Origin of the sequence: Mycobacterium sp. (genome assembly GCF_040509115.1) — a bacterium.
Classification (GTDB): domain Bacteria; phylum Actinomycetota; class Actinomycetes; order Mycobacteriales; family Mycobacteriaceae; genus Mycobacterium.
Genome location: NZ_JBEVLO010000267.1, coordinates 1 through 57,671, shown reverse-complemented (window position 1 = coordinate 57,671; position 57,671 = coordinate 1). Strand labels below are relative to the sequence as shown.

Genomic DNA, 57,671 nt, shown 5'->3' with positions numbered 1-57,671 from the left:
GGTGCCTCCGCCGCCAACGACAGGTTCTCGACGGCTACCAACGGTTCGGTCACGCTCATCCCTTTCCGGCGATGGACAAAGGCGAACTCGCGAGCGCCGCAGTGGTTTGCCTGCGGACCGGTTCGGTCTCGGCGTCCCGCAGCAGGTCGGCAAGCGCGTGGAAGGCCCACACCGCGGCGATGATGAACACCGACGGGAACACCGGGGCCAACGGGCTACGGCTGATGTACCCCAGCGTCTCGGCCAGCACTCCACCCCACGTCGGAGCCGGCGGCTGCACCCCGATGCCGAGAAACGACAGTGACGAGATCACGATCAGTCCGGCGGCCACCGTGTTGGCGAACGTCACGGCCAGCGCCGGGATCAACTTGGGCAGGATGTGCCGAGACACCACCCAGTACGTCGACGCACCGTAAAGCCGGGCCGCGAGAACGTAATCCGCGGTGACCGAGCTGAGCGCAACGGATCTGGCCACTCGGTAGAAGATCGGCGAGACCAGGACGCCGACGACCACCAGCGCGGGGATCAGGCCGTTCCCCAGCAGGGCGGTCACCGCCACCGCGACGATGAGGAACGGCAACGCGATCACGGTGTCCATGAGGCGTAGGCTCGCCCACTCGAACACCCGGCCGAGGTAGACCGAGAGGATGCCGGGAATGGTGCCGACGAAGAAGGCGACGAGGCTCACCAGCACGCCGCCAAGGAGGCTGATGCCTGCCCCGGCCAGGATCCGGCTGAGGATGTCGCGGCCCAGGCTGTCGGTGCCGAACCAGTGCGACGTCGACGGCGGCGCAAGCGGCGCTGCCGACGCGTCGAGTGGCCCGTAGGGCGCCAGCGCGCTGCCGAAGAACCCGATGACGACGAATCCGACGGCGAGGACCAGCGCCAGCTGACCGGTGCGTTTACGCAGAACGTAGCCGAGTTTCATGGCGTAGTCAGCTCCCTCTCTGCCCGGCGGGGGCAAGTACGTTGAGCAACGAGTTGACGATGAAGTTGAACCCGACGACGGCGATGATGCAGATGACCAGGACTCCCTGGACTGCGGGCACGTCGCCGGCCAGGGCCGATTGGGCGGCGTACATGCCGAGGCCGGGGATGCCGAAGATGGTCTCGGTGATCACCGCCCCGCCGACCAGGCTCGGGAGCTTCAGTCCGATGAGCGTGATGGCGGGACCGACGCCGTTGCGGATCGAGTAGGCCCACAGCTGGCGCGTCCCCGAGTATCCGTTGAGCTTGGCACCGAGCAGGTAGTTCTCGTCATGCGTCCCGAGGATCGCCGTCCGCAGCTGCCTGGCGACGTCCGCCATCAGATCGAGGCTCAGGGCGGTCGCCGGAAGCAGGATGTGCGCCAGCCACGGCCAGAGTCCGACGTTGGGCGGTGTGTAACCGGCCGACGGCAACCAGGGCAGCGCGACCGCGAAGACCAGGATGAGGGCGATGCCCATGATGAAGGCGGGCAGCACCGACATGATGGTCGTGAAGAACGTGATCGAACGGTCCAGCCACGTCCCGTGGAACCGGACGGCGAGGACGCCGAGCGCGGTGCCGACCCCCACGCCGATCAGCAGGGCCGCCACCGCGATCCAGAGACTGATGAGCGCACGACGGATCAGCACGTTGCCCAGCGGGGCCTGGGACACCCAGCTGTCGCCGAAGTCGCCGGTGAAGATACCCGATAGCCAGTGCCAGTACTGGACTAGCATCGGGCTGTCGAGGCCCCACTTCGCGGTCAGGTCTGCCACTGCCGAGGCCGACGGATTGTCGCCGAGCACGACGAACACCGGATCGATCCCCGAGATCACGCTCAACAGGAACGTGAAGAACGTCGCGACCAGGAAGACCGGAACCAGGACCGACAGCCACCGCAGGATCGTCGTCATGACGCGTAACGCCCTGGCTCGCAACTGGACCCAACCCAGCGACGCTTGCCTACCGGTGATGTCGATCATGCGGTGCCCGGCGAGACGGTGACGCCCTTCCAGCTCACGCTGCCAGGAGTCCGCGGGAAGTCGGATATCTTCGTCGATTGCAGATAGGAGTAGTGATACGTGTACAGGTAGACCTTCGAGCCAAAGGCCAGCGACGAATTCGCCAGTGCCGCAACGGCTGATTCGTACTTCGGTGAGTCGAGCGGGGTCGCCGCCGCTGCGTAGAGCAGCGTGTCGAAGTCGGCGGGCTGCAGACCGCTGAGGTTGACGTTGCCCTTGGCCGAGAACTGTTGGCTGAAGGTCTCCAGGGGGTCGAGGTAGTTGTGCGTGCCGGACAACAGCAGCGGGTACTCCTTGGACTTCGTGAATGCCAACTTGGAGATCGCGTCGTCCTGCATGACCTGAATGGTCGCCGTGATCCCGATGGCCTGTAACTGAGACTGGAGTACTTCGGCCTGTCGTTGGTTGTCGGGCGAGATCGGGATCGTGATGTCGATGGCCCCTGGCGCGTAACCCGCTGCGGCCAGAACGGTCTTGGCCTTCTCCGGGTCGTACTCGAGCTTGTCGAAGGCCGCGACGTAGCCGACTTCGCCCTGTCGGTAGGGCTGGGTGGAAGGGTCGCCGATGCCGTCGCCCGCCTTGGCGATGAACTCTTCGCGGTTGATGCCCAGGTTGAATGCCTTCACCACTTGCGGATCGTTGAACGGCGCGCGCGCCAGATTCAGGTTGATGTACCAGTTGTTGTTTCCCGCCGGGCTGAAGATCTTGACCCCTGGGACGCCCTCGGCGGATCGCTGCGAACCCGTGTCGATCGCATTGACGAGGTCGTACTGGCCCGACGTCAACGATGCGACCGCCTGCGCGGGTGCCGGTTTCGGGTAGAACTCGATCCGATCGACGTGAATGTTCGCGGCGTCCCAGTAGTCCGGATTCTTGTCGAGGAACACGTGATCGCCGTCGACGAACTCGGTCACCTTGTACGGGCCAGCGCCGACCGGGTTCTGCTTGAGGTCTTCGGGGCTCACCGCCGGGCTCGGCACCTGGCCTGCCTTGGGCCCGAGCCGTAGCAGAATGCCGAAGTCCGGGCGCTTCAGGTGCAGGGTCACGGTCGATTCCGAGTCCGCCGTCACCGACTGAATCGACTCGAAGTCGACCTTGCGGGCCGACTGTCCGTCCGTCAGCGCACGGTTGAAGAAGTCCTTGACCGCCTCCCCGTCGACGGGCGTGCCATCGGTGAACTTGTTGCCCTGGCGCAGTTTCAGCGTGAGTTCCGTTCCCGCCGGGTTGAATTGCCAGCTCTCGGCAAGGCCTGGTGCGGGCTTTCCGTCCGGGGTGATCGCCAGGATCGGCTCGTACACCAGGCTCGTGTAGTACTGCGGATAGTGGGAGCTGGTCTGCACCGGGTCCCAGTTGGGTGGGATGATCACCGCCCACTTGACCACGCTGCCGCTTGCGGCGCTGTCGGACGAGGTTCCGCAGGCGGTCAGACTGGCCACGACCGCGACGATCACCGCGATTGCGGCAATGGCACGGAATGCGTTGCGATGCAGATACATACGTGGATTGGAAAGGGAATTCGACATCGTCAGGTGGCGTTCTCTCGTTCGACGGCTGGCACGATCGCCCGCCTTCCCACACCCAACCCGGCGAAGACCGGCGCATCCAGTGTGTTCTTCTACGGGAACCGAATGGATTTACTTAACCGTTGAGCGGGGCCGACTCGACTAGGGTCAGGCACGCCAAATCGCGTGCAGGCAACCTCAGAAGAAGCCCTGGTTCGGCGGCGGTGTCCCGTTGAGCGCGTGGTTGCCCACCACGACCGCCTTGAGTGTCTTCGGATTGTGGGCCGCGATGGTCCGGATGTTGCGCCAGTGCCGATCGAGGTGAGCGCTTCGACGGACCAGCGATCCCCCGCCCACGTCGAACAGTTCCGACGCGGCACGGTTGGCGATCTCGTCGATGACGACCTTGGCCTTGGCGTTGGCCAGCGTCGCCTGCAGGAACAGCTCGGGTCCCTCGGGAGTTCCGTGCGCTGCGTAGGCCTCGGCGAGCGCGGCACCGGCCGTCAGCACCATCGCCTCGGCGGCAAAGGCCTGGCTGTGCAACAGCCCGACGCTGTACTGCACGATCGGGTCGTCGGCCGGGACGTCGGCCACGGCGTGGTAGAACGGCCGCTTCTTGCCCCGCACCTGCTCCACGGCGTCGCTGGCGATGCGACGCAGAATGCCCGCGATCATCGCGCTCAGCTGGATGTGGAAGAACGTTGCCCGGTAGGGAAGGTTGTCGCGGGGAATCGTGCCCTTGGCGAAGTAGTCCTCCGGACCCACCGCGACGTCGTCGAAGGTCACCGTGCCACTCCCGGTGAAGCGTTGGCCGAACCCGTCCCAGTCGTTGACTCTGATCACCCCTGGACGATCGGTCGGGATGATCACCTCGGCCTTGTCACCGTCGACGTCGGTGACGCCCACGATCAACCAGTCCATGTACAGGCTGCCGGTGGTATAGTGCTTGGTCCCGTTGAGCCGCAACCCATGCTGAGTTCGGCTGATTGCGGTCTGGTAGGGGAAGTCGGTGGCGCCGGCCTTCGCGCTGAGTTCGGTGGACGCCGAGCCGATCAGCTCGCCGTCCGCAACGCGCCGAAGCCACCGGGCGTCCTCGGGTCGACTGCTCAGCAGCAGGTTCTCCACGACACCGAAGTGGCTGCGCACGATGTGCGCCACGTTGGAGTCGGCCGCACCGAGCTCGATGAACAGCTTGTAGACCTCCACCAGCGACGCCCCACCGCCGCCCTGCTCGGCGGGAACGCGGATGGCGCCGAGTCGGGCCTGCTTGACGGCCTCGATTGCGTCGTACGGCAGCTCGTCGCGCTCATCGCGTCCGATGGCTCCGTCGGCGATGTGGTCGATCAGCTCGCGCAGCTGCGGCGACCCGTAGGTCACGGCGGCGGGGGCATCGGCAAGTTCGGTCACCCAGGAAGTGTCGGCCCGGCTACCGCGCGGGATCAACGAAGTTCAGCTTGACGATTCCGGTAGCAATATCCCCTTCATCGCCAGTGCGTTTGCCAGAAGGATGGTCCGGTGACGGAACGGCGACTTCATTTGAACGTCAACGGCAACGGGCTCGCGAAGCCAGTGAACAGCTGGCGGCTGAGTGACCCGCCGACCTGGTTTCTCGACTTCGACTCCTGGGAGGAACTCGGCCGGATCGCCGAGCGTGGCCTGCTCGACGCGGTGTTCCTGGCCGACCACCTGGGGGACACCAACTTCAGCAAGCCCTGGCACGCCTTCGACCCGTTCATGCTCCAAACGGCGGTGGCCCGCGCGACCAGTCACATAGGTTTGGTCGCGACGCTGTCGGCGACGTTCTACCAACCGTGGGACGTGGCCCGCCGCGTCGCTACCCTCGACATCGCCTCCGGTGGCCGCGCGGCGGTCAACATCGTCACCTCCGGGGAGGACGCCGCGGCAGCGCTGTATGGCCGTGGCCCTTTGCCCGAACGGGATTTCCGGTACGCGCGTGCCGAAGAGGTGCTGGTCGCAGTCAAGCGGTTGTGGGACTCCTGGGATCCGGACGCACTCGTCGCCGACCCGGAGACCGGCCGACTCGTCGACGACGCGTTGGTCCCCGCGGTCGACTTCGACGGCGACCACGTCGGCTTCAACGCCCGATTCCAGCTGCCGCGCTCGGTGCAGGGCCGACCGGTCATCGTTCAGGCCGGAGCGTCGCCGCTGGGCATCGAACTCGCTGCCCAACACGCCGATGCGGTGTTCTGCGCCGCCAACACCGTACCGACCGCCCAGGAGTTCTATCGAAACCTCAAGGCGCGGGCCGCTGTTCACGGCCGCAATCCGGACGAGTTGCTGGTCCTGCCCGGCCTCAACATCACCCTCGGCAGCACCGAGGCCGAGGCAAGGGCGCGTCGGGCGGAGGTCGACGGGCCCGCCGCCGTCGATGCGGCCGCGGTCGGCGAACTGGCCACCTTGCTCGGCGTCCCCGTGGACCTGCTGGGGCTGGACAGGACACTCCCCTGGGCCTACGTCGATTCGCCGGACTGGCGACCCCGCAGCATCGGCAGGGCCAATGCGGTGCTCTCGGTGGCTCGACGGGACGATCTCACGGTGCGCGACGTGTTGGAGCGTCGGGTGGATGCGCAGAACGCCATCGTCGGAACCCCCGAACAGGTCGCCGACGAGATCGAGGTGTGGTTCCTCCAACGGGCGGCCGACGGCTTCAACATCAACTTCGACGTGTTCCCCTCCGGCCTGGAACAGATCGCCGATCACCTGGTGCCCGAGTTGCAGCGCCGCGGAATCTTCCGCAGGGAATACGAATCCACCACGCTGCGAGGGCATTACGGCCTGCCACCGTTGACGATCGACACGGCCGCGACCAGTACTCGCTGAAACCCGACCAGGAGACCACGGTGAGCACCCGCCAATTACATCTGAACGTCAACGCCAATGCGCTGGGCCGCGCCCCGGGTGGGTGGCGCCTGCGCGAGGATCCCCTCGGCTTCGTCGACATCGACGAGTGGGAGAACCTGGGTCGAACCGCCGAACGGGGGTTGCTCGACGGTGTGTTCCTGGCCGAGACCCTCGGATTCGGGCAACAGGACTTCACCAAGCCGTGGAATGCGATCGATCCGTTCATCGTGTTGACCGCCGTTGCCCGTGCCACCACTCACGTCGGGTTGGTCGCCACGGTGTCCTCGACCTACCGCCACCCCTACCACATCGCCCGCCTCGCCTCCTCGCTCGACCTGGTCTCCGGCGGCCGAGCCGCGATCAACGTCGTGACCACCCAATCGACCAGGGCAGGCGCTCAGTTCGGCCTCGATGCCCATCCCGACTACGACACCCGCTATGGCCGCGCGGACGAAGCGATCTCGGTCATCAAGGCGCTGTGGGAGTCCTGGGATCCCGACGCGCTCGTCGGCGACAAGGACTCGGGCGAGCTGACCGACCTCTCGAAGATCCGCGAGGTCGACTACACCGGCCAACATCTCCGGGTGAAGACCTGGTATCAGGTGCCGCGCTCACCGCAGGGCCATCCGGTGGTCCTGCAGGCTGGTGCATCCGAGCAGGGAATCGATCTGGCGGCCAAGCATGCCGATGCAGTGTTCTGCGCCGAGCACAACCTCGCCCAGGGCAAGGACTTCGCCCGGAAGGTCAAGTCGCGGGCCAGGGATGTCTACGGCCGCAATCCCGACGACGTTCTCATCCTGCCCGGGCTCTGGCCGATCATCGGCAGCACGGAGGCGGAGGCACGGGAGCGCCGCGACCTGTTGGAGAGTCTGAACACCGACAGCGTCGATTCGCTGGTGTCGCTGGCCAAACAGCTCGGCCTTCCGGTGGACAGCCTCGAGCTGGACCGTGAATTGCCATGGGAGGTGATCGATTCGCCGGCGTGGAAGCCCACCAGCTACGGCTTCGCCAATTCTGTTCTGGCACGGGCGCGCAACGAGAACCTTACGGTGCGTGGCCTACTCGACCAGCACATCGCTGGCGGCGGCCATCGTATGGTGGTGGGCACGCCGGAGCAGATCGCCGACGAGATGGAGGCGTTCTTCGTCGAGGGCGCCGCGGACGGGTTCAATCTCAACCACGACTTCTACCCCGACGGCTTGGACCTCATCGTGGACCATCTGGTGCCGGAGTTGCAGCGGCGTGGTCTCTATCGCAAGGAGTACGAATCGACCACGCTGCGCGGCCATCTCGGCCTGCCCGTGCCGATGTGAGTGCTCACGCACCCCCGCGAGAATGTCACCCGGTGGTGACGGGGTCCAGGATGGTGGTGTACCCGATGCTGGCGTCGGCGTCGCTCTTGAGACCGCCGATCTTGTAGGCCGCGTTGACGATGTCCTGCTGGATCTTCAGGAACTGCGGGTCGCCGATCTTGTAGAAGGTCAGATGCGCGTTGTTCTGCCAGTTGACCTTGGCGACGTCCGGCGTCTGATTCAGGACGGTGTCCAGCAGCTGCTCGTATTCGGCCTCGTGCGCCGGGATCCACTCCTCGTAGACCCTCCGCAGCCGGCCGAAGAAGTCCTTGATCGCGTCGAACTTGGCCGGATCGTTCAAGGAGTCCGTCCTGGCGAGCCAACCGCCACCGCCGATGATGCCGAGGCTCTGAGGATCGCCGATCAAGATGGCGTCACCGGAATCGACCTTCTTCTTCACCAGGTAGTACGAGCTGACCACGGCATCGAGATCGCCGGCGTTGAAGGCGTTGGCCGCGGCCTGGTTGGCCGGAAACTGAATTCCCTGAACGTCGTTCGGTCCGAAGCCGCCCTTCTCCAGCGCGATGACGTATCCGGCGTAGATGTTGCCGCCGTAGTTGTAGCCGATCTTCTTGCCCCTGAGGTCGGCCAGCGTCTTGATCCCCGAGCTCTTCGTCACGTACACGGCGGGCGACGGGAACGGAGCATTGGGTGTGTACTGCACGGCGAAGCCCTGGATGGGCGCGCTCTCCTTGGTCCACGGGGTGGCGGCGTTGGCGACCTCGAACGCGCCGGTGTTGTCACCGGCTTCCCCGACGTCGATCTGTTTGCCGTAGAGTGCGGCAAGCTGGCTGGCGGGGCCGTTGATGATCGGCACCTCGTACTGGTACGGCAGGTTCTCGAACAGCCCGGATGCCTTCAATAGTGCTGGGAAGTCGGCAGTTTGGTAGCTGACCTTGATGGTGACGCCGCCCGAGCCGCTGCCCCCACCCGAGCTGGTCGAACCGCCGCACCCGGAGACCACGGCCATCAGGGTGGCGAGCGTCGCGGCCACGGCGACGGTGAAAGTGTTGGAACGCATGAAGATCGGGGTCCTCGTCTGGTGGGTGGGTGAGGTCAGGCGTCGGCGACGCTGCCGCCGACGGTGCGAGCGACGCCGAGTTGTTCGAGCAGCGAGGCGCGCAGTTCGAGGAAGCGCGGATCGTCACGGTGGCGGGGCTTCTCGATCTCGACGGGGAGGTCGAGGCCGATCGAGCCCTCGGAGAGCACCAGGACGCGGTCGGCCAGCAGGATCGCCTCGTCGACGTCGTGTGTCACCAGCACGACGGCCGGTTCGTGCCTGGCGCACAACGCGGCCAGCAGGTCGTGCATCTTGATGCGGGTCAGCGCGTCCAGCGCGGCGAACGGCTCGTCCAACAGCAGAAGGGCGGGTTCGGTGACCAGCGCGCGGGCCAATGCGACGCGCTGCGCCTCACCACCGGACAGGGTGCGAGGCCAGGCCTTGGCCTGCCTTTCGATTCCTACCTCGGTCAACGCGTCGAGCGCCTTTCGGCGTGCGGCGCGGGGGCTGCGGGCGCCAAGGACGACGTTGCGCCACACCCGCTGCGCGGGGACCAGGCGTGGTTCCTGAAAGACGGTCGAGCGCACCCGGGGAACCACCACATGGCCTCCGTCGGCGGTGTCGAGACCCCCGAGGATCCGCAGCAACGTCGTTTTGCCCGTCCCGGACGGCCCGAGCAGCGCGACGAAGTCGCCCTTTCGCAACTGCAGGTTGACGCCATCGAGCACGGCACGGCCATTGAAGATCCGGCGCACGCCCAGCGCTTGGACCGCGTACTTGTCGGCGTGTACCGAGTTGTTTTTGGCGACGTTCTCGGCGACGTTTTCGGCGACGTCAGGCGATGCTGACACGGCCCCTCCACGGTAGGGCGAGGCGTTCTGCGCCCCGCATGACGAAGTCGATCAGGATCCCAAGCACCGCATAGATCCAGATGCCGGCGATCACGATGTCCGGGCGCTGGTTGTTCTGGGCGTTGATGATCAGGTAGCCGATGCCCGCCGTGGAGTTGACCTGCTCGGCCAGCACCAGCGACAGCAGTGAGAAGGAGCACGCGAACCGGACGCCGGTGAGGATGCCGGGCAGCGCGGTCGGGAAGATGATGCGCCGCGCGATCTGAAAGCCGGACAGCCCAAACGTCCGTCCCGCTTCGATGAGCTTCTGATCGACGCCCTTTACGGCGTGAAAGGTGTTGAGGTAGAGCGGGAACAGCGCCGCCGCGGTGATGAGCGCCAGCTTGGACGGCTCGTCGATGCCGAACCAAGTGACGAACAAAGGGACAAGGGCGATGAACGGGACGGTCCGGAGCATCTGCAGGGTGGCGTCGAAGGTCTCCTCGCCGATCTTCCACAGTCCGGCGAAGATTCCGAGGATCAGGCCGATGGTGCCGCCGATCAACAGGCCTTCGCCCGCTCTGCGCAACGACACCGGGATGGCTGCCTGGAGTGAGCCGTTGTCCCAGAGGTACTGGTAGGCCTCGACGATCGTCGTCGGTGACGGCAGCACGTCCTCGGAGACGTCACCCCAACTGACGGCGAGCTGCCAGATCACGATCAGCAGGACCGGTACACCGATGCGCAGCGTCCAGCCGCTCCAGAAACGCACCCGCTGACGCACTTTGTCCCGGCCACGGTTCTTCGGGCTCAGGTCGATGAGGGAGTCGTCGGCGGACGCCGGCTTGCGCGCCGGGAGCCTCGACGGGGCAGCGTCGTTGGCGACGAGTTTCGTGGTGGTCATCGTGTCACGGACTCGCCGTGCAGTTTTGGGCCCACGGCACCAGCTTGCGTCCAGACGGCCGCGACGAACAAGCAGGTTTGGCTACGGAAACAGCCCCATCATGACTTAACACTCACGTGACCGTCGGCCCGATGCCAGCAGATCGCCAGAGCTGCCGCGATCAGCGCGGCGGTCCCTGCTCCGCCGATGATGAGCTCCCAGCCCAGCCGGATCGAGGCCAGGTCGATACCCGGCGCGTACACCACGGTCAGCACCGCGGTGCCCAGCACGGTGCCCAGCTGTCGTGCCGTGTTGGTCAGTGCGGAGCCGGCTCCCCACTGCTGCGCGGGCAGCGCGAGGCCGGTCACCGCGGAGAGACTGGGGATCACCAGACCGACGCCTGCGCCGGTGAACAGCTGGCCGGGGAGGAAGTCGGCGAGGTAGTCGGGTTCCGGCCCGATGCGGCACAGCCAGATCACGACGCCGAGGGCGTATGTGACGGCACCCGCGGCAGCGACCGTCCCGACGCCGAACCGGCCGATCAGGCGGCCGGCCAACGTCAACGAGACGAGCACCACGACGATCGGACCCGGCGAGAGGCACAGTCCCGCGGCTGCTGGTCCCAACCCCCAGATCGTGGTCAGGAACATCACGCTGCCGAGCAGCATCGCCGCGAACGCCGCCGAGAACACCAGCAGCGCGAGGCAACCCGACCACATCGGCAGCACCCGCACGGCGCCGAGGTCCAGCGCGGGCACCGGATGGCGCGCCGAACGCCAGATCGCGACGGCCATGGCGGTGACCGCGACGGCGACGGCGACGGCGAGCATCGGCGTGCTCGCCTCTGGGGTGGGTATCTCGATCAGCGCCCAGACCAATGCACCTACCCCTACGACGACGCAGAGCGCCCCGAACAGGTCGGGTAACCCGGTGCCGCTCGTCGTGGTCTTGGCAAGCACCACGGGGCCGACGGCCAGTGCCAGCACCCCCAGGGGCACGTTGACGAAGAAGATCCAGCGCCAAGAGAATTCGACGAGCAGTCCGCCAAGCGGTGGTCCCAGCGCCGCCGCCATCGCGCCGACCGCCGACCACGTGCTGACCGCGGTGGCCCGTCGCGCCGCAGGCACGGCGGCCAGCAACAGCGCAAGCGAACTGGGCATCAGCATCGCGGCGCCGAGCGCTTGCACGACCCTCGAGGCAACCAGCAGGCCGAACGATCCCGACAACCCGCAGGCGGTGGACCCCAGCGTGAACACGGCAAGACCCCACAGGAAGATCCGACGATGTCCGTATCGGTCACCCAGCCGGCCCGCGGGGTTGAGGAATGCGGCGAACACGACGGTGTAGCCGTTCAGCACCCATGACATGGCACCCAGGTCGGCATTGCCGAAGGCGGTCCGGATGTCCGGAAAGGCGATGTTCACGATGAACAGGTCGAGACTGGCCAGAAACGCCGCGGCGGAGACCACGACGACCGTCGCACGGGTCCGCGCTGCCGATACCTCGGTGATCGTCGTCGCCACGTGCCTCGTCGTTCCGCGCCAACCGCAAGGGACCGCCCCTCCGGACGTCTAGGTATAGCACACCATACTTAGAAGTCCGGCGTCGACGGCCGCTGCGCTATCGGTCCGCCCACTCCTCGGCGAGCAGCTGGTAGGACCGCACCCGGTCCCCGTGATCGTGGGTGATGGTGGTGACGATCAGCTCGTCGGCTTCGGTGGCATCCCGCAGTCGTTCCAGTTCGTCGGCCACCGCCGTCGGGGTACCGACGAACTGCGTCTCGACCCGGTCGGCGACCAGTTCCCGATCCGCGTCGGTCCAGCGGTGGGCTCGCGCCTCCGCCGGAGTCGGGAAGGGGATGGCGCCCTCCCCGGTGCGGATGCTGCGCACCCAGGGCCCATAACCGGCGGCCAGTTCGCGGGCCGTGGCGTCGTCGTCGGCGACGACGACGTCGGCCGACACGCTCACGTGTGGCCGGTCCAACGCGGCAGAGGGGGCGAACGCGGCTCGGTACCCGTCGACCGCCTCGAGGACACCCGCGGGCGCGACGTGATAGTTGGCGGCGAAACGTAAACCGTTCTTCCCTGCGACGGTGGCGCTTTCGCCACCGCTACTGCCGAGGATCCAGATCTCCAGGTGGCCTCCGGCCCCCGGGACGACGTGTGCACGTTCCCCGTTGGCCGCTCGGTACGAATCCTCGATGAGCGCGAGGATGTCTCCGACCTGTTCGGTGTAGTTCTGCGGCTGGGCCTCCGGCTGGGTGAGCAACGACTTCTGCAGGGTCATCCGCGGGGCCTTCAGCAGGGCCGCAGGATTGAAGCGGGCGGGGATCCGCAACCCGTTGGGGGCGCGTCCGTCGACCACAGCTCGCGCCCCGCCCGGTTTCGGGGCATCCGAGGCGGTCGGCCTGCCACCCGAGCGGCCGAGGCCGAGGTCGAACCGTCCCGGGTGGCGAGCGTCGAGCAGTCCGAACTCCTCGACGGTCGACAACGCCGTGCGATGCCCCATTTGCAGGGCCCCCGAGCCGAGTCGGATCGTCGACGTCTCCCCTGCGGCCATCGCCAGGAGCACCGCCGGTGAGGTACCCGCGACGCCCGGATTGAGGTGGTGCTCGGCGAACCAGTAGCGCGCATACCCGAGCCGCTCGGCCTGCTTGACGAGATCGAGACTGTTGCGCAAGGCCTGGGCCGCGGTCGCACCCGACGACACGGGTACGAGGTCCAGCACGGTCAGTGGTGTCGTCACGGATGAACCCGGTCCGCCATCGGTCGGCTCCCTACGTCGACAACGGTTGCCCGTCCGAAGGTACCGGCGCTGCCACCTCGGTCACCTCGCCACCGACGTCGCCACCGCCGTGCTCCTGCCGCCTTCGTCGGGGTTCCCCGCCGTCACGGTTCGAATCGGAGTGAGCGAAATGCGCCGTCGCCAAGCTCATTCGACCCGACTGGGCTCGACGAACCGGACCAGACCATCGCGTTCGAGTTCGTCGACGATGGTGTCGCCCCACGCGACGTACCAGTCCAGGTTCGCACGCCGCTGCTCCAGCGTGAGTGGCGCGGGGATGCGTTCGGCGGGATCGAGCGGTTCCTGGCCGGAGCCCGTTCCCACCGCTCGGCCGCTGTCCCGCCAGGCCTGTGTGCCGCCGGACAGCGCCCGGACCGAGCGACCCGCCCCATGTTCGGTAGCCGCCAGGCGCGCCAGCCGACCGTCGACCGACGTGAACACGATGGCAGTGTCGTCGGGCACGTACGAGAGCAATCGGTGCAGCGATGACCGGCGGGCCACCACCGAGTCCGGAATGTAGTGCCGGACGAGCACATAGGGCCGTGCCGGCTCGAGATCGATGACGAGGGGGCGCGGCGATGGGCCGTCGAGCAACGCCGCCAGCTCATCGACATCGATGTCGACGTCGGCCGAGGCATCGGCGCCGACGTCGGCCGAGGCAGAATCAACGGGCGTCGCCCACGGCGTGTCACCCGCCACCAGCGGGTCGTCTCCCAGCAGATAGACGCTGACGTCGGGCAGCCCGAGCTGGACCAGCCAACCCGCGGTGGTACGGGCGCGGACCCCGTCGGCGTCGTCGATGACGATCACGCGGCCGTTGCGGCTACCGACGTAGTAGTCCGTCTTCTGAACCAGTTGGCCTCCCGGCACCGAACGGGACCCGTCCAGATGGCCCGCCAGGTACTCCTCGTGCGTCCGCACGTCGATCAGATATAGCGATCGCTGCTCCGCCGTCTCGCGCACGGCGTCGAGCTCTTCGCGCGTGATCTCGCGAATGCCGAACCGGCGGGCGACGTCCCGCGCGGCAGCTGCTGCACGGGCCCGGTTCTCGGCGTTCGGTCCTCCCGCGACGGCGACGTCGCCGTGGCCGGGGTCGTACCCGGCGAGCAGCCATGCGGTGGTGCCGTTCTCCAGCGAGACCACCGGGTTGGGGAAGCCCGCGTTGATCAGCGTCTGGGCACCGATGATGGCGCGCGTTCGTCCCGCGCAGTTGACGACCACCTGCGTCGAGGGCTTGCTGATCTGATCGTAGGCGCGCAGGAGGAGCTCGGGACCCGGCGCATCGACACCACCGGGGATGCTGATGGCGTGATACTCGTCGAACGGGCGGGTGTCGAGGATGACGAGGTCCTCGCCGGCATCGATCTTGGCCTTGAGCTGCTCGACGGTGACACGCGGTGTGTCATAACGACGTTCGACGAACTCCCCGAGCGCCTTGCTGAGTGAGTTGACGTTCGTGATCAGCCGGAACCCGGCCGAGACCCACTCCTGGTTGCCGCCATGAAGGACCCGTACGTCGGGGTACCCGGCGGCCCTCGCCCGGCGGGCCGCCTGCTCGGCTAGGTCCTCACCGTCTCCGACGGTCGAGGTGAAGACGATGGGCACGCTGCGACGCGCGACGAGTTCCTCCAGCCGGAGCTCCACCTCGCTGGCAGGCACCGGCACCGACACCGAGATGTGGCCGGCTGCGTAGTCGTCACCTTCACTCGCATCCGCGACCACCAGGTCCTCGCCCGCCTCCAGCAGGGCTCGCAACTCGAGTGCGGTGATCGTGGCCTGCGCATCGGTGGAGCTGCCGGTTTGATTACCGAGCGAAAGAGTCATTCGTGGTTCCGTTCCTCGTGTTTCGGTCGATCGGTCATCGTGATGGCAGGCCGAGTCGGGTCAACTGTTCGCGCAACAGGTGCCGACCCGACAGTGACTGCGGGCCGGCCAACCGCGCCAGCACCCGTTCACTCCAGTTACCCGCGAGCCCGTGTCTGGCGTTGTATGCGGCGAGCCGCCCGTCGTAGTCGGGAAGGTGGGCATCGGCTGCACCGGCGTCATAGGTCTCGTGGTGCAAGACGGCGGCCTGCGGCAGGCGCGGCTTGATGCCTGCGTCCTCGGTCGGGTCCGGGACTCCGACCGCCAGACCGAAGATCGCGACGGCATGGGGTGGCAACCCGAGTTCGGCTGCCACCTCTTCGGGGTGGTTGCGCACGGCGCCGACGAATACGGCTCCCAGGCCCTGCGATTCGGCGGCGATGACCGCGTTCTGCGCCGCCAGCGCGGTGTCGACGACACCAATGATCGTGCTCTCCAGGTAGTCCGCGCCGTCCAACGGCGTCCCTGCGCGCTGCGCGAGTCGACGGGCCCGGCCGAGGTCGGCAACCCAGACGAGGAACAGTGCCGCGTCGTCGATGAACTGTTGATGGTTCGCCAGGTCCGCCAGCCGCGCCTTGCGCTGCGGGTCACGCACCGCGATGACACTCCACGGTTGCAGATTGGACGAGGTCGACGCCGACTGGGCCGCCGCAACCAACGCCGACAACTCCTCGTCACCGACCGGCCGTGGCAGGAACTTGCGCACGGACCGGTGGGCGAGTTGCAGCGCGAGGGTCTCGTTGTGCACCCCGAGTGCGGCGTCGACGTCCCCGTACCGAGCGGTGATCGTCACCGGTTTCCCGCGGATGCGGCAACACCCGGCGGCGGCGCCTCCGTGCCCAGGTTCTCGGGGCGGATGGAGCGGTGGCCGGCGACCTGCGCGGCGATCGCGTCGAGGCGGCCCACCTGATCGTCGGTGAGCGAAACCTCTAGTGCCCCAATGTTCTCCCGCAAGTACTCGACGTGTCTGGTGCCGGGGATCGGCACCACGTCGGCACCGCGGGACAGCACCCAGGCCAGAGCGACCTGACCGGGTTGCACGCCGATCTCCGCGGCGACGGCCGCCACGGCGTCGGCCAGCGCGCGGTTGCGCTCGAACGCCTCAGCGGCGAAACGCGGATGCTTGCGGTGGGTGGCGCTGACGTCGTCGGCACTCCGGACACGCCCTGACAACCAGCCCCGTCCCAGCGGCGAATAGGGCACGATCCCGATTCCGAGTTCACGCGCGAGCGGAACGATGTCGTCCTCGATGTCCCGCGAGAACAACGACCATTCGTTCTGGACCGCCGCGACCGGGTGAACGGCGTGCGCCCGCCGCAGGGTCTGCGGTCCGGGCTCCGACAGTCCGATGTGACGGACCTTGCCCGCAGTGACCAACTCCTTCAAGGCGCCGACCGTGTCTTCGATGGGCACGTCGGGGTCGACCCTGTGCAGGTAGTACAGATCGACGTGGTCGACACCGAGTCTGCGCAGCGAGCCCTCGATGGCGGTGCGCACGTATTCCGGCCTGCCGTCGAGGAGCCGTGGGTTGGTGTCCCGGTCCAGGGTGTTGCCAAACTTGGTGGCAATCGTCAGGGCGTCCCGACGTCCCGAGATGGCCCGCCCGAGAAGGGTTTCGCTGAACTCGGGCCCGTAGATGTCAGCCGTGTCGAACAGGGTGACACCGAGATCGATCGCGGCGTCGACGAGGTCTCTCGCCTCCTTCTCGTCCTTGGGCCCCGCGGAACTGCGGAAGCTCATGAAGCCGAGGCCGATCGGGGCGACCTCCGGTCCGGCCGTACCGAGCCGCCGTGCTGGTGAATTCGTCATGCAGATCCGTTCGTGGGTGGGATGGTGCCGTTCAGGACCCGAGGAACGGCTGGCCCGAGATCAACTCGGATTCCCGTCCATCGACTCCTCTTGGGACGTCGCCCTCCAGCGTCACGCGGTACAGCACCCGCTCGTGGCCGAGATGACCGGCGTCGGCAATGGCTAGATGTGAGGTGGCGCGGTTGTCCCAGAATGCGACGCTACCCGGTGCCCAGCGGAACCGGACCGTGTACTCGGTACGGGTGGCCTCCTCCCACAGCAACTGGAGGATGCGCTCACTCTGGGACGGCGAGAAGCCGCGGATCTCGCGTGGACCGCGGGTGAATCCGGGGCTGACGAACAGGGCCCGCTCACCGGTGACCGGATGCACGCGAACCGCAGGGTGGTAGGCCGCGAGATTGGCTTCCCTGACCTTGCGGTCGCGCTGACTGCCCGCCGCCGCCCGGCTGTTGAACTGGTGCTTGATGTCGAGTGTGTCGGCGAAGTCGCGCAGGTCCTTCGGCAGGTTTTCGTACGCGGCAACGAGGTTGGTCCAGCTGGTGTCACCGCCGTAGGGAGGCAGGATGTGCGCCCGCAGGATGGAGGCGGCGGGCGGATTCACCAGGGCGGTGACGTCGGTGTGCCAGCTGTTGTCATAGGACGTCCGCTTGCGGCCGAGATTCGACTCGTACCGGCGGCTGTCGATCGGCAGGATCTCCGGGAACCCCTCCGGGGGGCTCTCCTCGTGCGGATGGGCGGGCGTCACCTTGCCGAACTGGCGGGCGAACGCGATCTGTTCGGCGTGTCCGATCTCCTGATTCCGGAAGAAGACCACCTTGTACTGATGCAGGGCGGTCCGGATCTCGTCGACCAGGGACGGATCCAGCGGCCCGCGCAGGTCGACGCCGGTGATCTCCGCGCCGATGTAGCCTGCCACCGGAACCGCGTCCACGCCCGTGGTGAGTGCGACGCTGTCCTTGAGTTCAGTCATGGGGTGTCTTCCCTAGTCTCGACCGGATATTCGGTAACGCCAGCGTCGCTGGGGGCCACACCGGGAACAAGGGACATCGGCTACCCGAATGCTTCAGCGCTACTTAAACGATCGGCGCCATGCAGTTTTGGTTAACGGTGTCGGTAGTGGTCGACGATTGACCTCGCCGCGAAGGTCGCCAAGGCTTGCGGGTGGGCCCTCGCCCTGGCAACGACGGCATTGGAGGAACACGATGAGCGATCTGGAACGCCGCAGGCTCGGCGCCGACGGCCCCCAGGTGACCGTGCTGGGGTTCGGGGCCATGGAACTTCGTGGCACCCCACATCGCAACCCCCGCCCGCTGGATGAATCGGTGGTCGCCGAGGTGCTGGGCACCGTCCTCGACGAGGGCGTCACGTTCATCGACACCTCGATCGACTACGCGCTCAGTGAGGAACGCATCGGTGCGCACATCGGCTCGCGCCGCGACGAGTTCGTGTTGGCCTCGAAGGCCGGTTGCCCGTTGGACTTTCAACCCGACGCGACACCCGGGCAGCCGCTGCCCCACGACTACTCCCCTGCCAACATCCGGGCCGGTGTGCAACAGAGCCTTCGTCGTCTGCGCACCGATCGCCTCGATCTGTTGCAGCTTCACATCAGCCCGTCGCTGGAGGTACTGCGCCGCGACGACGTACTCGACACGCTCACCTCGCTGCGCGACGAAGGGAAGATCCTGGCGTTCGGTGTCTCGTCGACGCTGCCGGCGATCGACGAGCATCTCGGCGTCGAGGAGTTCGCCGCCCTCCAGGTGCCGTTCTCCGCGCTCGAACGCCAGTTGGAGAGTCGGATCGAACTCGCGGGCCAGCGCGGCATCGGGGTCATCGTGCGCGGCGGGGTGGCCCAGGCGGGCAAGCGCGAGAAGACGACGACCGACGGACGGCGAGTGACCTGGGAGGACAGCGGGCTCGACGAGCTACGCGACGGAGAGAGCCAACTCGGCTTTCTACTGCGCTATGCCATCACGACTCCCGGCGTGACGACGGTGATCGCGGGAACGGCCGATCCCGAGCACGTCAGGGACAACGCCAGGGCGGCGCGCAGAGGTGTGCTGCCCGCCGACGTCTATGCCGAGGCACGGCGGCGACTCGACGACGCCGGAATTACATCCGCGCTGATTCCTGGACGAATCACAGCGTAGTACCAGGTCAGACGGGCAAACTCGGCTGCAGCCCAAAGCGTTGCCGATTCGGCGCGCATTATGTGTGTCACCATTTCTCGCGTGACAACGGAAGACCTCACCGCTCGGCGCTACGTCGACCTCATGCGCGACTGCAGCGCCGTCTGTCGAAGCTGAATCGCTCTCGGGCCGGCGGGAACTCACCCGCCACCGTCGGCGGCGCCGCGCCGGTCATCGTGCGGCAGTCGCCTCCTTCTGCCAAGCGCCGCTCAGCCAAGCCGATGAGGTCCCCATGGTTCACATTCCCCGCTCCACGTTCGACAACTCCCCGGCAGGTGCATGATGTTGGATCTGCGCCGCATGATGCTGCTCTGCGACCTCGCCGACCTGGGCTCGGTCACCGCCGTGGCCGACCGGCGAAGTATCACTAGTTCAGCTGTGTCCCAACAACTCCGGGTCCTCGAAGACGAGGCGGAGGCGATCCTGTTCCGTCGCGACGGACGCACTCTCGGCCTGACCCGCAGCGGGCAGGTGCTCGTCGACCACGTGCGCATCGTGCTGGCCGCCGTCGACGAAGCGATGACCGCCGTTGCCGCGACCCGGGACCGCACCTGCGGGCAGGTCGCCGTCGCCGCGTTCAACATGGGCATCCCCATGCTGGCCGTTCCCCTCATGCAACGTCTCAGCGACACCGAACCCGACCTGCGAATCGAGGTGCAGCAGGAGACCAGCACCGGATCGTTGCGCCTGCTGCGCCAGGGTGAGATCGACCTCGCCATCACCTGCAACTACGACTTCTTCGGTGACGAGTCGCTCGGCGGTCTGACCAGTGAGACACTGCTGGTCGAGCCGCTGGTGCTACTCGCACCGTCGCTGTTGCACCTGCGAATCCGCAAGGGCGGGTTGGCAAGCCTCTCCGACGTCCAGTGGGTCACTGGGCCGCAGGCATCCGGGTTGGGGATGGCCGTCATGCGCGCGGGAGAAGGCGCCGGCTTCACCCCGCAGATCAAGCATCGACTGATCGGCGCCCAAAACATCTGCGATCTGGCGGCGACCGAAACCGTGGCGGCGATCGTCCCGAGGCTTGCCGTGCCGGAGCGGCTGAAATCGTTGATCGTCCCGGACGTTGCGCTGGGCGGGCGAACCATCAGCGCCGTGGTCCGCGAGGGCAGACAGCGCGATCCCAACCTCACCGTCATCATGCGGACGTTGAGGTCCATCGCTGCCGAGGCGGTACCTGACACGGCTGCAAAGGAGTTCAGCGTCGCATCGTGACCTGGCCGCCCGCTAGCTCCCCGGCGCCTGAGCCGCCAGCACACCCGCCGTGCTGAACTTGCCTCGCCACTGTCGACTCGGGTGCCGGCCAGGGAGCTGCGGCCCCTGGCCGAACAACTTGTCCCGCAACGTCCCCGGCGCGTACTCCGTCTGCGCCAGCCCCCGCGTCTGCAATTCGGGCACCACGTGCTCGATGAAGTCCTCGAAGCTGCCCGGCGTCGTGATGTAGCGGATGTTCACTCCGTCGACGCCTGCGTCCTGCCACTGCTCGAGCGCGTCGGCGATCTGTTCCGGCGTGCCCACGACGCGGGTTGCTTCCTGCTGCTGACGGATCAGATCGGCGATCGTCGGATTGGTGCCCGGCGGGGCGGCGGCGATCAACGCCTCGATCGTGCTGCGGGTGCCCTGGACCCTCTCGGCGAGGTCGCCGATCGGGGTGTCGTGGTCGAGGCCGCCCAGATCGATTCCGATACCGCCACTGCGGTGGGCGATCAGGGCGTCGACGCTGAGGTACTCGTCGAGTTCGGCCGCGCGCGCCTTCGCCTCAGCCTCGGTGGATCCCACGACGAACGACAGGCCCTGCAGGAACTTGATGTCCTCGCGTCGGCGACCCGCCGCGACCGCCTTGGCCCTGGTGTCGTCGATCACCACGCTGGCGCCGTGCGGTGACGCCGAGTTGATGAACACGCCCTCGGCGTGTCTGGCCGCGAAGGCCCTTCCCGCAGCGGACGTCCCGGCCTGGAACAGCACCGGCGTGCGTTGCGGAGACGGAAAGCTCAGGTGCGGGCCCTCGACCCGGTAACGGCTGCCGACGTGGTTGATCTTGTGCACCCGGTCGGGGTCGGCGTGGACGCCACGAACCCGGTCGCGCACCAGGGCACCGTCGTCCCATGATCCTTCCCAGAGCTTGTAGACCACCTCCACGTACTCTTCGGCCCACTCATAGCGGGCATCGTGTTCTTCGCGCTCGACGAGGCCGAAGTTGCGCGCGGAGTTCTGCAGCGCGCTGGTGACCACGTTCCATCCGATCCGGCCCCTCGACGCGTGATCGAGGGTGGAGATCTTGCGGGCGAACGAGAACGGATGGTCCTGAAGGACCGAGCTGGTGGTCACCAGACCGAGGTGCTCGGTGGACAGCGCGAGGGCGGACAGGATCACCGAGGGGTCGTGGTTGGGAATCTGAAGGCCCTCACGCACGTATGTTTCCCAGCCGCCCCGGTAGTCGTCGTACAGACCAACGACGTCGGCGAAGAAGACGGCGTCGAACTTGCCGCGCTCGAGGAGTTTGACCAGGTCCACCCATGCGTCCAGCTGGTCGAACTCCACGCTTCGATTCTCCGGGTTGCGCCACGCCCCGTAGGACACGTGGGTGGCCGTGTTCATCGTGAAGGCGTTGAGGATCAGGCGGGGACGGGTCATGTCGTACTCCTGGTGTTCAGCGTGGTGGGGAGGCCGGGTGTGCGGGTTCCGAGCCGGTCGCGCAGATGCCCCGCACCGGTGTCGTCCTCAGCGCGGAAGATGCCGCGCGCTCGGAGCTTCGGAATCAGATCGCGCGCGATCCGGTCGAAACTCGACCCGCCGAGCAGAATGAATCCGTCGCAGGCGCTTTCGTCGATCCACCGTTGGATGGTTTCGGCGGCGGCCGCGGCCGTGCCCACGATCTGAAAGTGTCCGAACGACGTCGCGTACCTGGTGAGGAAGCTCCGCAACTGCACATAGCTGCCGGATTCCACCCAGCCGCGGTAGATCAGCGCCCGGCTGATCCGCCGACCTGCCCGCTCCAGCTCGGCGCGGTCCGGAAAGCGTTCCAGCGGGACGTTCTCGTCCAAGGAGAGGTCCGACAGGTCGAGTCCGGGCACCTCGTAGGTGATCGCCGTGCGCGCGCGTTGCAGGTCCAGTTCGGTGAGCTCGGAATGGTAAGCGGCCCAGGCCTCTTCGTCGGTATCTCCGAGGTAGATGCGAATGCCCGGCAGTACCTTGAGGTCCTCCGCGTCGCGACCGTGGGCGATGACGCCGGACTTCAGCGTGCGGTAGTACCGCCGGGCGGCCTCCAGATCGGGACTGGCGACGAACACCACCTCGGCCACCTCGGCGGCGAAGTCGATGCCGATCTCCGAGGCGCCCGCCTGCGCAATGACGGGGAACACCTGCGGGCTCGGCGGTAGGTCGAGAGCCTGGCGGACGCGGAAGTGCTCGCCGACCCAGTTGACGTCGCTGACCAGATCGGTGTCGACGTAGGTCTCCGAGCTCCGGTCGGCGACGATCGCCTCGGGATCCCACGACTTCCACAGCGCCTTGGTCACCGCGAGGAACTCCCGCGCCCGGCGGTACCGGTCGGCCGGTGGCGGGATTTCGGCGTAGCCGTAGTTCGCCTCGCCATTGAACGACGTGACCACGTTCCACCCGGCCCTGCCGCCGGAGAGCCGGTCCAGCGACGTCAGTTCCCTTGCGACGGTATAGGGCTCGGAGAACTGCGTCGACGCGGTGATCACCAGCCCGATGCGGTCGGTGTGGGCCGCCAGGTACGTGGCCAGCGTCAGCGGCTCGAATGACCGCGGACCCGAATACCTGATCTGGGACCGATTCAGGCCCGCGAAGTCGGCGATGAAGATGGCGTCGAACCCGATCCGTTCGAGCTCCTCGGCAAACTGCGCCTTGGCCAGCGCCCTGGCGGGATGCCCGGGCGGGGAGACGGAATCGTCGAACTTCCAGCGGGGGAACCGGTCGGCGAAGTGGAACTCCGACGAGATGAAGAACACCGCACTCACGACGTGCTCGCCAGTTCCGCGAGGCGTCGGCCGGGGATGGCTCCGATCAGCGTGCGCGTGTATTCGGCGGCGGGATCGGTGAATACCGCTTCGGTATCGCCGGTTTCGACCACCTCCCCGGCCTTCAGCACGACCACCCGGTGCGATATCCGCCGTACGACGGACAGGTCGTGCGAGATGAAGAGGTAGCTCAACCCCAGGCGGCGCTGCAGATCCAGCAGCAGGCCGATGATCTGGTCCTGCGTGACGACGTCCAGTGCGGAGAGCGGTTCGTCCAGCAGCAGCACCTTCGGGTCGACCACTAGCGCCCTGGCGATCGCCACCCGTTGGCGCTCGCCGCCTGACAATTCGGCGACCCGGCGCCCGAGTTTGTCGGTGCCAAGGTTCACCTTGCCGAGGACGTCGGCCACCTTCGCCGCACGCGAGTCGGCGTCGCCGAGTCCGTACGACCGCAACGGACCCTCCAGGATCTGGCGCACCGTCCACCGCGGGTCCAGTGCCGAATCCGGGTTCTGGTAGACGAATTGGATGTCCTTCCAGTTGTCCCGTCGGGCGCGGTGCTTCAGTTTGGTGATGTCGCGGCCGAGGACCCGCACCGTGCCGTGCGTGGGCGTGATCAGACCGATGATCATCTTTGCCGTGGTGGACTTGCCGGAGCCGGACTCCCCGACCAGCGCCACCGTCTCGCCACGACCGACCCGCAGTGTCACGTTTCGCACGGCGATCTGCTTCGTGCGGGCGGACACGCGGAACTCCTTGGTCACTCCCGAGACCTCGACGACGTCCTCGCTTCCGTCACCGACCAGAGCTGGGCCAGTCGCGACGCCGACACGTCGCACCAGCCGTGCCGCATAGTCCGACCGCGGCGCGCCGACGATGGTCTCGACCGGCGCGTCCTCCACGACCGCGCCGTCGCGCATGACGACGACACGGGAGGCATGATCGGTGGCCACCCCGATGTCGTGCGTGACGAACAGGACGGTGGTGCCGTGTTCGGCGACCAGACGATCGAGCACCCGCAGCACGTGGCTCTGCACCGTCACGTCCAACGCCGAGGTGGGCTCGTCGGCGACCAGCAGTGCGGGATCCAGGCCGAACGCGATCGCGATGAGCACCCGCTGCCGCATGCCGCCGGACAACTCGCCGGGATATTGCTTGAGGCGCCGCTCGGGATGGTCGATCTCCACTTGGGTGAGTAGGTCGATACAGCGCTCGCGAACCTCTCGCCGACTGAGCTTGGCGTTCTTCAACTCGAAGATCTCGGCGATCTGAGAACCGATGGTGCGCACCGGGTTCAGTGATGCACCGGGGTCCTGCGGCACCAGTCCGACGTCGGTGCCGCGAATCCGACTCCATTGGCGTTCGGACAGGCCCAGCGTGTCCTGGCCGCGCAGCTCGAGGGTGGTGGCGGTCACCGTCGCCGATGCTGGCAGCAGTCCCAGCACCGCGTTGGCCAACGTGGTCTTCCCCGACCCTGATTCCCCGACGACGGCGACGAATTCCCCACGTGTCACGGTCAGACTCACGCCGTCCAGGGCGACCTTGGGAGCGGCGTCGGGCGAACTGCGGTAGCTGACCACGAGATCGGACAGCTCGAGAAGGGGTTCGGCCATGTCGCGTTCTCCAAGGTCAGATGCGGTTGGACTTGAGGACTCGACGACTCACGACACCGAGAGCGACGATCACCACCAGGATCACTGCGCCGGGTAGAGAGGTCAGCCACCACGCGGTGGCCAGGTAGCTGCGGCCTTCGGCCACCAGCAGTCCCCATTCCGGTGTTGGCGGCGGTGCGCTGTAGCCGAGGTAGCCCAACGCGGAGATGGCCAAGATCGCCGCGCTGAGGTCGATCACGGCGAGGGCGACTACCGCTCCGGCCGCGTTGGGCAGAATGTGCCGCCGGATGACCGACCATCTGGTCTCACCCGACAGGAAGGCGGCCTCGACGAAATCCAGTGCACGCACGCGTAATACCTCGCTGCGGAACACTCGGGCGAAGATGGCGATGGACCCTATCCCGACACCGATGCCCACCGACAGCGGGCCAGGGCCGTAGGCGGTCACGATCCACACCGACACCAGGAAGCCGGGCAGGGACAGCAGGACGTCGCTGAACCGCATGCCGATCGCATCCACCACCGGTCCCGACACGCCGGCCAGGATGCCCACGATACTGCCGACGACGAGACCGACCGCCACCGCGAGACCGGCGGTCAGCACGGTGTGCGAGGTGCCATGGATGACCCGGGCGAGGACGTCGCGTCCGAGATGGTCCGTGCCGAACCAGTGCGCTGCGTCGGGCGGAAGGAACTTCTCCAGTCGGTTGCCCTTGAGGGGGTCCTGGTCGGTGAACCAGCCGGGGGCCAGTGCCCACGCGGCGACGAGAAGCAGTACCCCGCCGGAGACGCGCACCGACCACGGCGTTGCCTTGAGCGCCGCACGTGGCGAAGCGCGAACCCGCTCGGAGGGCCGCGGTGGCGCAACGGCCAGATCGTCGGTCACGCGAACCTGCCGAGGGCGGTATTGAATCCGCGCCGCTGCGTCTTGGTGACCCGCGGATCGAGGATCGGATGGATCAGGTCGACGGCCAGATTGGCCCCGACGATGACCACCGTGGTCAGCATCACCAAACCCTGGATCAGGGAGATGTCCTGATTGGAGACCGCTTGCAACAGAACCGTGCCCAGTCCCGACCGGGAGAACACCGTCTCGGTCACCACCGAGCCGCCCAACAGCGCGCCGATGGTGGTCGCCGTGACCGTCAACGCCGGGCCCGCGGCATTCTTCAGCACGTGCTTGCGGATCACCCAACCGGGCGTTCCACCCTTGGCACGCGCGGTGTTGACGTGCGGAAGCGCCAGTGTCGCTTCGGCGTTCTTCAACAACACCGCGGAAATCGGCGCGGAGATCGGCACGGCAAGGACGAGTGCCGGAATCAACAGCGACGCCAGTGACCCGTCGGGAAAGAGCGAGAAGAGCCCGAGCTGCACGGAGAAGACTTGCAGCACCACCAGCCCGAGCCAGAACGTCGGGACCGCACTGAACAGCGGCGGGATGCTCCGGATGAACGTCCGCAGCCATTCGACCTTCCCGGTGGTGGCCAGTAGCAGAATGCTTGCCGCGAAGATCAGCGCAAGCACCGTCGCCGTCGACGCCAACTTCAGCGTTTCGCCGATCACGCTGCCGATCCGATCGGTCACCGCCTGCCCGCTGGAGAGCGAGAAGCCGAACTGCCCGTGCAGCAGATGGTTCAGCTGAGTGAAGTACTGCTCCAAGGCGGGCCGGTCGTATCCGTAGAACCCCTTCACCTGTGTGACGACGTCGGGGTTGAAGTAGCCCTCGCCCTTCGCGACGAAGATCGTCACCGGGTCCGTCGGCAAGATGCTGACGCCCCAGAAGATCACGGTGAATGCCAGCAGCAGCACCGCCGCGGCCTGGCCGATTCGCCCGAGCACGTATCTGGCCACCGGCCTAGGTCTTCCACGCGCTCTGAAAGAGCGGCTCGGTGTAGTTGGTGAAATCGATGTGCACGTTCGGCGCGGCGGCGTGGACCTGCACCTCGTCCCAAAGGATGAGCGCCAGTTGATCGTCGATGATCTCTTGTTGTTCCTTCGCGACGATGTCCTTCAACTGCGCGGGATCGGTTGCCTTGAGCTCCTCGTTCGACAGGGCGATCAGATCGTCGTTCGCCGTGAAGGTGAGGTTCCCCTTGTCGCGGCCGAACAGCAACCCGAGTCCGATGTTGTACCCGGTCCTGGTGCCGAGCAGTGGCGTCGCCGGGTCCGTGTTCGCCTGATTGAACAACGTGGTGTCTCCGGCCCGGTTCACCAGCTCGATGCCCAGCTCCCGCCATCCCGACTCGATGAACTCGAATGCCGGACGGAACACCACGCTCTGATTGGAGGCAGCAAGCGTGAGATCTAGCCGCTTGCCGTCCTTTTCACGGATGCCGTCGGCCCCTACCTTCCACCCGGCCTCGTCGAGGAGGCTGGCCGCCTTCTCGGGGTCGTAACCGATGTCGGCGCTCACGTCGGTGAACAGTGGATCGTCGTGTCCGAGAACGGAGTCACTGGCGCGATAGCTGTCGGAGAGCACGGTGTCCACGACGGCTTGGCGATCGATGCCGAGCTGCAGCGCGCGCCGGACCCGGACGTCGTTCACCAGGTCGTTGCCGATCCGGAATGCCGCCAAGTTGACCGTCAACGACGGAGCGGCCACCGGAATCACCTGGAAGCCACCCTGATTGAGCGCGGGCTCGTCGGTAGGCTGAATCCCGCGGGCCAGATCCACCTGCTGGGACTGGACGGCGCCAGCCCGCAGACCGGGCTCCCCGATCACCCGTACCACCAGTTCGTCCAGATAGGCAGCACCCTGATTGGGCGACGAAGCGGGCGGCCATGCGTAGTCGGGCCGCTTCCTGAGCTTGACCTCCTGATCTGGTATCTGCGACTCGTACACGAAAGCACCGGAGCCCACGACGTTTTCGATCTTGGCCTGTCCGTCGTAGTCACGCGCCAGGGTCGATAGTCCGCGGATGCCTGCCCGCCCGTTGGCAGCCACCTTGTAGAAGTTCGTGTTGGGCCTATTGAGGAACACCGTGATGGTGTTGCCCGCGACCTCGCTGTGGTCGTAGCCGACGAAGTCACTGAAGGCCGGAATCTTCTTGCCCTCGTCACCCTTGCCGAGCTGGTCGAAGTTGGCCTTGACCACCTCCGCGTCGAGCGGTGTTCCGTCGCTGAAGGTCACGCCGTCGCGAATCGTGAAGGTGTACTGGGTGGCGTCGTCGTTGCGGGAGAACTGCTTGGCCAGCCATCCGGACACCTCGCCGGTCTTCGGATCGATGTAGACGAGTCTGTCCACCACCTGGAACAAGAGGTTCGCGGTGGTGTAATTGGTGCTGAGCGCATCGGTGACGAACTGCACGTCGGAGAAGGTGAGGGTGCCGCCCTGGCGCGGCTCACCGGTGGGACCCGCACCCTGGGCCGGCTGCTGGCCTCCACCACAGCCCGCCAGCACGACCGCCGCGAGTGCGAGGGCTATTGACTTCTTCGCTCGAATCATCTGTCCTCAACTGGTATTGGCGTACTCGCCGGACTCGGCCCGCGGCCGCCGCGGTCACCAGAACGCTAGGTCCCCGGCCGGGACCACTCAATGTTTTCCGTTGCGCTGCGCAAAAGGCCACCGGCGTCTAGAAGAAGCCGACGAGCGGGAGCTGCGTCCCGTTGACCAGGTTGTCCCCGACGACACGCGCCTTGTAGGGAGTGGGGTTGTGGGAGAACAGGGTCCGCAGATTGCGCCAGTGGCGATCGAGATGAGCCGACGTGCGGGTGGCCGACGCCCCGCCGACGGCGAACAGATCGCCGGCCGCCTTCAACGCCAACTCTTCGATGCCGACCTTCGTCTTGGCAGCCAGCAGCGAAGCCCGATGCTCGAGATCGGGATCGGCGCGGCCGTGCTCGTAGGCGAAGTTCGCCGCGTGATCCTGCGCATCCGCGGCGGCCAGCACGGTCGCCTCGGCGACGAACGCCGCCGAGGACAGCCCGCCGATGATCTGGAGCAGCTGCGGATCGTGGCGAGGTTCGGCGGTGACCGCCCAGGAATAGCTGCGGCGCCGGGTGCGGACCAGCTCGGCGGCGTCGAGCGCAACCGCACTCAGGATCCCCGCCGCGATGGCATGCAGGATCAGTTGCGGTTGCGACTGGCGGGGCCGCTCCGCCTGCACGTCCGGGTCGCCACCCCACCTCTCGAACGGAATGAGCTCGTCGGCGCCGACGTACACGTTGTCGAGAATGGTGGTGCCGCTTCCAGTCTCGGCCTGTCCAATGCCATCCCAGTCGTCGGCGTGCACCACACCGTCACGATCGGCGGGAATCAGGGCACTCACCGGCTTGCCGTCGGGATCGTTGGCGGTGATGCGGAGGAAGTCGGAGTACAAGCTGCCCGTGCTGTAGAACTTTCGCCCGTTGAGCCGGTAACCATCCCCGTCGGCGATCAAGGTGGTGTCGTACGCGTAGATGCCCGGCGGACGATCGGTGAGTTCGGAGTTCGCCCCACCGAAGAGCACGCCGTCCACGATCTGTTTCAACCACGTCCTGTCGCGCTCGGTGCGACGCAGTCGCAGGCGGTCCTCCACGAAACCCCAGTGCACCCGCAGGATGTGCGGGACGTCCGGATCGGCCTCCCCGAGCCGGATCACCAGGGCGTAGAAGTCGCGCTTGGTGTATCCGCCCCCACCGAGGTCGGTCGGCACCCGGACCGCCCCGAGGCGATGCTCGCGCACCAGTGCGATCGCCGCGTGCGGTTCGCGGTCGGTCGTGGCGTCGTCACGGCGGCGCCTCGCGTCCTCGGCGATCTGGTCGAGGACACGTGTGAGATCAGGTGAATCGATCGCCGGTGGGCGGGTGACGATGCCGGTCATGTCGGATCCTTCTCTCGCCAGGTGACGAGGTCGCATGGATGAGAGGCGACCGGGATCACCTCGTCGGCGTGCACGGTGGCGTGTGCCAACCGGACCACCCAGCTGCCGCTGGGCCTAAGGGGTCGGATGGGTTCCCACCCGACCCGCTCTCGATGGGTGGGGACGACCACCAGCCCGGCAGCAGGCTCCCACACCACCAACGCGTCGTAGAGGCCTGGAAACTCGTCGGTTTCGAACTCGGCATCCACCTTGCCGATGGGGTCGGCGGCCTCGGTCCACGCCCACGACCGAGCCCGGGTCCCCCAGGTGAGCAATTCGCCACGGGACACGTCACCGAGCACGGCATTGCGGGCCCGCGTCGCGGGCAGCGACGCGATCGTCGATGCGAGAACGGCGTGCCAGTGCAGTGTCCCCGCCAACGCTTCGTCGACCTCGCCAAGAGAGGCAATCAGTCTCGTTGCCGCATCCCCGGATTGGGCCGCGACGGCGGCGACCCTGCGGCTGGTGAGGTAATCGTGGGCCTCGCGCAACGCGGCGATCCGCCTGCCCTCGGAAGGCTCGATGCCGGGATGTTGCGAGAGGGTGCCGCCGACGGGAACCGCGGGGTCGGTCAGGATCTCTCGCAGTGCGCCGATGGCATCGTCGTCGAGCCCGGATGCGGCGTCGTGAGGGGTTCCCCCACCCCCGGTCATTGCGGTCATTGCAGCCATCTCAATGCCTCCAGCCCCTGCGGTGCGGATAGGCGCGAAGTGCTCTGGCCGGGATGCCGAAGGTGGCGCGTCGGGTGACGTCGAAGAACGCGTTGATGCCATTGCGGCGGCGTGCACCGACGGCCCGGTGGTGATCGGATCCGTCGGCGCCGTTCATGATCGCCCTGGTGTTGTTGAAGTCGCGTAGTTCCTTCTGCAGTGCCACGAAATGTGTTCCCGGCCTGCCGTCGTCGACCGTGGCGAAATCGCGCCGGTTGATGACGGGGACGTTGTCGACGCGCGCCCGCGCCGCGGCCTGCGCGTGCCCAACGATGCCGTGCTCAGAAACCGTCTGCTCGTAGCGCTCGTAGTCACTCGGAGCATCGTCGACGAGTGTGGCGGCGTGGGCGGCGGTGACGGTCGGCGCGTAGAGCAGCGCGGCCTGGCTGTCGCGGTCCAGTGCCTGCCACCGCTCGACGTCCAGTTCGATGCGACTCACGTGCTGGGTGGTGCCACCCGCGAGGGGCCCCCGTTCGATGGTGATGTTCGGTTCGGGAGCCTGGCTCCCGCGGTGCACGGAGTGAAAGCCGAACAGCAGCGGCGACGTTGCGGGAATTCCCAACTCGGGAAGGACCCGACTCGGCAGGCCTGCGCCGACGAACCCGCGCCGAACCTCTCGGACCCTCAGGAACTCGCCCTGCGCGGACCCGCCGCTTCCGAACAGACCGTCCTCGGCGTCGGCGAGGACGTCCTCGTGGTCGCTGGCGAGGTGGAACACGGCGTCAGCGTCGTCGATCACGGGGTCTTCCCAGCGTGACATCCGCGCCGGTTGGGCGATCAGACCGGGGTGACCGGTGTGGCGGTCCCACCACCGCGGCCCCCACCCGATGGTCGACAGGATGCCGTCCCGTCCGTGCGGGTGCCTGGCTTCCAGTGTTGCGAGCGCACTTTCGAGGTGCCGTTCGGCAGCGTCGCCCGGGCGTCCGACGACATCGACGAAGATCAGCAGGTGCCGAGCCGGCGGCACGGGGCGCCCTAGTTCGTCGCGCCCGAACGTGGCCTCCCACTCGTGCTGACCGGCGATGCGGCTGCGTCCAGTCACGCACTCACCGTCGCGTCGGCAAATGCGGCCTCGAAATCCGGTTCCAGAGAGGCGAACTGTGCCTCGAGCTGGCCAACGGGATCACCTTCTGCCGATCCGGGGATGCTCAGGTTGTAGATCGCCGCGGTGCGTCCCGCGGCGGATTGCGGGCTCTCGACGGCCGCCAGCACCGCGCGGGCGATGCTGGCCGTGCTGACCAGCCCGTCGGCATGCTGGTCTGCGGTGAGCCTCGTCTGGTAGGACCCGTCGTGAATGGTGGAGAGCCACGTCGGCCGCAGGATCGTCCACGGATTGCGGCCGCCACGCACGTGCGCCTCCAATGCACGCAGACCCCAGGTGTGAGGTTTGGCGTTGCGATGCGACAACCCGTGGCCTGCGAGGAAGTGCGAGACGAGCACGACGTGCAGACCCGGGAACTCGGCGCCGACCGCATCGAGGATGCGGTGACCGATGATCCTGCCCGACTCCGCACCGTCGACGGGCTGCCGCATACCGGTGATGGCGGCAGCGGTCGGTGCCAGAATCAACGCGTCGGCCACGGTCAGCGCCGACCGTAGCTCGCCGCGGGCAAGACCGCCGGTCACCGGGCGCCAGTACGAGTGCCCGCGCTCGTGAGCGAGGGCGGCCGTGGCGTCACCGGTGTTCCAGATCCCGTTGACCAGTGCGAACTCTCTGGTTCCTGCGTCTGCGAACAGCGGCGCCAGCTCGACGATGTTGGCCATGACCATCAGCTTTCGGCACCCGCTCTTGGTGATCAACGCGCTCCCACTACAGCTTTCCCGTAGCGAAAGTTCGCAGATTTCCTCGCGGTATCTCGATACGTTGCGACGTGTCGGGCCAGCACGGAGGCTGGCAGCTGAGTCGAGAAGCGGCGGCGTGGAGAAGGGGTCGGGTACGTGGGTGACGGACGTCAGTTGCATCTGAACGCGTTCCTCATGAGTACCGGTCATCACGAGGCATCCTGGCGACTCGGCGAGAGCGATCCGTTCGCCGCGACCGACGTGGCCCATTACGTGCGGTTGGCGACCACCGCGGAGCGAGGCACCTTCGATTCGCTGTTCCTGGCCGACAGTCCTCAGCTCAACGGCAACATCGGTCGGCGGCCGCTCGGGGTTCTCGAACCGCTGATGCTGTTGACCGTGCTGGCCGGCGTGACCGATCGGATCGGGCTCATCGCCACTGCGTCGACGTCCTACAACTCCCCATACAACCTCGCAAGGCGGTTCGCCACACTCGACCACGTCAGCAACGGCCGCGCGGGATGGAACGTCGTGACCACGGCCACCGTGGATGCGGCCCGTAACTTCGGTCTCGACGACCTGCCCGACCATGCCACCCGCTACGCGCGTGCCGAGGAATTCGTGAAGCTGGCGCAGAAGCTCTGGGACAGTTGGGAAGACGACGCGATCGTGGCTGACAAGGCGGCGGGTGTCTGGGGTGACCAGTCGAAGATCCACCCACCGGCACACCGCGGCGAGCACTTCTCCGTCCATGGCGCGCTCAACATCCCCCGCTCCCCGCAGGGCTATCCGCTGCTGGTGCAGGCCGGTTCGTCGCAGGACGGCAAGGCGCTGGCCGGCCACCATGCCGACGCGGTCTTCACCGCGCAGCAGACGCTCGCCGAGGCCCGCGACTTCTATGCGGATCTGAAGTCACGCGCACTGGCCGCGGGGCGCGACCCCGACGCCATCAAGATCCTGCCCGGCATCGTCCCGGTGATCGGCAGCACCGAGGCCGAGGCGGCGGCCGCGGAGCGCGCACTCGACGACGCGATCGTCGCGCAGTACGCGCACCAGCAACTCGCCGACACCTTGCGGGTTCCGATCGAGGAGCTCGACCTGGACCGTCGCCTACCCGACGACCTGCTGCCGGAGGAGGCGATCGAAGGCGCCAAGAGCCGCTACACGCTGATCGTCGAACTGGCCCGCCGCGAGAGGCTCACCGTCCGGCAGTTGATCGGCCGCCTCGGCGGCGGCCGGGGTCACCGCACCTTCACCGGCACCCCCGAGCAGGTGGCGGACACCATCGAGAACTGGTTCGACGCCGGTGCGGCCGACGGTTTCAACGTCATGCCGCCCGTCCTGCCATCGGGTCTCGAGACGTTCGTCGACCACGTGGTCCCGATTCTGCGGGCGCGCGGCCTGTTCCGCACCGAGTACACCACCTCGACACTGCGCGGACACTACGGCCTGGCGCGCCCAACCAACGCCAACCTGATCACGACGGCGGCCAAGGGATGAGCACGGAGAGTAGGGATCGCCCCTCCACTGCGCACGCCGATCTGGCTGCGAAGGAGTCCCTGCGGCTGCTGGGTGTGGATGGGAGGAACCTGATTGCCCCGCGCGACGGTGTCGACCACGACGTCGCGATCGTCGGCGGCGGCCAGAGCGGCGTCACCATCGCGCATGCCCTTCGTTGCGCCGGGGTCTCCGACGTCACCGTCATCGATGCGGGTGCCGCGGAGGCCGACTCGGCGTGGCGGTCCCGAGCCAGGATGCGCACGCTCCGCACGGCCAAGACGATCTCCGGTCCCGAACTCGGCAACCCGGCACTGTCGTTTCGCGCTTGGTTCGAGAGCATCCACGGCTCGGACGCCTTCGATGGTCTCGACCGGATCGCCACCGCGGACTGGGCCGACTACCTGAGTTGGTTCCAGCGACAGGTGGACGGTGTCATTCGCCGCGACGTCCGGGTCACCGACATCGAACCCGCGGGGGCGGGCCTGCGCCTGACCCTGGAACGGGCGGGGCGTCGTTGGACCGAGGAAGCCCGCAAGATCGTCCTGGCGGGCGGGGTCGCAGGCACCGGCGGTCCCCACGTGCCGGAGGCTCTGCGGGGCCTGCCCGACACCCTATGGGCGCACACGGCCGACGCCATCGACTTCGCGGCGTTGCGGGGCCGCACCGTCGGCGTGCTCGGAGCCGCGGCGTCGGCCTACGATGCCGCGGCCACCGCGCTCGAAGCAGGCGCCGCCGAGGTGCACGTCTACACGCGCAGACCCGAGGTCGTCGTCGCCAACCCGGCAAACCGTCCGAATCCGTTGGTGCAAGACGTTTTTCATCTACTTCCGGATCCGCAACGCTGGGAGCAGCGCTGGAAGGCGGCCGTGCAGGGGGCCAACGTACCCGAGGACTCCGTCGCCCGTGCGGCCGCCTTCACCAACTATCACCTGCACGTCTCCGCTCCGTGGTCGTCGGCAACCGAGCAGGACGGGCGAGTGCGGGTCGACGCCGCCGACGGCGTCCGTACGTTTGACTACGTCATCGCCGGGACCGGCTATCAACAAGACCCCCACACCAGGCCCGAACTCGCAACCATCGCGCCCTACATCGCCCGCTGGCGCGACGTGTACACGCCACCAGAGGATTTGGAGAACGCACTGCTTGCGGTCGCTCCGTACCTGGGCGCCGGATACGAGCTCACCGAGCGGCAGCCGGGCACCGCGCCGTGGCTGTCCGACATCCACGTCTTCAGCATCGGCGCCAGCGTGAGCTTCGGCAGGCCCGTCGGCGACATCCCGAGCCTGCGCATCGGCGTGCCGCGGCTGACCCAGGCGATCACCCGCGACCTCGTGCTCGCCGATCTGCACGCGGCACGATCGGCGCCCGCAGGCGCGGTCCGATGACCACGCCGGGACGCCAGTTCCTCTGGTACATCCCCAATACGGTGGCGCCGGGGCACCGGGGTGACGACACCGTCGACGGGTGGGGAACGCTGGACTTCTCCGCGGACCTCGCGCTGCGCGCCGAACGCCACGGCTGGGGTGGAGCTCTGATCGGCACGGGTTGGGGTCGACCGGACACGTTCACCGTCGCCACCGCCATCGCGGCGCGCACCACCACGTTCACACCGTTGGTCGCCGTCCGTCCCGGATACTGGCACCCCGCGCACTTCGCCAGTGCCGCAGCCACACTCGATCAACTCAGCGGTGGCCGACTCTTCGTCAACATCGTCAGCGGCACCGATGATCTGGCCGCCTACGGTGACGGCGAGTTCGACAAGTCCCGCCGGTACGACCGGACCCGGGAGTTCCTTCAGCTGGTCCGCAGGCTGTGGCACGACGACGACGTCACCTTCACCGGGGAGTTCTTCCGCGTCGAGCACTCGACGGTGGCACCGCGCACGTTCGGCGCCGACACGGGCAGGCACCCGAGGTTGTACTTCGGCGGAGCGTCCGCCGCAGCCGAACGGGTCGCGGCGGCCGAGGCCGACGTGCAGCTGTTCTGGGGTGAGCCGCTCGACGGGATCGCCGAGCGGATCGACCGGCTCAAGGCGCTGTCGGCAGCGGTGGCGCGAGAGCACGCGCCACTCGAATTCGGCTTGCGGATCACGACGTTGGTTCGCGACACCAGCGAGCAGGCGTGGCAGGACGCCGAAGCGAAGGTCGCGGCCATCGCGGGCAGGCCCGACTTGCACCAGCGCAACGGTGGTGCCGCAGTGGGCCAGCAACGCCTGCTCGACCTCGCCGAGCGCGGCGAGGTGCTCGACACGTGTCTGTACACCGCCCCGGGACGTCATGGCGGAGGGGGCGCGGGCACGACGTGGCTGGTGGGCTCGGCTGCCGAGGTGGCCGATGCCCTTCAGAGGTATGCCGCCCTCGGCGTTACCCACTTCGTCCTGTCCGACACCCCGTACCGGTCGGAGGTCGAGCGGATCGGTGACCAGTTGCTTCCCTTGTTGCGGGATGCGGTTCATGCCTGACACGTCGGCGCCACGCCTGGTCGTCTACGGAGCGGGTGCGATCGGCGGGGTGTTGGCCGCCCGCCTAGTGCTCGCAGGCATCGACGTCACGGCGGTGGCTCGCGGTGAGCACCTCGATGCCGTCCGAGCGTCGGGGTTGACGCTGGTGGACGACACCGGCCAGACGACGGTGCGGTTGTCTGCCGTCGCCAACGCGGGCGAGGTCGACTGGTCGGACGATCCGATCGTGATGATCGCCGTGAAGAGTCACCAGACGCAAACTGCGCTCGACGATCTCGCCGCACATGCACCTCGTCGGACCCCGGTGTTCGCGGCGCAGAACGGAGTTGCCAACGAACGGGCGGCACTCCGCAGGTTCTCCGAGGTCTACGGCGTGGCCGTGCTGGTCTCGGCGGCACATCTCGAGCCGGGGGTGGTCGTCCAGCAGAGCCATCCGGTGGCAGGCATTCTGGACCTCGGCAGGTATCCCTCCGGTGGCGACGACGTCGCGCAGCGGGTGTCGGCCATGTTCCGCGCCGCTCAGTTCCTCTCGGAGGTTCGCCCCGACATCATGGCGTGGAAGTACCGCAAGCTGATCGCCAACCTCGCCAACGGGGTCACCGCGACGCACCGTCCGAGTTCGGCGGCCGAGGAACTCGTCGCCCGCGCGCGGACGGAGGCCGAGAGGGTGCTCGCCACCGCCGGAATCGACGTCATCACCGCCGACCGCGATCGGGAGCGTCGCGGCGAGGTCCTGAACGGCAGGGTGCGCGCCGACTACTTCGGTTCGACCTGGCAGAGCGTTGCGCGGGGCCGCGTCGACGTCGAAACCGACTGGTTCAACGGTGAAATCGTGTTACAGGCCCGACTTCTCGGTCTGACGGCGCCCGTCAACGAACTGCTCCAACGAGTCACGGCCGAGTACGCTCGAAGCGGCAGGCCTCCCCGCACGCTGGACGCGGAGCAGACGCTCGCTCGACTGGCGACACACGATTCGCTCACTGGATAGGTTGAGGTTAATCGATCTGGTAGAGGTTATTCATTGCTCGCATCGCCCGTTGGCTCGAACATGATTCGTGATGGAGCCCATCCCCCTTCTTCTTTGCCTGGACCTTCTTTGCCTGGACGAAGTGCTCACCGACGGCGAGATCTGAGGGGTATCGCCGGTCGTGCGTGATGGGTGGCGCGGTGCCGATAGCCCGCGCCATCCATTCCTCGCCCCGACGCTGCGATCCCGGCCACCCACCGATCGAAGGACGACATGACCACCGTTACCGACGCCCAGTCCCCCACGACCGCACCCACGTTCACCAAACCGGTGACCGTCGGATCCGCCGAACTGGCACAGCTCCTCGCCTACGTCGACGCCGGCGTCGTCGAACGCGACCAGGAGGACCGACATCCCTTCGCCGAGTTCGAGGTCCTGCGCGCAGCCCGCCTCGGTGCGCTGCGACTCCCCGTTGCCCTCGGCGGTGGCGGCGCCACCCTGTCCGAGCTCTTCGCGATCGTGATCGCGCTCGGCGAGGTGGATCCCAACGTGGCACACAGCGTGCGCAACCACTTCAACTTCACCGAGAGCCTGCTCAGAAACGACGTTCGAGGCGACCGCCGGTGGCTGGAACTGGTCACGGCGGGCAAGCTGTTCGGGCTGGCGTCCACCGAGCTGACCCGCAGGCAGGCCGGGCGACGCAACCAGGACTTCGCCACGACCGTCACCGACGAGCCCGCGGGCCTGCGGCTGTCCGGCGAGAAGTTCTACAGCACTGGCAACCTGTACGCCGACTACCTCGTCGTCGGAGCCACCGGGCCCGACGGGAAGCCCGCGCGGGTGGTGGTTCCCTCCGGACGCGACGGCGTCGTCGTCGAACGGGATTGGGACGGCATCGGACAACGGTTCACCGGCAGCGGCACCACCCGCTTCCACGACGTCGCCGTCGAACGCGACGAGTTCCTGGCGGACGGCACGTACTACGGCGACCTCACGTACTCGGCGACCTTTCCGCAGCTGTATCTCACCGCCGTGATCGCCGGGATCCTGCGCAGGGTCACCAGGGATGCCGCCGACCTGGTCCGCAACAAGCAGCGAACGTTCTATCACGCGGCGTCCGAGAACCCCACCGACGATCCGATCCTGCAGCAGACGGTTGGGCTGCTATCCAGCCAGGCCTTTGCCGCAGAGGCAATGGTGTCCTCGGCGGCCGATGCCCTCGCCGACGCCTACGGTGCGCACGGCACCGCAGATGAGCCGGACCTGTCGCTGCGCGCCGCCCTGCGTGCGGCCAAGGCGAAGGTCGTCGTCGACGAACTCGCGCTGCGCGCGGCAGGCGATCTGTTCGACGTGGGCGGCGGGACGGCGGCGCGGCGCAGCTCACACCTGGATCGCCACTGGCGCAACATCCGGACGCTCGCAGCACACAACCCGAAAACGTACAAGGCCAAGGCAATTGGGGCACACGAACTGACGGGGGCTCCGCTACCCAACGGCGCCTTCTTCTAATATCACAACCACGACGAGGAGAAATTGACATGGATCTGCAACTGGCCGACAAGCGCGCGATCATCACCGGCGGCAGCAAGGGCATCGGGCTGGCCGTCGCGCACGCGCTGGCCGCAGAGGGCGTCGACGTGGTGCTCGCCGCCCGCAACCGCGACACCTTGGAGAAGGCCGCCGCCGAGGTGGCCGAACGAAGCGGCAGGCGCGCCATCCCCGTCGTCACCGACACTGGGGACGACGCCTCGGTGAGCGCCTTGGTCGCACGGGCCGTCGAGGAACTCGGCGGGGTCGACATCCTGGTCAACAACGCGTCCAACCAAACCATTGGCGCAGGCGCTCCCAACCTGGCCGACACCACCGACGCGGCGTTCTGGGGTGACGTCAACATCAAGGTCGTCGGCTATCTGCGGACCGCACGGGCCGTGGCTCCCCTCCTGGTCGACCAGGGCTGGGGCCGGATCATCAACGTCAGCGGGCTGGGTTACCGCCAAACGCACTCGATCGTGCGCAGCATCCGCAATGTGAGCGTGGCGGCGTTGACCAAGAACCTCGCCGACGAGTTGGGTCCGCACGGTGTCAACGTGACCGTGGTGCACCCCGGCCAGACGCGCACGGAAAGCAAGACCGTCGAGTATCAGGCCGGCGCCGACGCCGCTGGAATCTCACTGGCCGACTACGAGAGGCAACTCGCGGGCAACGCGATCGGACGGATCGTCGACGCCACCGAGGTCGCCGACGTCGTCACGTTCCTGGCCTCACCGCGCAGCGTCAGCATCACCGGCGACGCCGTCGCGGCGGGCGGCGGATTGCTCGGCACCATCAACTACTGAGCGGGCACGCCGAGGTCGACTGCCCCGAGCATGGCGGCAGCTCTCGAGGCCGCCGACTCGAGGCCGCCGACGCCCGCCCCTAGTCGAACCGCTTGAACGGCACGGTGTCGTCCTGCTCGAGCTCGGCGACCAGGCCGAGTTCCCAGCCCAGGTACCACCGGAACCCGGCCTTGCGCTTCTCCAAATCGGTTTCCCGCCAACCGGATCGGACGACGTCGTCGGCGTCGTGCAGCCAGTTCTCCGTGCCGCTCTCGATGGCGCGACCCGCTGCCTGCCATGCTCGCGTCCCCCCGTCGAGGACTTCGACCGGTCGGTCGACGACCCCGCTGAGTTCAGCGGCGGCGAACCTCGCCAGCACCCCGTCCTCCGACGTCACGACGATGGGACCCGAGCCCGGAATGTCGGCGGCCGACCCCGCCAGCCGGGAGCGGATGGCGAAGACTGCGCCGGGTATGTGCCCGGCCCGGTAGGCCGGGGACGGCGCGACGTCGACGACAACGCGATCCTCTGCCGACACGACATCGATGGTGTCTGCCGACACGACATCGATGGTGTCTGCCGACACGACATCGATGGTGTCTGCCGACACGACGGAATACCCGGACTGCGGCACCTCGAACGCGTCTGGGGCAGGGCCGGTCTCCAACTCGCCGTCGAGGGCATTCTCCAGGACGAACACCTCACCCCACCCGATCTGAGCGATCCACGACGCGGCCACGGTCGCCCGAACGGTGTCGTTGTCGACCAGCACGATGCGGGCGTTGTGCGTACTGACGTAGCGGAACGTCCACGGTGCGACGTCCCAGCTCGGCGCCGAGCGGGAGCCGGCGAGGTGGCCCGCCTCGAACTCCTGCGGAGTGCGCACGTCGAGAACGTAGAGCGAACGGCTCTGCGCTTCACTGCGAAACTGCGCGAGGGTCGCCTTGTCGATGCGAGTGATCGCAAATCGCTCCGCGAACCGCGCCGCCGCCGCACGCGCTGCCTCCGAGGCCTGCGCCCCGGGCAGCGGGGCCGCGACCGACTTGCCGTGCACCAACTCGTGGCCCTCCAGCACCCAGGACTGGGTGCCGCCCTCCAGGGAGACCACCTTGTTGGGCAGGCCTGCATTGATGAGCACCTGGGCGCCGAGGATGCTGCGGGTGCGTCCCGCGCAGTTCACCACCACCAGCGAGTCGGGTGACTTCACCACCTCCGCGGCCCGGTAGACCAACTCGGCGCCGGGGATCGACGTTCCACCGGGCAGGCTGTGGTTCTCGAACTCCCCGATCGGCCTGCTGTCGAGCAGGACGACGTCCTCACCGGCGGCGACGCGCGCCCGGAAGTCCTCGACGGTGATGTGCGGTGTCTCGTAGACGTGTTCGATCCACTCGCCGAACGCCTGGCCGATCACGTGGTCGCCACCGGACTGCACCTTGTAGCCGGCCTCCGCCCAGGCGCGCAGACCCCCGTCAAGCACCCGGACGTCGGTGTAGCCGAGCGCCGTCAGACGCGCCGCACCGCGTTCGGCGAGATCGTCCCCGGCGCCGCCGTCGTAGACCACGACCGGCGTCGACGGCCGCGGAATGCGGGTGCCCACCTTGAGCTCCAGGACGCTCAGCGGAATCGACACGGCGAGCAGGATCGAGCCCTGCGCGGCCGTCACACCCGCTTCACGCACGTCGACGAGCGCGTACTCCGTTCCTGAGCCCAGGAGCCGATGCAGGCTCCCAGCGTCGATGGTGGCTGTCGCGATGGCGGTCATCTGTGTCCTCAGCTGCTCGGCGGTAGTAGCCAATCAGTCTCGACGGCAGCCTGGTTGCGAACAACCGGCTTCGGCTACGGGAATGCGACACCGTGACTTAACTATTCGCGGGCCACGGCCGAATATGGTTACGCAGTTGCGTCCATCACCCGAGGAGGTCGTCTGCGGTGGCGCCCCCTGCTCTGGCAGTCGTGCGGCTGCGCAAGACCTACCGATCGGGCTTCACCGCCCTGCACGACCTCGATCTGGAGATCCCCGACGGCGCGTTCTTCGGGCTGCTCGGCCCCAATGGGGCCGGCAAGTCGACGCTGATCGCGGCGACGTGCAACCTGCTGCGGCCATCGGCGGGGCAGATTCGGATCTTCGGCCACGACAACGACTCCCGGACCGGCCGGGCCCTGGTGGGCCTGGCCGAACAGGAGGTCAACCTGGACCGGTTCCTGACCAACGTGGAGATTCTGATCTATCACGCCGGCTACTACGGAGTGGGCCGCCGCGAAGCCACCCGTCGAGCGCACGACCTGCTCGAACTACTCGGCCTCGCGGACAAGGCCAAGCTGCATCCCCACGCGCTCTCCGGTGGCATGCAGCGCCGACTGCTGGTGGCCCGTGCCTTGATCCACCGGCCCCGCCTCCTGATCCTCGACGAGCCGACCGCGGGCGTTGACGTGGAGCTGCGCGCCGACCTGTGGGGCTACATGCGCGATCTGCACCGGATTGGCCACACGATCCTGCTCACGACGCACTATCTGGAGGAGGCAGAAGTGCTCTGCGACGAAGTCGCCCTCATCAAGGGGGGCCGCATCATCTCCCGTGACAGCGCCGCACGACTGCGCGCCGAGTTCGGCGCCGCTCATCTGGCCGAGGTCTACGAGCGCGTGATCGCCGCACCGGCGGTGGGTTTCGTCGATGACTGAGAACTGGCTCGCCGCAGCACCTTTGACGCCCTACGACCAGCAGTACCGCGCGACGCGACCTGCGTTCACCTGGCTGCTGCAGCGCGAGATCGTGCGGTATCTCAAGAACTGGCACTTCACCGTGGCCGGACAGATGCTGGCCGCTCTGCTGTTCGTGTTCGTCTTCGGGCTCGCGCTCGGCAGCCGCATCCCGGGGGTACGGGGTGTGCCCTACGCACAGTTCATCCTCCCCGGCCTCGTCGTGTTGTCGGTCGTGACGGCGGGCTACATCCAGGGCACCGCATCGCTCTTCGAGGCCCGCAAGGACCGCTTCATCAACGCAGTGCTCGCCAGCCCGCTGCGTTGGTGGGAGATCAACCTGGCGCTGATCCTCGGCTCGATGGTCCGCGGGACGTTGATCTCCTCCGGTCTTCTGGCCGTCGCCATTCCGCTGACGGGCTCGCGCATCGACCGTCCGGCGTACTTCGTCGCGGCCTGGGCGGCGGTGCTGTTGCTCGCCGCGCTGGCCGGAATGCTTGCGGCGTTGTATGCCAAGACCCAGGAACACACCGCGGCGATCCAGGTGCTCGTCGTGCAGCCGCTGTGCTACCTGGGCGGGGTGTTCTACTCGATCCACGACCTGGCGCCTGCGTGGCGCGCGGTGAGCTACTTCAATCCGGTCTTCTACGCAGTGCAGGCCCTGCGGTACGGCATGCTCGGCGATGCGGACATCGCTCCGGGGTATGCCCTCGCGGCGGTCGTCTGTGCCGCGCTGGTGCTCAGCGCAGTGATGGCCGTGACGTTCCGGTCCGGGGTCACGCTCAAGCCGTGATGACCTAGGCGAACGCCTGTCGCGATCCCGTGGCGGTGTACTCGCGCTTGTAGATTCCCTTGGCCTGCAGCAGTGGAACCACGTGGTCGACGAAATCAGTGAGGCCCGTCGGGGTGATGGCGGGGTTGACGTTGAACCCGTCGACGGCGCCCGCGGCGAACCACGCCGCGATGTCGTCGGCGACGTGCTCGGCGGATCCGACGAACCGCAGATGGCTGTTCCCCGAGTCGGTGACCCGGAGAATCTCGCGCAACGATGCGCCCGCGTCGACGTGGCTGCGGACGATCTCGTGGAAACTGCGCTCCCCGACCAGGCTGTCGACCGGCGGAAGCCGCTGTGCGGGAAAGGGTTCGTCGAGAGCCACACCGGAGAGATCCACGTTCAGGCGTTCTGCGAGGATGCCCACAGAACGCTCCGGTGGGTTCAGGGCGCTGATTTCGTCGTGCCGGGCGTGCGCCTCGGCGTCGGTGCTCGCGACGATCGGGATCAACCCGGGGAGAACCTTGACCAAGGGTCCCGACCTGCCGAGCTGGCGTTGCCTGTGGTGAAGGTCGTCGCGAAACGCCACGGATTCGGCGACCGTGCGCTGTGCGGTGTAGACCGCGTCGGCGTAGGCCGCCGCCAGGTCCCGGCCGGGCCCCGAACCACCGGACTGGAAGACCAGCGGCCTGCCCTGTGGTGACCGCGGCACGTCCAGCGCGCCGTGCACCGCCAAGTGCTTGCCGCGGTAACCGATGGGGCGCACGCTGCCGGGCCTGGATTGGACGCCCGCCGCCTTGTCGACGACCAGTGCGTCAGCGTCCCAGCTGTCCCACAACTGGTAGAGAACTTCCAGGAATTCGTGCGCCCGGTCATAGCGGTGCTCGTGCCCGGGAAGCTCGTCGAATCCGAAGTTCCTCGCCGCATCCACCGATCCGGAGGTCACGATGTTGACACCGGCCCGTCCGCCACTGAGATGATCCAGCGTGGCGATGGACCGCGCGACGTTGTACGGGTCGTTGAAGGTGGACGACAGCGTGGCGATCAACCCGATGTGAGACGTGTTGGGCGCCAACGCCGACAACAGCGCGACGGGCTCCAGGGGGGAGAACAACGTGGTCCAGTCGTTGCTCCTGGCGGCGGGAGTATTCGCAACGAACAGCCCGTCGAACAGGCCTCGCTCCGAGATCTCGGCGTACTCCCGGTAGTAATCCAGTTCCAGGGCGCGGTGCGGAGTGGCGTCGGGGTGACGCCACCCGCCCTGAGTGAAACCGATGGCTCGAATCACCGAGTTCAACACCAACTTCGGTGTCGTGGACGGCATCGGGACTCTCCTCTCAGGCTGGACTGGGCAGGACGAGACTTTCGCGCAGAGTGCTGCCCCCGTACTCGTGGCCGACAATTGGCACCTCGACAGCGTCGACCGTGCGCGGGTGCCGAACAAGGGGGCCGCGCTACCAGAACCCTTCAGCGCTGCTTAAGTGCGGATTCTCAAGCGGGATCAACCGATCGCGAACCCGGAAGGTGTCGTTAAGGTCGTGACATGACTGTGAAGCTGCATTGGTTCCTGCCCACGTACGGTGACAGCCGACTCATCGTCGGCGGGGGTCACGGCACCCCGGCGGGCGCCGCGCACAGTGACCGCGACGCCTCCATCGACTACCTCGCCTCGATCGTGCGGGCGGCCGAGACGTTCGGGTTCACCGGCGCGCTGATCCCGACCGGCGCGTGGTGCGAGGACGCGTTCGTCACCGCATCGCTTCTCGCCCGCGAGACGACGTCGCTGGCCTTCCTGGTGGCTTTCCGTCCGGGCCTGGTGAGCCCCACCCTGTCGGCTCAGATGGCGGCGACGTTCGCCCGTCATGCTCCTGGCCGCATCCTGCTGAACGTCGTCGTCGGAGGCGAGGCCCACGAACAACGGGCCTTCGGCGATCACCTCGACAAGGATGCCCGCTACGAACGGGCCGACGAGTTCCTCGACGTGGTCCGCAGGCTGTGGGCCGGGGAGACCGTGACGACACATGGCAAGCACGTCAGCGTGGAAGAGGCTTCCCTGGCCACCCTGCCAAACCCATTGCCGCCCCTGTACTTCGGCGGCAGCTCCCCTGCCGCTGGTCCAGTCGCGGCGCGCCACGCCGACGTCTACCTGACGTGGGGTGAACCCCCCGCCGCGGTCCGTGAGAAGATCGCGTGGATTCGCAAGGAAGCCGCCGAGCAGGGGCGCGACGTCCGGTTCGGAATCCGGCTGCACACCATCTCCCGCGACGACGCCGACGACGCCTGGACGCAGGCCGACAAGCTCGTCGCCGCTCTCGACGAGGAGACGGTCCGGTCGGCGCAGGCCGGGCTGAGCCGCAGTCAATCCGAGGGTCAGCGCCGGATGCTCGCGCTGCACGAGGCCAACCGGGCCGACGGCTCTTGGCACGACGCGCGCAGCCTGGAGATCGCGCCCAACCTCTGGGCCGGCGTCGGTCTGGTGCGGGGCGGTGCGGGCACCGCGCTGGTCGGCAGCCATACCGAGGTAGCGGACCGAATCGCCGAGTACGCCGAGATCGGCATCGACGAGTTCATCTTCTCCGGCTACCCGCACCTGGAGGAACTGTTCTGGTTCGGCGAGGGCGTAGTGCCGATCCTGCGCGAGCGCGGCCTCTTCGACGGCAGTTCGGTCGGAACTCGTGCGGCCTCCATCCCCTTCGTCGGGGCCGCTCGGTAGCGGCCGAGGCCATCGTCGCCTGGTTCCCAGCGCGACTACGCCTCGTTGGCGTGCTGGGCGGCGACTTCGGTCAGTGGGCCACTGGGCGATCCAGGCAGTGGGCCACTGGGCGATTCAGGCAGTGGGCCACTACGGGCGATCCCGCGGCGCGAACTCGAAGAACCTCGCGGAGGGGTCCAGCCGGGCGGTCACACCGCGGAACCTCTGCGTTCCCACCGCGAAGTTCCTGCCGTCCTCATAGTCGAACCCGACCTCGTCGAAATCGGCCTCCCCGAACCAGGTTCGGATCTGCGGCGTCAGATCGGGCGCCCCACGATGGCGCGTCCACAGCACGGTGGCACCGGGTTTGCACAGCTGCGCAAGACCGCGGATGGTCCGGCGGATGTCGTCGTCGACGACGTTGCCGAAGATGCCGCAGGCGAGCACCACGTCGGCCGGGGCCAGGCCGGCGTAGGCAGCGGCGGTGCCTGCGTCGCCCGTGACGACCTCGACCCGATCCAATCCCAGCGCCGCGGTGGACGATCTCGCCGTCGCCGCGACGTCGGGATCGAGTTCCACCAGCCGAGCGGTCACGTCGTCACGGCGCGGGTGGTCGGGGAGCACTCCGAGAACGTCGCGACCTTCGCCGGCGCACAGACTGATCAATCGAATGGGGCCAGCAGGGACGGCGTCGAGTCCCTCGGACAGGCGACGCTGAACGTGGACGAGCCGCCGAGAGAGGTCGGAGTCGGGATCGGCATATCCCTGGTGCCACCCGGCCCAGCTGAAGCTCTGCTCTTGCCCGGTGATCGCGCTGTCAGTCATGGCTTCGATCCTGCCCCGGCCGAACGGTCAACGGCCGCATATAAATCAGACCGATTCTCGACGCTTCCCCACCGGCGCGCGCCGCCGACGTGCCTCTCTACGGCACACGTACGGCTGGGCTCAGGCGTCGTCGTCGAGCAATTGGGCGGCTTCGACGATGTCACCCGGCGTGATCGCCGTTCGACCGTGCAACGCGTCGATCGCACGCTGCACCATCGACGTCGTGAGCCACGGGTAGTCGTCGAACAGGCGGGCGCACGAGGCCAACGCGGGCCGGTCGGCAACGGCGAAGAACTCTGGCCAGTACTCGCGCGCCGCGTAGGACGCGGTGCCCGCAACCTCTCGCCCCCGTGGGCTGCCCCCGCTGGAGAGTTCTGCGTACACCTCGAGTGCCTCGGCATCGCCCATGACGTCGCGCATCCACTCGAAGGGTCCGAGATCGGTCATTCGGCATTACCCCCAGCCCATCAATGGCGTCGGTTCCCTGCGATTCGACGCTAGCGAGCTGACCCTGGTCCAGCCGAGATTACGAATCGGACTGAATGCAAGTGGTCCGGCTGGGCGCGTTCGCAGGCCCCGGCCGCATGATCGGACTTCGAATCTTCGGGACTCAAACACGTGCCAGATGGGCCCACCGCGAAGAGAATGCTGCCAGTGAGCCGAACCATACGTCTGAACGCGTTCGACATGAACTGCGTCGCCCACCAGTCCCCCGGTTTGTGGCGACACCCCGAGGACCGCTCCGCGGAGTACAAGGACCTCGCCTACTGGGCCGACCTCGCCAAACTGCTCGAACGCGGACGGTTCGACGCGCTGTTCATCGCCGACGTGCTCGGCACCTACGACATCTACGGCGCCAGCGACGAGGCAGCCATCCGGCAGGCCGCCCAGATTCCGGTCAACGACCCGCTGCTGTTGGTGTCGGCGATGGCGTTGGTGACCGAGCATCTCGGTTTCGGCATCACCACCGGAACCGGCTTCGAGCACCCCTACCCCTTCGCGAGGCGCGTCTCCACCCTGGACCACCTCACCAAGGGCCGCGTCGGGTGGAACGTCGTCACCGGTTACCTGCCGGCCGCGGCGCGCAACATGGGTCAGACGGACCAGCCCGCCCACGATGCCCGCTACGACCACGCCGACGAGTACCTCGAGGTGCTCTACAAGCTGTGGGAGGGTTCATGGGAGGACGGCGCCGTCATCAAGGATCGGGAACGTGGCATCTTCACCGACCCGGACAAGGTGCACCACATCGGCCACGAGGGAACGCATTTCAGCGTTCCCGGCATTCATCTGTCCGAACCGTCCACCCAGCGCACACCGGTGCTCTTCCAGGCCGGGGCGTCACCGCGCGGCGTGCGGTTTGCCGCCGAGAACGCCGAGGCCATCTTCACGGCCGCTCCGACGAAGGCCATTCTCCGCGAGACCGTCGGCACCATCCGGCGTGAGCTGGAGATCGCAGGCCGGGATCCCTACGCGGCCAAGATCTTCAACCTCTCGACGGTGATCACGGCCGACACCGACGAAGAAGCCAAGGCCAAGCACGCCGAGTACCTCTCCTGGGGAGATCCCGAGGGCGCGCTCACGTTCATGTCCGGTTGGATGGGCGTCGACCTGGCGCGTTACGGCCTCGACGAACCGATCGGCAACGTCGACTCGAACGCGATCCTGTCTGCGGTCAAGGCATTCCAGTCGGCGGATCCCGACGGTGGCGAGTGGGCCGTCCGCGACATCGCCAACTGGGGCAAGATCGGCGGCATCGGACCGCTGATCGTCGGTTCGGGTAACACCGTGGCCGACGTGCTGCAGGAATGGGTCGAAGAAACCGACGTCGACGGGTTCAACCTGGCGTATGCCATCACCCCAGGGACCTTCGCCGACGTCGTCGACCATGTGGTGCCGGTGCTCACCGAGCGCGGCGCCTACCAACCCGAATACACGCCGGGATCCCTGCGCAACAAGCTGTTCGGACGTGGTGACCGACTTCCCGACGAGCACCGCGGCGCCAGCTACCGGGTCGGCGGCTCGCGCTCGACGATCATCGATCGTCCGTCCACCGTGCCGTCATCATCGTCGTCGATCGCATCGCAGCCGACGTCGGGTCGATAGCAGGCCGCTCAGGTGTACAGCGTGATCGGCTGCACGTCGCCGGTCAGGAAGTTTGCGCCGACCTCGAGCTTCTTGTAGTCGACCGGGTCGTGCAGGGAGTGGGTACGGATGTTGCGCCAGAACAAGTCCAGTCCCACGTCGCTCCGGGTGGAGCTGGAACCGGTCACCTCGAACACGCGGTGGGCCACCTCGAGCGCGGTTTCGGTGGCCACCACCTTCGCCTTGGCGATGCCGATCTCGACCGCGGCGCGATCGTCTGCGGTCACCTCGGCGCCACGGGCGATCACCGCGTCGTACCGCACGTTCCACAGGTCCACCAGCGCCTCGACGGCAGCAGTCCGCGACAGCAACTCGCCGAACACGCGCTGCACGAACGGGTCTCGCGAATAGTGCTCGGCACTGCCGAGCAACCAACCGCCCCGCCGGTCGAGAGTCAACTGACGGGCCCGGCTCAAGGCTCCCTCGGCGATGCCCAGATACAAGTTGGCGAAGCCCAGCTGCACCCCTGGTGTCACCAGCGTCGAGTATGGCTCCTCGCCCACTTCGCCGAGGACGTCGTCCGCGGCGACCGCCACGTCGGTGAATTGGACGCTGCCGCTGGCGGACAGGCGCTGACCAAGGGCATCCCAGTCGCCGAGGTACTCGACGCCCGCGCGGTCGTGGTCGACCACCGACGCGAGCACTCGATCCCCGGCCTGGTCGAGGGCCATCACCAGCGTGACGTCTCCCGTCGAGGCCCCCGTCGAGAATCTCTTCCGCCCGTTGAGTCGATAGTCCGATCCCACCCGAGTCAGCGTCAGGTCGGGGTCGACGGGATTGACGGAGTCACCCCACAGCCACTGCCCATCCGCCGAGGCCCCGAACCAGTGCTCCCACCGCTGCGGCGCCCCGAAGAACACGATGCCCGCGTGGTTGACGTAGTGGTAGCTGAGGATCTGCGCGATCGAGGCGTCGGTGCGGGCCAGGATCCTGACGGCACGCAGGGCGCTGGACCAGTGCCCCCCATGTCCGCCGTACTCGACGGGGATCAACAGATTGGCCAGGCCGGATTCCTTCAGCAGCTTCAATTCGGCGACGGGGTCCTGGTTGGCCCGATCGCGGGCCAGCACATCGGGCTCCAAGGCCACCGCGACCTCGGCGGCGACCGCGTCCCAGTGCGGTGTCTCGGCCCCGTCCAACGGCGTAGTCCATGGCGTGCGCTGCGTCATGCCCGCAGATCCTAGTGTTACCTCGCCGGTTTGCCGCCAGTTGTATTCGTGGCGAACATAATTCGGATCCCGTCGCGGATCGGCTTGCATCGTTGGGCACAATCGACAGAACTGCGTCCAGAACCAGGTGGTATTCACATGACAGCGTCCGCAACGGGTGACGTGCGGCAATCGGACGACGTCCGAGCCGAGATCGCGTCGTTGATCGAACAGAACGTCTCCGGCGCACTCGAACGCGAGATCGGACACCAGTTGCCGACCGACGTGCTGACCGCCCTCAAGGAGGCCGGCTTCGGCGCACTACGGGTGCCGCAGGAGTTCGGTGGCCGCGGTTTGAGCTGGGTGGACATCACCAGGGTCTGGATCGATCTGGCCGCCGCCGACGCCAACCTGGCCCAGGCGCTGCGTGGCCACTTCACCCTCGTCGAGGACGTGTTGTTCCGACACCGCCGCGGTGCCGACCAGAGTGCCTGGTTCGAGCGCTTCGTGGCCGGCGAGATCGCGGGGAACGCGTGGACCGAGATCGGTTCGACCCTCATCGGCGACGTTCAGACGGTGGTGGTGCCCGAGGGTGATCACTACCGAATCAACGGCCGCAAGTTCTACACCACGGGAACGATCTTCGCCGAATGGGCTGACGTGTACGCACGACTCGACGATGGCGGTGAATCGACCCACGTGATCGCCATCGTCGACACTCGGCAACCCGGCGTGGTGGTGCAGGACGATTGGGACGGGTTCGGGCAGCGCGGCACCGGAAGCGGAACCGCCGAGTTCACCGACGCCCGGGTCGAACGGGGCCACCTACTGCCGTTCGTCGAGCGGCATCCATATCAGACCGCGCTGTATCAGCTCAACCTGATCGCGACCCTCGCGGGCATCGCGAAGGCGATCCACCGCGACGTCGTCGCCGAAGTTCGCGCCCGCACCCGGAATTACTCTCACGCCAACGCGTCCCGCGTTCGCGACGACCCGCAGGTGCTCGGGCTCGTCGGTGAGATCTCGGCGGCTGCGTACGCCGCGGAGGCCGTCGCGGTGCGCGCCGCGGCAGCGCTGGACGTGGCCTCCGACGCTGCCACTGCCCCGGATGCCGAGCTGCGGCGGGCCACCGAGGCTGCGGAGTTGGAGACCAGCGCGGCGCAGGTGGCCGTGTCCAAGATGGTGCTCGACTCCGCCACCGAACTGTTCGACGCGCTCGGCGCGTCGGCCACGTCGACCGGCCGCGGGCTCGACCGGCACTGGCGCAACGCCCGGACCGTCGCGTCGCACAACCCGCGGCTGTTCAAGGCGAAGGTGTTGGGAGCGTTCGACGTCAACGCCACGCCGCCCCCCTACGCGTGGTCGATCGGCACCACCCCGAGTCGCGACGGCGCCTGACGGGCACCTCAGTCCGGCAGCCGCCGCCCGGTGGCACCGTCGAACAGGTGCTCCCGCCCCGCTCGCACCCGCACGGTGACCGCATCTCCCGGCGCAGGCACGCGTGACCAGTCCGCGACGGAGGACGCCTCGACGACGGCGGTCAAGCGACGAGGGCCTGCCTTGACGATGATCACGTAGCGCGGTCCCAGCAACTCGACGAGCTCCACACGGGCCTCGCCCCGGTCCATTCCCCCGTCGCTTCGCTCGCCCCGGTCCACTCCCCCTGGCTCGACCAGCAGATCCTCCGGCCGCACCCCGAAGGTCACCTCGCCCTGCGCGGCGCCGGGCGCCGACCACGTCACGCCGTCTGCCGTGAACACACCGCCCTGGATCCGGCCGGGGACGAGGTTCATGCTCGGCGAACCGATGAAGCCCGCCACGAACGTGTTCGCCGGTGCGCGGTACAGCTCCTCGGGCGTGCCACGCTGGGCGATGCGTCCGGAATCGAGCACCACCAGCTGATCGGCAATGGTCATCGCCTCTTCCTGATCATGCGTGACGTAGAGGGCCGTGATGCCCAACTCCTGTTGCAATCTCCGGATTTCGGAGCGCAACTCGACGCGGAGCTTGGCGTCGAGGTTGCTCAACGGTTCGTCGAAGAGGAAGACGGACGGGGTGCGCACCAGTGCGCGCGCGATCGCGACCCGCTGCTGCTGCCCGCCCGAGAGTTGCCGTGGCTTGCGGTCGAGTAGAGCGGCGATGCCCACCCGTTCGGCTGCCTCGCGGGCGCGTTCGGCGGCTTCGGCCTTGCCAGCACCGGCGTTGCGCAGCGGGAAGGCGATGTTGCCTGCGACGGTGAGGTTCGGATACAACGCGTAATTCTGGAAGACCATCGCCACGTCACGTTCGCGCGGAGCGGCCGAGGTGACGTCGCGATCACCGATCCGGACCGTGCCGCGGTCCGCGGACTCCAGACCCGCCGCGATCCTCAACGTCGTTGACTTGCCGCACCCCGATGGGCCGACCAGGACGGTCAGCGACCCATCCGCCAGGGTGAGGTCGAGGCCGTCGACGACCGTCGAGCCGCCGTACGACTTGGTGACGTCGATCAGTTCTACGGTGGTCACTTGGTGGCTCCCGTCGAAAGCCCGCCCACCAGGTAGCGCTGCGCCACCAGGGCAAGCACGTAGACCGGCGCGATGCCGAGTAGTCCCGCCGCGGCCTGCTGGCCGAACTGCACGTTGCGATCACCTTGGAAGAGTGACAAACCCACCGTCAACGTCTGACTCTCCTTCGTCACTGCCAGGTACACCGCGAACAGAAAGTCGTTGTAGCTCAAGAAGAACACCACCAGCAGTGCTGCAACGATGCCGGGCCACAGCAGCGGCAGCACCGCCTTGCGGAAGGCGCCAGCGACGGACAGACCGTCGATGACCGCGGCTTCGTCGATCTCGACGGGGATGCGGCGGACGAATCCATCGAGCAGCCAGGCCGCCACCGGAACGTTGGCGATGCCGTTGACGATGATCAATCCGATCACGCTGTTGGTCAGACCGAGATTGCGAAGCAGGAAGAACAGCGGGATGACCGCCACGATCGGTGGGGCGCAGTAGCTGGCCAGCAGCACCGTAAGCAGTCGCTCACCGCCAAACCTTCGGGCAGTGAAATACGCTGCGGGAGTGGCGATCACGGCCGCCAATATGGCCGCACCCACCGCCGAGATCCATGAGTTCTGCAGCATGGTGCCCAGTGCGATCGTGTCGAACACCGACGCGAAGTTCGACGTCGTCCACTGCGTCGGCAACAGGCTGGAGTTGAGCACGTCGCTGGGCGGACGCACCGCGAGCGACACCAGGTATCCGATCGGAATCAGGGTCACCACGACCGCAACGACGAGCACGACACGCACGATCCAGCGCTTCGCTGCGGAGGTCATGACTGCTCGGCCCGGACGGTGCGTGCCCTGGCCGCCGTGAAGGCGGTCGCGACGACGCCGACGATGGCGGCAAAGATCATCGTCTGAGCGGCCGCGGTTCCCATGTCGAAACTTCCCCGCAACCCCGTCTGATAGATGACGAACGGTGTCAGCGTCGTCGCGAACCCCGGACCGCCCGAGGTAATCACGACGATCAGGTCGAACACCTTGTAGCCGATGACGAGCTCGAGGATCAGCACCGCCCAGGCCGTCGGTGCGATCGCGGGCCACGTCACGGTGGTGAAGGTCCGCCACGGGCTCGCGCCGTCGATCCGCGCCGACTCGAGCAGTTCGGGGCGGACGACCCCGAGCGCGGCGAACAGGATCAGTACGGCGAACGGCGTCCATTGCCAGACGTGGATGAGCAGGAGGACGACGAACGCCCCGCTTCCGGATCCGAGAGGATTGAAGCCGCTGAGCCCCACCGCCGCGAAGGCATCCGCCAGTCCCCCACCGACCGGCGCGAGGAGCAGCTTCCACGCCACGCCGATGAGCACCGGCGCCGTGACCAACGGCAGCAGAAGCAGTGCCCCGACGGCACCGAACCGGGTACCACGGGCCCGGAGGAGCAGCGCGAGCACCAGCCCGACACCCGTCGTGGCCACCGTCGCGATGACGGCGAACGCGGTGGACTTCCACAGCGAGGGCGTGAACGCGGGCGCATCGAACGCGCTGTGGAAGTTGTCGACGCCGCTGAACGCGCGCAGGGGTTTCGCCAGCGATGAATCGGTCAGCGTCAGCGCCACCAAGTATGCCGTCGGATAGACCAGGAACAGCACCAGTCCTGCGATGGCGGGCAACGCCAGCCAGAGCGGGACGCGTCGCGTCATGTCGCGGCGCTCTCCCAGCTCTTTTGGGCGTTCTCCAGGGACTGGTCGACGGTCTGCGTACCGGCGATGGCCAACGCCAACTGATCGACGAGGTCCTGCAACAGCTTCGGCGCGCCCGCCTGCTTCGGCCACACCAGCGGATGACCGTTGAGGCCCTCGCGGATTGGTGCGATCGCGCCGGTGACGACCTTGGCGTAGCCGTCGGAGTTGAGCACCTCACCGCGGACCGGATCGATCCCAGCACCCGCCGTCGACGACACCGCGAGGTTCTGCGGCGTCGCGGTGGCCCAGTTGACGAACGCCGCTGCGGCGTCCTGGTTCTTCGACGCCGTCGAGATGCCGAGGCCAAATCCTGCATCCAGTGCGGCGCGGGGGGTGGTGTTGGTACCGCCGACGGGTAGCGAGACCGCACCCCACTTGCCCGCGATCTTCGATGCGGTCGGATCCTCGGCCCGCAGCGCCATGTCGGTCCAGGTGTCCAGGAGCGCGCCCTGTCCGGTGAGGAACGCCGTATTGGCCTGGTCGAAGCCGACCTGCAGCGGCGTCGGTAGCGCCACCGGTGCGACGTCGACGAGGTGCTGCAGCGCGGCGACCGAGGCGTCGGAGGTCAAGGCGGGCTTGCCGTCGGAGCCGATCAGCTCGCCCCCGAAGCCCGTGAGGCGGTTGATGTACGAGCAGCCCAGGATCATCGGGACCTGCTGGCCGGACACGATGGCGCCGTAAGCCGCTCCGCGGGCGTCCTTGGTGATCTTGGCGGCGATCTCGTCGTAGTCGTCCCACGTCTTCGGGGGCTCGACCTTGTACCGGTCGAGCAGCTCGGAGTTGTAGAACAGGATGTGCACGTCACCGTCGTACGGCAGGCCGTACCGCTTGTCGTCGAGCAGTGTGTAGGGATCGTAGATCGACGGAAGGTACCCGTCGACGCCGATGGCGGTCTTGTTCTGATCGATCCAGTCCGTCAGGTCCACCAACGCGCCTGCGTCGACGAGGTCGCCCAGCCCGAAGTAGAAGTAGTCGAAGACGTCGAATTCGCCCGTGCCACTCTGGACGTCGAGGATCTGTTTGCTGGTGAGCTGGTCGTATGGCGCGGCGGTGACGTCGAGCGTGCCGCCGGTCGCCTTCGTCCACGCCGGTGCCAGCACGTCGCGGAACGACGTCACGTGCGGCTGGTTGACCAGGAGCTTGAGTGTGACGCCATCGAACTTGCCCGAGACCGGCGCGTTGCCCGCGAGGGCGTTGCCGCTGCTGGACGAGCCGCAGGCGGCAAGGGCCGGCGTGAGTAGCGCGGCACCGCCAGCCAACCCGAGGAGTTGCAGCGCGCGGCGCCGTGAGAGTGCTGATGTCGTCACGTGTGGTGACGGTACGAACTCGGGGTGGTGTTCGGCGAGAGAAAAACTCAGCGCGATGCGAAGCCGTGTGAACCGTCGCGCCGCGGCGTGCCAGGATCGTGCACCGTGGCCGCTCATCCGTTGGACAACCCGGTTTACGCTTCGTTGACCGGCCCGCACCGACACCTGGCGCTGCACCGCGGCCGCGCCGTCCGCTACCCCGCCGAGATCGCGGGCTTCGCGGGCTTCGCCGACGTGCCGGATCGGGACGACTGGGCCGACCTGGCCGAAATCAGCGGTCCGGCAACGACGGTGATCCTCACCGGAGTGATCGGCGATCCGCCCGCCGACTGGCAGGTGGTCGACCGCGTGCCCGGAGTTCAGCTGATCGCCGACGGGGTGGCCGCCGCCGACGACGCCGACGCGGTGGAACTCGGAGCCGACGACGTGCCGGAGATGCTGGCACTGGTCGCCGCGACCAGGCCCGGCCCCTTCTTCCGACGCACCGTCGAGCTCGGGTCGTATCTGGGCTTCCGCCACGACCGCCGCCTGGTCGCCATGGCAGGCCAGCGTCTGCACACCCCTGGCTGGGCCGAGATCAGCGCGGTGTGTACCGATCCGGCGTTTCGCGGGCGCGGTCTGTCGACGCGGCTGGTGCACGCCGTCGCCCACCGGATCCGAGCCCGCGGCGAGACGCCGTTCCTGCATGCGTCGGCCTCGAACGCGACGGCCATCCGGTTGTACGAGTCGCTGGGGTTCGTCCTCCGTCGAAGGCCGGACTTCCTGGGAGTCCGAGTCCCGGCAAGCCGGTCCCAAGTGCCGACGCCGCTCACTACGATGGCGCCATGACCGAGGAACTCGCGATCGCCGACGTGCCGTTCACCCACGATCCCTGGGTCGCGTCCCGGGACCGCTACGCGGCGATGCCCTATCGGCGAGTCGGGACGTCCGGTCTTCTGCTGCCCGCCATCTCGCTGGGCCTCTGGTACAACTTCGGCGACAACCGTCCCTTCGACGGGCAGCGAGAGGTGCTGCGCTACGCCTTCGATCGGGGTATCACCCACTTCGACCTGGCGAACAACTACGGGCCCCCGTACGGCTCCGCCGAGGAGAACTTCGGCAGGATGCTTCGCCGCGACTTCAAGCCCTATCGCAACGAGCTGGTCATCTCCACCAAGGCGGGCTGGGACATGTGGCCGGGCCCCTACGGCCAGCTGGGCGGGCGCGCGTACCTGCTCGCCAGTCTCGACGAGTCCCTCGACCGCCTCGGGCTGGACTACGTCGACGTCTTCTACTCCCATCGCATCGACCCGGTCACCCCGCTCGAGGAGACGATCGGCGCCCTCGACACCGCGGTGCGGTCGGGCAAGACGCGCTACGTGGGCATTTCGTCGTACTCCCCCGGCAAGACCGCGGAGGCTGCGGCGATCGCTCAGCGGCTGGGCACCCCGCTGGTGATCCACCAGCCGTCGTACTCGCTGCTGAACCGGTGGATCGAGGGCGGGCTGACCACCGAGCTCGCCAACGCGGGCATGGGGGCCATCGCGTTCACCGCGCTCGCACAGGGATTGCTGACGGACCGCTACCTTCAGCATTCGGCCGCCGACGTGGACCGCGCGACGGCCCGCCCGACGTTCGACGACGAGCTGGTGACCGACCAGGTCCTTGAACGGCTCCGCGGTCTGGCGGCGATCGCCGAACGCCGCGGGCAGTCGCTGGCCCAGCTCGCGTTGGCGTGGGTGCTGCGCGATCCCGCCGTGTCCTCCACCCTCGTCGGGGCATCCAGCGTGGCGCAGCTCGAGGAGAACCTTGGAGCGCTGTCGAATCTCGAGTTCACGCCCGACGAGCTCACCGAAATCGACCAGTACGCCTCTGATTCGGGCATCGATCTGTGGCGGGAGAGTTCGGACGTCTGACTCCGTCTGTCTCTCAGGACGTTACGCATTCCCTTTGGTTCTCAGCGAAGAAAATCACTGAGCCGCAGCGAGTTCGGCCGTACCGTCGGGCGGGGCGAAACGGCCCCGCGGATACGACCGACGACTCGAAGGGGAAACTCGTGGCCGAATACACCTTGCCCGACCTGGACTACGACTACGCGGCACTCGAACCACACATCTCGGGTGAGATCAACGAGATTCATCATGGCAAGCATCACGCGACCTACGTGAAGGGCCTCAACGACGCGCTCGCCAAACTGGAGGAAGCACGCGCCGCCGACGACCATGCCGCGATCTTTCTCAACGAGAAGAACCTGGCGTTCCACCTCGGCGGCCACGTCAACCACTCCATTTGGTGGAAGAACCTGTCTCCCAACGGGGGTGACAAACCGACTGGCGAACTCGCGGCCGCGATCGACGATCAGTTCGGTTCCTTCGACAAGTTCCGCGCCCAGTTCGCCGCCGCGGCCAACGGACTGCAGGGATCGGGTTGGGCCGTCCTTGGCTACGACACGCTGGGGCAGCGACTGTTGACGTTCCAGCTCTACGACCAGCAAGCCAACGTGCCACTGGGCATCGTGCCACTGCTGCAGGTCGACCTGTGGGAGCACGCCTACTACCTGCAGTACAAGAACGTCAAAGCGGACTACGTCAAGGCGTTTTGGAACGTCGTCAACTGGGACGACGTGCAGCAGCGCTTCACCACTGCCA

At 67.4% G+C, this 57,671-nt stretch carries 51 protein-coding genes (1 of these 51 running past the window's edge); 18 read left to right on the top strand and 33 right to left on the bottom strand.

The features are described from left to right. From ABW137_RS18035 to ABW137_RS18015, 5 genes are all read right to left on the bottom strand, one after another. A protein-coding gene (locus tag ABW137_RS18035) for an ATP-binding cassette domain-containing protein (protein WP_526402416.1) crosses the window boundary here: on the bottom strand, nucleotides 1-53 show its beginning. Its footprint begins 766 nt before the window's first position; the window shows 53 of its 819 coding nt (coding positions 1-53); the start codon lies at nucleotides 51-53; the stop codon falls past the left edge of the window. Between the two features lie 2 nt (nucleotides 54-55). After that, nucleotides 56-928 (bottom strand): ABC transporter permease, encoded by an 873-nt coding sequence (locus ABW137_RS18030; RefSeq protein ID WP_526402414.1) that lies wholly within the window; start codon nucleotides 926-928, stop codon nucleotides 56-58. Between the two features lie 7 nt (nucleotides 929-935). After that, nucleotides 936-1,880, bottom strand: a complete 945-nt coding sequence (locus ABW137_RS18025) for an ABC transporter permease (RefSeq protein ID WP_526402412.1) — start codon at nucleotides 1,878-1,880, stop codon at nucleotides 936-938. A gap of 65 nt (nucleotides 1,881-1,945) precedes the next feature. Further along, complete coding sequence (locus ABW137_RS18020; RefSeq protein ID WP_526402410.1) at nucleotides 1,946-3,484, bottom strand: ABC transporter substrate-binding protein; 1,539 nt, start codon at nucleotides 3,482-3,484, stop codon at nucleotides 1,946-1,948. 204 nt (nucleotides 3,485-3,688) lie between these two features. Further along, on the bottom strand, nucleotides 3,689-4,897 hold the full coding sequence (locus tag ABW137_RS18015) for an acyl-CoA dehydrogenase family protein (RefSeq protein ID WP_526402408.1): 1,209 nt from the start codon (nucleotides 4,895-4,897) through the stop codon (nucleotides 3,689-3,691). 108 nt (nucleotides 4,898-5,005) lie between these two features. Here ABW137_RS18015 and ABW137_RS18010 point away from each other — a divergent pair, with 108 nt between their 5' ends. Together ABW137_RS18010 and ABW137_RS18005 are read left to right on the top strand one after the other, a co-directional pair. Continuing rightward, nucleotides 5,006-6,331 carry an NtaA/DmoA family FMN-dependent monooxygenase gene (locus ABW137_RS18010; RefSeq protein ID WP_526402406.1) on the top strand — a complete coding sequence of 442 codons (1,326 nt, stop codon included), beginning with the start codon at nucleotides 5,006-5,008 and terminating at the stop codon, nucleotides 6,329-6,331. 20 nt (nucleotides 6,332-6,351) lie between these two features. Then, entirely contained in the window at nucleotides 6,352-7,665 is a 1,314-nt protein-coding gene (locus tag ABW137_RS18005; RefSeq protein ID WP_526402404.1) for an NtaA/DmoA family FMN-dependent monooxygenase, read from the top strand. Between the two features lie 25 nt (nucleotides 7,666-7,690). On the opposite strand, the gene ABW137_RS18000 is transcribed toward ABW137_RS18005, so the two are convergent. The 9 genes from ABW137_RS18000 to ABW137_RS17960 form a co-directional block, all read right to left on the bottom strand. Next, a complete protein-coding gene (locus ABW137_RS18000) occupies nucleotides 7,691-8,725 on the bottom strand; it encodes an ABC transporter substrate-binding protein (protein WP_526402402.1) in 1,035 nt (344 codons plus the stop codon). A 35-nt stretch (nucleotides 8,726-8,760) separates the two neighbouring features. Continuing rightward, on the bottom strand, nucleotides 8,761-9,555 hold the full coding sequence (locus ABW137_RS17995) for an ABC transporter ATP-binding protein (protein ID WP_526402401.1): 795 nt from the start codon (nucleotides 9,553-9,555) through the stop codon (nucleotides 8,761-8,763). After that, on the bottom strand, nucleotides 9,539-10,438 hold the full coding sequence (locus ABW137_RS17990) for an ABC transporter permease (RefSeq protein ID WP_526402399.1): 900 nt from the start codon (nucleotides 10,436-10,438) through the stop codon (nucleotides 9,539-9,541). The genes ABW137_RS17995 and ABW137_RS17990 overlap by 17 nt, the downstream gene beginning before the upstream one ends. Nucleotides 10,439-10,536: 98 nt before the next feature. Beyond that, nucleotides 10,537-11,940 (bottom strand): MFS transporter, encoded by a 1,404-nt coding sequence (locus ABW137_RS17985; RefSeq protein ID WP_526402397.1) that lies wholly within the window; start codon nucleotides 11,938-11,940, stop codon nucleotides 10,537-10,539. 97 nt (nucleotides 11,941-12,037) lie between these two features. Then, on the bottom strand, nucleotides 12,038-13,162 hold the full coding sequence (locus ABW137_RS17980; RefSeq protein WP_526402395.1) for an LLM class flavin-dependent oxidoreductase: 1,125 nt from the start codon (nucleotides 13,160-13,162) through the stop codon (nucleotides 12,038-12,040). Between the two features lie 186 nt (nucleotides 13,163-13,348). Then, nucleotides 13,349-15,025 carry a rhodanese-like domain-containing protein gene (locus ABW137_RS17975; RefSeq protein WP_526402393.1) on the bottom strand — a complete coding sequence of 559 codons (1,677 nt, stop codon included), beginning with the start codon at nucleotides 15,023-15,025 and terminating at the stop codon, nucleotides 13,349-13,351. Between the two features lie 34 nt (nucleotides 15,026-15,059). Further along, the gene (locus tag ABW137_RS17970) at nucleotides 15,060-15,857 is read right to left on the bottom strand and encodes an NADPH-dependent oxidoreductase (protein ID WP_526402391.1); all 798 of its coding nucleotides are present in this window, start codon (nucleotides 15,855-15,857) and stop codon (nucleotides 15,060-15,062) included. Next, a complete protein-coding gene (locus ABW137_RS17965; protein ID WP_526402390.1) occupies nucleotides 15,854-16,873 on the bottom strand; it encodes an aldo/keto reductase in 1,020 nt (339 codons plus the stop codon). Before ABW137_RS17965 ends, ABW137_RS17970 begins: the two co-directional genes overlap by 4 nt. Nucleotides 16,874-16,904: 31 nt before the next feature. Then, nucleotides 16,905-17,843: a TauD/TfdA dioxygenase family protein gene (locus tag ABW137_RS17960; protein ID WP_526402388.1), complete on the bottom strand. Its 939-nt coding sequence runs from the start codon at nucleotides 17,841-17,843 to the stop codon at nucleotides 16,905-16,907. 232 nt (nucleotides 17,844-18,075) lie between these two features. Here ABW137_RS17960 and ABW137_RS17955 point away from each other — a divergent pair, with 232 nt between their 5' ends. After that, a complete protein-coding gene (locus ABW137_RS17955; RefSeq protein ID WP_526402386.1) occupies nucleotides 18,076-19,020 on the top strand; it encodes an aldo/keto reductase in 945 nt (314 codons plus the stop codon). 321 nt (nucleotides 19,021-19,341) lie between these two features. Then, a complete protein-coding gene (locus tag ABW137_RS17950; protein ID WP_526402384.1) occupies nucleotides 19,342-20,274 on the top strand; it encodes a LysR family transcriptional regulator in 933 nt (310 codons plus the stop codon). 12 nt (nucleotides 20,275-20,286) lie between these two features. Here ABW137_RS17950 and ABW137_RS17945 read toward each other — a convergent pair whose 3' ends face one another. The 10 genes from ABW137_RS17945 to ABW137_RS17900 form a co-directional block, all read right to left on the bottom strand. Next, entirely contained in the window at nucleotides 20,287-21,693 is a 1,407-nt protein-coding gene (locus ABW137_RS17945; protein ID WP_526402382.1) for an NtaA/DmoA family FMN-dependent monooxygenase, read from the bottom strand. Further along, nucleotides 21,690-23,042 (bottom strand): NtaA/DmoA family FMN-dependent monooxygenase, encoded by a 1,353-nt coding sequence (locus ABW137_RS17940; RefSeq protein WP_526402380.1) that lies wholly within the window; start codon nucleotides 23,040-23,042, stop codon nucleotides 21,690-21,692. The genes ABW137_RS17945 and ABW137_RS17940 overlap by 4 nt, the downstream gene beginning before the upstream one ends. After that, nucleotides 23,039-24,655 carry an ABC transporter ATP-binding protein gene (locus ABW137_RS17935; RefSeq protein ID WP_526402378.1) on the bottom strand — a complete coding sequence of 539 codons (1,617 nt, stop codon included), beginning with the start codon at nucleotides 24,653-24,655 and terminating at the stop codon, nucleotides 23,039-23,041. The genes ABW137_RS17940 and ABW137_RS17935 overlap by 4 nt, the downstream gene beginning before the upstream one ends. A gap of 16 nt (nucleotides 24,656-24,671) precedes the next feature. Then, nucleotides 24,672-25,451, bottom strand: coding sequence for an ABC transporter permease (locus tag ABW137_RS17930; RefSeq protein ID WP_526402483.1), 780 nt, complete (start codon nucleotides 25,449-25,451; stop codon nucleotides 24,672-24,674). A gap of 86 nt (nucleotides 25,452-25,537) precedes the next feature. Continuing rightward, nucleotides 25,538-26,506 carry an ABC transporter permease gene (locus ABW137_RS17925; protein ID WP_526402376.1) on the bottom strand — a complete coding sequence of 323 codons (969 nt, stop codon included), beginning with the start codon at nucleotides 26,504-26,506 and terminating at the stop codon, nucleotides 25,538-25,540. 4 nt (nucleotides 26,507-26,510) lie between these two features. Beyond that, entirely contained in the window at nucleotides 26,511-28,100 is a 1,590-nt protein-coding gene (locus tag ABW137_RS17920) for an ABC transporter substrate-binding protein (RefSeq protein WP_526402374.1), read from the bottom strand. A gap of 127 nt (nucleotides 28,101-28,227) precedes the next feature. After that, nucleotides 28,228-29,457, bottom strand: coding sequence for an acyl-CoA dehydrogenase family protein (locus tag ABW137_RS17915; protein WP_526402372.1), 1,230 nt, complete (start codon nucleotides 29,455-29,457; stop codon nucleotides 28,228-28,230). After that, nucleotides 29,454-30,158, bottom strand: coding sequence for a hypothetical protein (locus tag ABW137_RS17910; RefSeq protein WP_526402370.1), 705 nt, complete (start codon nucleotides 30,156-30,158; stop codon nucleotides 29,454-29,456). Before ABW137_RS17910 ends, ABW137_RS17915 begins: the two co-directional genes overlap by 4 nt. A 10-nt stretch (nucleotides 30,159-30,168) precedes the next feature. Then, on the bottom strand, nucleotides 30,169-31,248 hold the full coding sequence (locus ABW137_RS17905) for a DUF7405 family protein (RefSeq protein ID WP_526402368.1): 1,080 nt from the start codon (nucleotides 31,246-31,248) through the stop codon (nucleotides 30,169-30,171). Next, nucleotides 31,245-31,970 (bottom strand): NAD(P)H-binding protein, encoded by a 726-nt coding sequence (locus ABW137_RS17900; protein WP_526402366.1) that lies wholly within the window; start codon nucleotides 31,968-31,970, stop codon nucleotides 31,245-31,247. Before ABW137_RS17900 ends, ABW137_RS17905 begins: the two co-directional genes overlap by 4 nt. Nucleotides 31,971-32,144: 174 nt before the next feature. Here ABW137_RS17900 and ABW137_RS17895 point away from each other — a divergent pair, with 174 nt between their 5' ends. From ABW137_RS17895 to ABW137_RS17870, 6 genes are all read left to right on the top strand, one after another. Further along, nucleotides 32,145-33,488 carry an LLM class flavin-dependent oxidoreductase gene (locus ABW137_RS17895; protein WP_526402364.1) on the top strand — a complete coding sequence of 448 codons (1,344 nt, stop codon included), beginning with the start codon at nucleotides 32,145-32,147 and terminating at the stop codon, nucleotides 33,486-33,488. Then, nucleotides 33,485-34,873 (top strand): NAD(P)-binding domain-containing protein, encoded by a 1,389-nt coding sequence (locus ABW137_RS17890; protein WP_526402362.1) that lies wholly within the window; start codon nucleotides 33,485-33,487, stop codon nucleotides 34,871-34,873. The genes ABW137_RS17895 and ABW137_RS17890 overlap by 4 nt, the downstream gene beginning before the upstream one ends. Beyond that, nucleotides 34,870-35,949 (top strand): LLM class flavin-dependent oxidoreductase, encoded by a 1,080-nt coding sequence (locus ABW137_RS17885; protein WP_526402360.1) that lies wholly within the window; start codon nucleotides 34,870-34,872, stop codon nucleotides 35,947-35,949. Before ABW137_RS17890 ends, ABW137_RS17885 begins: the two co-directional genes overlap by 4 nt. Next, nucleotides 35,942-36,937, top strand: coding sequence for a ketopantoate reductase family protein (locus ABW137_RS17880; RefSeq protein WP_526402358.1), 996 nt, complete (start codon nucleotides 35,942-35,944; stop codon nucleotides 36,935-36,937). The genes ABW137_RS17885 and ABW137_RS17880 overlap by 8 nt, the downstream gene beginning before the upstream one ends. Before the next feature lie 252 nt (nucleotides 36,938-37,189). Further along, nucleotides 37,190-38,425 carry an acyl-CoA dehydrogenase family protein gene (locus tag ABW137_RS17875; RefSeq protein WP_526402356.1) on the top strand — a complete coding sequence of 412 codons (1,236 nt, stop codon included), beginning with the start codon at nucleotides 37,190-37,192 and terminating at the stop codon, nucleotides 38,423-38,425. 29 nt (nucleotides 38,426-38,454) lie between these two features. After that, a complete protein-coding gene (locus ABW137_RS17870) occupies nucleotides 38,455-39,252 on the top strand; it encodes an SDR family NAD(P)-dependent oxidoreductase (protein WP_526402354.1) in 798 nt (265 codons plus the stop codon). 79 nt (nucleotides 39,253-39,331) lie between these two features. Here the strand turns inward: ABW137_RS17870 and ABW137_RS17865 are convergent, their stop codons facing one another. Beyond that, nucleotides 39,332-40,993: a rhodanese-like domain-containing protein gene (locus ABW137_RS17865; protein ID WP_526402352.1), complete on the bottom strand. Its 1,662-nt coding sequence runs from the start codon at nucleotides 40,991-40,993 to the stop codon at nucleotides 39,332-39,334. Between the two features lie 167 nt (nucleotides 40,994-41,160). Here ABW137_RS17865 and ABW137_RS17860 point away from each other — a divergent pair, with 167 nt between their 5' ends. Beyond that, the gene (locus tag ABW137_RS17860) at nucleotides 41,161-41,910 is read left to right on the top strand and encodes an ATP-binding cassette domain-containing protein (RefSeq protein ID WP_526402350.1); all 750 of its coding nucleotides are present in this window, start codon (nucleotides 41,161-41,163) and stop codon (nucleotides 41,908-41,910) included. After that, nucleotides 41,903-42,721, top strand: coding sequence for an ABC transporter permease (locus tag ABW137_RS17855; protein WP_526402348.1), 819 nt, complete (start codon nucleotides 41,903-41,905; stop codon nucleotides 42,719-42,721). Before ABW137_RS17860 ends, ABW137_RS17855 begins: the two co-directional genes overlap by 8 nt. Nucleotides 42,722-42,725: 4 nt before the next feature. Here ABW137_RS17855 and ABW137_RS17850 read toward each other — a convergent pair whose 3' ends face one another. Continuing rightward, entirely contained in the window at nucleotides 42,726-44,024 is a 1,299-nt protein-coding gene (locus ABW137_RS17850) for an NtaA/DmoA family FMN-dependent monooxygenase (protein ID WP_526402346.1), read from the bottom strand. 219 nt (nucleotides 44,025-44,243) lie between these two features. On the opposite strand from ABW137_RS17850, the gene ABW137_RS17845 reads away from it, so the two are divergent. Then, on the top strand, nucleotides 44,244-45,413 hold the full coding sequence (locus ABW137_RS17845) for an LLM class flavin-dependent oxidoreductase (RefSeq protein ID WP_526402344.1): 1,170 nt from the start codon (nucleotides 44,244-44,246) through the stop codon (nucleotides 45,411-45,413). A gap of 129 nt (nucleotides 45,414-45,542) precedes the next feature. Here ABW137_RS17845 and ABW137_RS17840 read toward each other — a convergent pair whose 3' ends face one another. Continuing rightward, on the bottom strand, nucleotides 45,543-46,217 hold the full coding sequence (locus ABW137_RS17840; RefSeq protein WP_526402342.1) for a class I SAM-dependent methyltransferase: 675 nt from the start codon (nucleotides 46,215-46,217) through the stop codon (nucleotides 45,543-45,545). Nucleotides 46,218-46,337: 120 nt separating this feature from the next. Beyond that, nucleotides 46,338-46,664, bottom strand: a complete 327-nt coding sequence (locus ABW137_RS17835) for a hypothetical protein (RefSeq protein ID WP_526402340.1) — start codon at nucleotides 46,662-46,664, stop codon at nucleotides 46,338-46,340. A 207-nt stretch (nucleotides 46,665-46,871) separates the two neighbouring features. Here ABW137_RS17835 and ABW137_RS17830 point away from each other — a divergent pair, with 207 nt between their 5' ends. Then, complete coding sequence (locus ABW137_RS17830) at nucleotides 46,872-48,323, top strand: LLM class flavin-dependent oxidoreductase (RefSeq protein WP_526402338.1); 1,452 nt, start codon at nucleotides 46,872-46,874, stop codon at nucleotides 48,321-48,323. Nucleotides 48,324-48,331: 8 nt separating this feature from the next. Here the strand turns inward: ABW137_RS17830 and ABW137_RS17825 are convergent, their stop codons facing one another. Continuing rightward, on the bottom strand, nucleotides 48,332-49,531 hold the full coding sequence (locus ABW137_RS17825) for an acyl-CoA dehydrogenase family protein (RefSeq protein WP_526402336.1): 1,200 nt from the start codon (nucleotides 49,529-49,531) through the stop codon (nucleotides 48,332-48,334). A 138-nt stretch (nucleotides 49,532-49,669) separates the two neighbouring features. Between ABW137_RS17825 and ABW137_RS17820 the strand changes: the two genes are divergently transcribed. Further along, nucleotides 49,670-50,908 carry an acyl-CoA dehydrogenase family protein gene (locus ABW137_RS17820; RefSeq protein ID WP_526402334.1) on the top strand — a complete coding sequence of 413 codons (1,239 nt, stop codon included), beginning with the start codon at nucleotides 49,670-49,672 and terminating at the stop codon, nucleotides 50,906-50,908. Between the two features lie 8 nt (nucleotides 50,909-50,916). On the opposite strand, the gene ABW137_RS17815 is transcribed toward ABW137_RS17820, so the two are convergent. Genes ABW137_RS17815 through ABW137_RS17800 form a run of 4 tightly spaced genes read right to left on the bottom strand, consistent with a single transcriptional unit; the run spans nucleotide 50,917 to nucleotide 55,044 of the window. Beyond that, the gene (locus tag ABW137_RS17815) at nucleotides 50,917-52,017 is read right to left on the bottom strand and encodes an ABC transporter ATP-binding protein (RefSeq protein WP_526402332.1); all 1,101 of its coding nucleotides are present in this window, start codon (nucleotides 52,015-52,017) and stop codon (nucleotides 50,917-50,919) included. Next, nucleotides 52,014-52,826, bottom strand: a complete 813-nt coding sequence (locus ABW137_RS17810) for a carbohydrate ABC transporter permease (protein ID WP_526402330.1) — start codon at nucleotides 52,824-52,826, stop codon at nucleotides 52,014-52,016. Before ABW137_RS17810 ends, ABW137_RS17815 begins: the two co-directional genes overlap by 4 nt. After that, on the bottom strand, nucleotides 52,823-53,695 hold the full coding sequence (locus tag ABW137_RS17805) for a carbohydrate ABC transporter permease (RefSeq protein WP_526402329.1): 873 nt from the start codon (nucleotides 53,693-53,695) through the stop codon (nucleotides 52,823-52,825). The genes ABW137_RS17810 and ABW137_RS17805 overlap by 4 nt, the downstream gene beginning before the upstream one ends. Next, nucleotides 53,692-55,044 carry an ABC transporter substrate-binding protein gene (locus tag ABW137_RS17800; RefSeq protein ID WP_526402327.1) on the bottom strand — a complete coding sequence of 451 codons (1,353 nt, stop codon included), beginning with the start codon at nucleotides 55,042-55,044 and terminating at the stop codon, nucleotides 53,692-53,694. The genes ABW137_RS17805 and ABW137_RS17800 overlap by 4 nt, the downstream gene beginning before the upstream one ends. 105 nt (nucleotides 55,045-55,149) lie before the next feature. Between ABW137_RS17800 and ABW137_RS17795 the strand changes: the two genes are divergently transcribed. From ABW137_RS17795 to ABW137_RS17785, 3 genes are all read left to right on the top strand, one after another. Next, a complete protein-coding gene (locus ABW137_RS17795; protein WP_526402325.1) occupies nucleotides 55,150-55,872 on the top strand; it encodes a GNAT family N-acetyltransferase in 723 nt (240 codons plus the stop codon). After that, on the top strand, nucleotides 55,869-56,939 hold the full coding sequence (locus ABW137_RS17790) for an aldo/keto reductase (protein WP_526402323.1): 1,071 nt from the start codon (nucleotides 55,869-55,871) through the stop codon (nucleotides 56,937-56,939). Before ABW137_RS17795 ends, ABW137_RS17790 begins: the two co-directional genes overlap by 4 nt. 140 nt (nucleotides 56,940-57,079) lie before the next feature. Beyond that, nucleotides 57,080-57,671: superoxide dismutase (locus ABW137_RS17785; RefSeq protein WP_526402321.1), on the top strand; the 592-nt coding region annotated here is incomplete at its 3' end.

What these genes read in the sequence shown, in the direction of transcription:
- ABW137_RS17910 (WP_526402370.1), bottom strand. Translation starts at nt 30,158, where the DNA reads ATGACCGCAATGACCGGGGGTGGGGGAACCCCTCACGACGCCGCATCC.
- ABW137_RS17950 (WP_526402384.1), top strand. Translation starts at nt 19,342, where the DNA reads ATGTTGGATCTGCGCCGCATGATGCTGCTCTGCGACCTCGCCGACCTG.
- ABW137_RS17880 (WP_526402358.1), top strand. Translation starts at nt 35,942, where the DNA reads ATGCCTGACACGTCGGCGCCACGCCTGGTCGTCTACGGAGCGGGTGCG.
- ABW137_RS17885 (WP_526402360.1), top strand. Translation starts at nt 34,870, where the DNA reads ATGACCACGCCGGGACGCCAGTTCCTCTGGTACATCCCCAATACGGTG.
- ABW137_RS17890 (WP_526402362.1), top strand. Translation starts at nt 33,485, where the DNA reads ATGAGCACGGAGAGTAGGGATCGCCCCTCCACTGCGCACGCCGATCTG.
- ABW137_RS17935 (WP_526402378.1), bottom strand. Translation starts at nt 24,655, where the DNA reads ATGGCCGAACCCCTTCTCGAGCTGTCCGATCTCGTGGTCAGCTACCGC.
- ABW137_RS17915 (WP_526402372.1), bottom strand. Translation starts at nt 29,457, where the DNA reads ATGACCGGCATCGTCACCCGCCCACCGGCGATCGATTCACCTGATCTC.
- ABW137_RS17840 (WP_526402342.1), bottom strand. Translation starts at nt 46,217, where the DNA reads ATGACTGACAGCGCGATCACCGGGCAAGAGCAGAGCTTCAGCTGGGCC.
- ABW137_RS18020 (WP_526402410.1), bottom strand. Translation starts at nt 3,484, where the DNA reads ATGTATCTGCATCGCAACGCATTCCGTGCCATTGCCGCAATCGCGGTG.
- ABW137_RS17955 (WP_526402386.1), top strand. Translation starts at nt 18,076, where the DNA reads ATGAGCGATCTGGAACGCCGCAGGCTCGGCGCCGACGGCCCCCAGGTG.
- ABW137_RS17945 (WP_526402382.1), bottom strand. Translation starts at nt 21,693, where the DNA reads ATGACCCGTCCCCGCCTGATCCTCAACGCCTTCACGATGAACACGGCC.
- ABW137_RS17865 (WP_526402352.1), bottom strand. Translation starts at nt 40,993, where the DNA reads ATGACCGCCATCGCGACAGCCACCATCGACGCTGGGAGCCTGCATCGG.
- ABW137_RS18030 (WP_526402414.1), bottom strand. Translation starts at nt 928, where the DNA reads ATGAAACTCGGCTACGTTCTGCGTAAACGCACCGGTCAGCTGGCGCTG.
- ABW137_RS17845 (WP_526402344.1), top strand. Translation starts at nt 44,244, where the DNA reads ATGACTGTGAAGCTGCATTGGTTCCTGCCCACGTACGGTGACAGCCGA.
- ABW137_RS17850 (WP_526402346.1), bottom strand. Translation starts at nt 44,024, where the DNA reads ATGCCGTCCACGACACCGAAGTTGGTGTTGAACTCGGTGATTCGAGCC.
- ABW137_RS17810 (WP_526402330.1), bottom strand. Translation starts at nt 52,826, where the DNA reads ATGACCTCCGCAGCGAAGCGCTGGATCGTGCGTGTCGTGCTCGTCGTT.
- ABW137_RS17855 (WP_526402348.1), top strand. Translation starts at nt 41,903, where the DNA reads ATGACTGAGAACTGGCTCGCCGCAGCACCTTTGACGCCCTACGACCAG.
- ABW137_RS17975 (WP_526402393.1), bottom strand. Translation starts at nt 15,025, where the DNA reads ATGACTCTTTCGCTCGGTAATCAAACCGGCAGCTCCACCGATGCGCAG.
- ABW137_RS17820 (WP_526402334.1), top strand. Translation starts at nt 49,670, where the DNA reads ATGACAGCGTCCGCAACGGGTGACGTGCGGCAATCGGACGACGTCCGA.
- ABW137_RS17805 (WP_526402329.1), bottom strand. Translation starts at nt 53,695, where the DNA reads ATGACGCGACGCGTCCCGCTCTGGCTGGCGTTGCCCGCCATCGCAGGA.
- ABW137_RS17920 (WP_526402374.1), bottom strand. Translation starts at nt 28,100, where the DNA reads ATGATTCGAGCGAAGAAGTCAATAGCCCTCGCACTCGCGGCGGTCGTG.
- ABW137_RS17960 (WP_526402388.1), bottom strand. Translation starts at nt 17,843, where the DNA reads ATGACTGAACTCAAGGACAGCGTCGCACTCACCACGGGCGTGGACGCG.
- ABW137_RS17825 (WP_526402336.1), bottom strand. Translation starts at nt 49,531, where the DNA reads ATGACGCAGCGCACGCCATGGACTACGCCGTTGGACGGGGCCGAGACA.
- ABW137_RS17990 (WP_526402399.1), bottom strand. Translation starts at nt 10,438, where the DNA reads ATGACCACCACGAAACTCGTCGCCAACGACGCTGCCCCGTCGAGGCTC.
- ABW137_RS17875 (WP_526402356.1), top strand. Translation starts at nt 37,190, where the DNA reads ATGACCACCGTTACCGACGCCCAGTCCCCCACGACCGCACCCACGTTC.
- ABW137_RS17900 (WP_526402366.1), bottom strand. Translation starts at nt 31,970, where the DNA reads ATGGCCAACATCGTCGAGCTGGCGCCGCTGTTCGCAGACGCAGGAACC.
- ABW137_RS18025 (WP_526402412.1), bottom strand. Translation starts at nt 1,880, where the DNA reads ATGACGACGATCCTGCGGTGGCTGTCGGTCCTGGTTCCGGTCTTCCTG.
- ABW137_RS17870 (WP_526402354.1), top strand. Translation starts at nt 38,455, where the DNA reads ATGGATCTGCAACTGGCCGACAAGCGCGCGATCATCACCGGCGGCAGC.
- ABW137_RS17835 (WP_526402340.1), bottom strand. Translation starts at nt 46,664, where the DNA reads ATGACCGATCTCGGACCCTTCGAGTGGATGCGCGACGTCATGGGCGAT.
- ABW137_RS17790 (WP_526402323.1), top strand. Translation starts at nt 55,869, where the DNA reads ATGACCGAGGAACTCGCGATCGCCGACGTGCCGTTCACCCACGATCCC.
- ABW137_RS17965 (WP_526402390.1), bottom strand. Translation starts at nt 16,873, where the DNA reads ATGACGAATTCACCAGCACGGCGGCTCGGTACGGCCGGACCGGAGGTC.
- ABW137_RS18000 (WP_526402402.1), bottom strand. Translation starts at nt 8,725, where the DNA reads ATGCGTTCCAACACTTTCACCGTCGCCGTGGCCGCGACGCTCGCCACC.